Genomic DNA, 57,325 nt, shown 5'->3' on the forward strand with positions numbered 1-57,325 from the left:
TCGTAAACTCCAACAAGCGACATCGGGTACGCCGCACCAGCCCAGATGGGGACGCCTCCGCGCCAGCCCACCAGCGCCCGTCCAGCAGGCCGCATGAATGTTTACGAACAGGCACTTAGCGGACGGCGTACGTGGTCAGGTGCCATCGGGTGCGCCTCCTTGGTCGGGGCCGGGTCTCGTGAGCTTAGTCTTCGGCTCTGCTATTCCGGCCGAAGACATGCGCGCCGGGGCTTACCATGCTGGGCATGATCACGACCCGCGTAATCGGTGTTGGCGAATATCAGATAGCTCCGAGGAAGCCGGCGTCATCAATGCGCGGTATGTCTCTTCTGGTTCGGTTCGGTCGAACGGCGGGATCGGTTCGGGACGGGCCAGAGGCGATACGTCCAATGGCTTCCCCGGCGATTACCGTGTGCAATACTTCGACGCCGCAGGCGAATTGACCGGGGATCTCGACTTGCGGATCCAGCGGGCCGGAGCATCCTATCGGTTGACCTGGTGGCACCGCTCGCAGAATGTCAGCCTGCCGGCGGCGGTCGGCGTAACGGTCTACGAAGGCATCGGTTGTCCGAACGGAGAGCGATCCATGGCCATTGCCTATTGGATGGCGGAAAGAGTGTCAGCGGCAATTGAAGGCCGGCCGCTGCTCTGAAACGAATCCACCCGGGAGGCACGTTGAGACACAGGTTGTTGTTACTCGCCGTCGCTGTGGCGCTGGCCGTAACGGCCTGCGGCGGAACGTCTCACCCGCGCCTGTGGGGAGCGTTCACCGAACGTGGCTTGGCCAACGTCCCGATGAAGCCCGGCGTCAATGTTCGGGTCTTCAACGACGTGAACCTGGATGCGCACGGCTACATCAAGTACGACAAGTCGAACGGATACCTGACACTGCACCCGGGCACGTATCGCATCGATGGCTGGTCGCTGACATCGTTCGGTGTCAAGCTGACGCCGGAGCAGCAGGCGGCCGCTTATTCGGCTCCGGGCTATGCGTTCTTCTGGAATGTCGACCAGAAGAAGATGGAGATCCTGGGTCCGCTTCAAGATCCCCGTTATTCGCAACAGAGCATCATCAATGGCGTGCTCACGATACGCAAGACGACGAATTACTTCGTCGGCCATCAGAACGGCGACAAGGTCGACGGGATAAGCCTGCAGCTCTACGATCCGAACATCAAAATGCCCGATGGACAGGTCTCGACCAACCACGCGTTCGCGCAACTGGTCGTCGAGCGGTTGTAGCGCCGCCGGCCCGTTCGCCAACCCGGCGGCAGCGCCGGCGGAACAGCCAAGACTTTGCGTCCCGGAATAACGACACGGAATCGTTGGCGAAAAACATCGATAACGAATGTCCACCGTTACGTCATCTAGCGCCAAAATCTAAGCCACACCACACATGAGACAGCGTGTCCTGGCAGCCACGACCGACGTAGATCCGCCGGGGATAGGGGGATCGTGCTCGAGCGGTTCCGGGCTGCGTGTGCGATGGTGGCCGCCTTGTCGCTGGGCGCCGCAGCGGTCTCGTCGAACACCAGGGCCGACGAAGAGGGTGATAGTGGCGATGACCGGTATCGGGCTGGTCAACGCCACCCGCACCACCGAGATCGCCCATGATCGCTTCACCTGCTCGTCTGGAATTGCCGTTGGCGCAGTGGTGTTTTCGGGTGTCGCCGGCGCCGCCGGACGCACCGCGATAGGAGACGTGTCCCGGCGCGTTGGACTCTGGACAACGGCGCGACATTTCAGGCCGTCGATCCCGGCATGCTCGCCGCGGCCCAGACTTTGGCCGTCAGCCTGGGCAACGTCAACAATCTCGGCAATCCCGCCTGCCTGTGCAAGCACGTGCCCACCGTGCCACTGATCAACCTGGGACGTCAGCCGCAATTATTCGTCGGCGGCGACGGCTCCAGCATCGACAACAACAACGGCCAGGCGTTTCCCTGTATCCCCAACGCCGGCGACGTCTTTGGTTGCCAGCCCTGCGCGGCGCCGCACCGCTCACTTCTCTACACCGGTAACTTTCTGCACGCGCTATTGCCGTTCCTGGCCCACGGCTTGCTCAGCAACCTGAAGGTACCGGTGCAGAACCCGGCCTTCGACGCGGTGGACCAGGAGACGGCGGCGGCGCAGGCGGTCGCCAATGCGCGCGGCATACCGTTTCTGGGCATCCGCGGCATGTCCGACGGCCCCGGTGACCCGCTGAACCTCCCCGGCTTTCCGTTCCAGTTCTTTCTCTACAAGCAGATCGCGGCCGAAACGCCGCACTGGTTGCCCAGGCGTTTCTGCAGAACTGGGCCGGCGCCTAACGCGCCCGGCTATCCGGCACCGCGAGCGACCGGGCGGGTCGGATCCGAACTCCACTCGGACCACGATCCGGGATACAGCGCCGCCTCACGACCCAACGCGGCGAGCGCGGCGACGATGATGGCAGCGGTGATACCCGATCCGCAGTAGGCGCCCACCGGGCCGTCGGGATCGACGCCGCGGCCGGACAACAGCCGGGTAAGCGCGTCCGCGTCGCGAAATGTTCCGTCGCAAGCCAGTACGGTGGCACTGGGAAGATTTATCGCGCCGGGAATGTGACCGGCAACCGGGTCGACCGGCTCCACATCGCCGCGGAAGCGCTCCGGCGCCCGTGCGTCCAGCAGCGGCACCGCGCCTGACCCGGATTGCTGCGTAGTCAAGGTACGCCGGCGTCCGGCGGCCAGATCATCATGGCGCACAAGCACATTCCCGGCGGGTGGCGTCACTGGTCCAGTCTCCAATGGTTCTTCAGCCGACCGCCACGCGGCCAGGCCGCCGTCGAGGATGCGGACGTTGTCGATCCCGGCCGCGGTGAGCACCCACCACGCTCGCGCCGAACCGGCCCGGTCCCAGTCGTCGTACGCCACGACCAGGCCGTCCTGCTGAATTCCCCAGCGGCGCGCGGCCGCCTGAAGGCTGCGCCCCGACGGTAGTGGGTGACGGCCGCGGCCGACGACGGTGTGGTCGCTGAGTTCGTCTTCCAGGGAGACGTAGACCGCCCCGGGTAGGTGGCCCCGCAGATAGGCGGGATGGCCGTCCGGTTCGTCGAGTCGCCACCGCACATCGAGTAACGTGACCGGCTCAGCGGACCGGATCAGGCTGGCCAGCTCAGTGACGCTGATCAGCACCTGGTCTCTAGCGCTCACCCGATTCACCTCGTTGTCCGCGGAGGGGGTTCCGTCGAAGGCGACAACGAGCCTAGTGCCCGGCCAAACGATTCAGGCCGCGTTACCGGCAATCAACGGCGCAAGCAGTGACCGGTCGAAAAAGACTTCGTCGTGCACGACTTTTCCGTCGCGGAGAAAAACGATGTCGACGCCATGGATTTCGAGATGAGCATCCTCGGCGCGGAGCCGGAACGTGGCGTCCCATGTCACCGCGGCGCCGTCCGCGCCCTCGAACGGGAACACCTCCCGAGCCGACCAGGTCATCTCCCAGCGATCGAAAAGCTTTGAGAGGTAACGGCGTAACGCGTCGCGACTCTCGATGGCCCCCGCACCGATGTTGGGATCACGATAGAGGAAGGCTTCGGTGTACCACGCTACGACCTCTTCGACATTGTGGCGGTTCCATGCGCCCAGAAACGCCTCGGATTGACGGAGCCACTCGGCTGTGTCCATGACCGCCTCCTACAGATCGAGCCATCACAATTTTAGAAGCATCGTTCTAAAAGTCAAGCGCGGCGAAGTCTCGTCGAGCACAATGTGTCGGGTGGGCAGGCCGCGACGACACGACACCGAAGCGATGCTGGACGCCGCGCGCTCGATCGCGCTGGAGCGCGGGGCACGCGCAGTCACCGTCGACGCGATCGCCGCGCTGAGCGGTGCTTCGGTGGGTTCGCTCTACAACCGCTTCGGCTCCCGCGACAAGATCTTGACCGCCGCATGGCAACGAGCACTCGAGCGCTTCCAAGAACCGTTCCTGGACCAGTTGCGCCGGGACAATCCCAATGACGCCGCGCTTGGCGCCGCGCGGTGGATCATGGAGTTTGCCCGCAACCAGCCCGACGATGCGCGACTGCTCGCCGCGTTTCGCCCCGCAGATGTGCTTGCCGATCCCAATGCCCCGGCGGCACGGCGTCTTGCCAGTGGCAACGCCGCCATTCGCGATGCGCTGCGCAGACTTGCCGAGCGCACCGGCGGGGATAATCGCGCCCGCGAACTTCTGTCACTGGCCATCATCGATATCGCCGGCGGCGCAATTCGCCGACGGCTGCTCAATCGAGCACCGATTTCTGCGGCCTTCGAAGCCGACGTCCTCGCCGCTGTCGGCGCCGTACTTGACCGCATTGCGCTCAGCTGAACCTCAGCTAAACATGGCCGGTTTGCTGGGATTGGTCCGAGACCGGGCGCACCGGGCGATACCTTGGTGGCACCGGCGAAAGTAGGTGAACCAGATCGGTGGCGCGGTCGCTCTTCAGTAACGTGACGATGTGGCTTGCGGCAGCTGTCGCGACGGCGGGCCCGGCTGCAGCGGTGCCCAACACGCAGTGCGCGCTGGCCACACCGGTCCAGGAGGTGTCCAGTGTGTCGCAGCTGCCGCCGGAGCTGCGACACACTCCTGCCACCGATCGCGGACATCGGTGCGCCTTTCAACAAGACGGACGCGGTCACCGGTCCGTCATTGCCGTTTCGGCGACTGATTCGTGTCGGTAATCGCGGCAGCGACTGGTTTGTCTGGTACGAACACGGCGGCCTCACCCACTTCTGGCAGCCGGTGGTCGTCCGCGTTGTATCTGGCTCCGCGACAACGACATTGGCGAACGCCGGAACCATTTCCGACACCTTGTGTAGCTTCACCGACGGCGTGTTCGCCGGCACCGTTCCGCCCTATCCACAAGGCACCTGGGCCGAGGCTGGCTACTGAGACGTTTCAATGTCGATGCGAGGTGACGCGGGCGTTCACTTCGTGACGTGAGGGCCGTCTCCCAAACCACCTGGGAACGGCGGGAATGGCCACCGTCGGCACCAGTGGCCCGCTAATATCCGGCGTGGCCGCGCGATGCGGCAAATTCCGACAGAGAGGGACACCTCATGGGACTCGTCATCGGCGTCCTGGTGGCAATCGTGGCAGTCGTCATTGTGCTGCTGGTCATGGTGATCGCCGGCTACAACGGTCTTGTTCGGGCCCGCAACGCCTACAAGAATGCGTTCGCGCAGATCGACGTCCAGATGCGCCGCCGCTTCGACCTCATCCCCAACCTGGTCGAGACGGCCAGGGCATACATGGCCCACGAGCGCCAAACACTGGAGGCCGTGGTGAATGCCCGCAACATGGCAATGGCGGGCCTATCGGCCGCACAGGCGAACCCGGGGGATCCCGCTGCGATGCAACAACTCTCAGCCGGGCAGCAGCGGCTGGACGGCGCATTGGGCCGGCTTATCGCGGTCGCCGAGAGCTACCCCGACCTCAAGGCCAACCAGACCATGATGCAACTTTCGGAGGAGTTGACCTCGACCGAGAACAAGGTCGCGTTCTCCCGGCAGGCCTACAACGACGCGGTCATGAGCTACAACAACCGCCGCGAAACGTTCCCGGGCAACATCTACGCGGGCATGTTCGGCTTCACCGCGGCTGCGCTGCTCGAGCTTCCGCCGGATCGCCCGGAGATGCGGGAAGCGCCGCGGGTCCAGTTCTGACGCATCGATCGGCGTGAACTTCTTCGACCACCAGCGCGCGGCCCGGAGTAGCACGCTCAAGCTGGTGTTCCTGTTCGTCGTCGCCGTGGTGGCGATGGTCGCCTTCATCGATGCCGCCGCCGCGGTCGCGATGACGTATCACAGGGCCGATCCCTCAGCGGTCCTCGGCGTCGTCGTCGGGGTCACGGCGGTGACGTTGGTGATCATCGCCGGCGGCATGATTACCAAGACGGTCGCGCTGCGCCAGGGTGGGGCGGCCGTCGCCGCCTCGGTCGGGGCCGTCCAAATCGACCCGACGAGCTCCGACCCGCGGTTGCGCCGACTCGTCAACATCGTCGAGGAAATGTCGCTGGCATCCGGGGTGCCGGCTCCGCGCCTGTTCGTCCTGGCGGAGGAGCCCGGCATCAACGCGTTTGCGGCCGGTTTCACCCCGGCCGACGCGGCGATCACCGTCACCAGCGGGGCACTGTCGCAGCTCAATCGCGACGAGCTGCAAGGTGTGATCGCCCACGAGTTCAGCCACATCCTCAACGGCGACATGCGGTTGAACATCAGGCTGATCGGACTGTTGAACGGGATCCTGCTGATCGGCCTGACCGGTTTGCGGATCCTGCAGTTTGGTGGCGGCCGGGGCGGCGGTTCCAAGAATGGCGCGCCGATCTGGATGATTGCGCTGGCGATGATGGTGCTGGGCTTCATCGGGGTGTTCTTCGCCAACATCATCAAGGCGGCGGTGTCACGTCAGCGCGAATGGCTGGCCGACGCGTCCGCGGTGCAATTCACCCGTCAGACCAACGGACTCGTCGGGGCGCTGAAGAAGATCGCGGGCATCGCGTCCGGATCGGCGCTGCGCGACACCCGCAGTGCGACCGAAGTCAGCCACATGTTGTTCGGCGAGGGCCGGCGGTCGTTCCGCGCGTGGTACGCGACGCATCCGCCGCTGGTGGACCGGATCAAGGCGCTCGACCCCAGCTTCGACCCGGGTGAGGTGGCCGCGCTGAAGCAGCGCTACGGACAACGATCACCCGACGGGCTCGCCGAGGACGCGATGGCCGGATTCGCCCCAACCGGCCCTGCCTCGGCTGTCGGCGCGGCCGTTCCACCCGCCGCGACGGGGGCAGGGCCGGTCGGGGCGGGTCGGCGTGGCATCCGTCCCGAGCAGGTGGCCGATCGCGCCGGCACGCTCACCCGGGCCGACCTGCTGCACGGCGCGGCGCTGCACGCCACGATTCCACCGGAGGCTCGCCGGCTGGCCACCCAGCCGAGCACCGCCCCGGCCGCGATCATCGCGTTGCTGCTGGCCCCTGCTGGCGATCCACTGCATGCTCGCCAGCTTGACTCGGTGGCGCAGCGGCTCGGGGACCCGGAGGCGCAGGCAGCCGCCGCGCTCGTGGACACGATGACGGCGTTGCCCGCCGAGCTACGGCTTCCGTTGGTCGATCTGGCTATCCCGCAGCTCGCCGCCCATCCGCCCGCCTTCCGGGAGGCGCTGTTGGGGGTGCTCAACGAGCTCGCCGTCGCGGACGGCTCGGTGTCGATGTTCGAGTACTGCGTGACGCGGCTGGCCTGGAGCTACCTGCAGGACGCGGCCAATCCGCACCGCCGAAGCAAGGTCGGCAATGGCTCGCTCGACCAGGTGCGGCCGACGGTGACGACGTTGCTCGCGACGCTCGCGGTCGCCGGCGCCGGCGATCAGGAGTCGGCTCGGCGGGCCTACGACAGCGCGCTGCATCGGCTGTACCCCGACGCCGCTGCGTCACCGCCGCGGCAAGTGACCTGGCAGCAGGCGCTCGACCAAGGCTGGGCCGGACTGGACGGCCTGGCGCCGAAGGCCAAGCAGGCACTCGTGGAAGCAATGGCCGTGGCGGTGACCGCCGACGGCACCGTGATGACGGCAGAGGCCGAGATGCTGCGTGCGGCATGCGCATTGATGCACGTGCCGTTGCCCGCATTGCTCGCCTGACCGGTCAAGCCGATCCGCCTTGCGGGCCGTCCGGGTGGTTACCGCCAGGCTTCCCAGCTGACCATGGTCCGCATCGGCCCGGCGAACACCGGCCGTACCGCTGCGGAGCGCCAACGCTCTTCGACGGCCGGAGCCAGCGCGATGGTGGTGGCCAGCGGGTCACGAGGCTGCCACTTCGGCGAGCGCGTGCAGGTTCTCCAGGTAGTGCGTTAGGCAGCTGTGGACGAACGTGGTGCAGATGGTGATGGCGCCGTGCGCGGCGGTCTCGGCGAGGACGTCGCGGGTCAACTGGGGCTCGCCGATCGGGTCCAGCGGTGCCGAGGGCGTGAGCACCACTTCGAATCCCGGCCGGATTTCGAAGCGGCTCAGCCACTCTCGGGCTTGCCGCAGGCTCACGTTGAAGGGCGCCCAGCCGTCGGCCAGCGTCGCGGCTCGCCGCAGTGACCGCAGGGTGCGTCCGCCGACCCAGATGGGGACATGCGACTGGACCGCGCATGGGTCGACGACCATGCCGTCGAAGGAATAGAACTCGCCATGGTAGGTGGGCTCGGGCACCGACAGTGCCGAGCGCAACGCTCGCAACGCGTCGTCGGCCCGTGCTCCACGATCGGCGAACGGAACGCCGATGAGCTGGAATTCCTCTTCGAGGCTGCCGACGCCCACACCGAGGATGAGCCTGCCGCCGCTGACGGTGTCCAAAGTGCCGTAACGCTTGGCGATTTCGAGCGGATGGTGATAGCCGAGCACCAGCACGTTGGTGGCCAGCCGAATGCGCTTGGTGCGCGCGGCCAGGTAGCCCAAGGTGGCCAACGGATCCCAATAGCGGGTCCCGCGGCGCCGCTTCTCGGCTTTGGGCAAGGCGATGTGCTCGCTGCAGGTCAGGTGGTGGTAGCCGAGCCGGTCCGCGGCTTCGGCGATCTGTGCCAGGTCCTCGACGGAGGCGTGCCTTTCCCAGTCGGCGCTGACCCCGGGCAGCATGGTCACCACCGGCGTGGCAATCGACAGCTTTGCGGCGACGGCGCTCATCGCGCTAAATTCTAACAGTGCTCGAATTATTTCGAACGCCGCTCGAATAGGCGGGTTCAATGACCTCCACGGAACGGCGGGCGTACGGCGAACTCGACCGCGCTCAGGTGGTGGCATGCCTGCACAACCTGGCCCGGCGGGTGGGCGTGCGGCAGGTGACGATGCGTGAGCTCGCCGCCGAACTCGGCGCCGCGGTCCCGTCGGTGTACTACCACGTCCCCGGCAAGCAAGCCGCCCTGGATCTGCTCGCCGAATCCGTTCTGGCCGACATCCCCGAACCCGAAGCCGGCCCCTGGGACACCCGGCTCACCGACCTTTACTGTGCCGCACGCGAAGTGATACTCGACGTGCCCGGCATCGCCGGCGTCCTGCAAACCAGCGGCGGCGGGGAACGCGCCCGCCGCCTGGACACACTGAGCCGCGCCCTTCTCGCCGAAGCCGGACTCGTAAAAAGCGTTGCTGCCGCGGCACATTCGGTGCTATACACCTATCTGCTCGGTTCGATCAGCCTGGAGGAGTCCCGCGGCAAGCGCCAGCCCGCATCGCGGTTCCGGGCCGGACTCGACGTCGTCATCGCCGGTATCAAGGCACGCGCGGAGCACTGATGAGCACCCCGAAGCTGAGGCCGCTGATTGTCGAAAACCACGACAGCCCGTCCGGCCAGGACGCCGCCGCGGTGCTGAATCCGGATACGTATCTCGCCGGGGCGCCGTTCGAGGCGTTGAGCCGGTTACGGGCCCACGCGCCAGTGCATCCGGTGCAACTGACCGGACTGCCCAGAACGTGGTTGCTGACCCGCCACGCCGATGTGCGACTGGTCAGTCGCGACACCGAGGCGTTCACCAGCAGCAAGGGCAACACCCTGGTGGCTGTCGAGGCCGCGCCTGACTCGGCGATGCTGCCGGGAATCGACCCGCCGCGACACATCCACTACCGCAAGCTGATCAACCAGGGCTTCAGCGCCCGCAATGTGCTGCGCCTGGAACCGCGGATGCGCCAAGTCGCCCGCGACATCGTCGCCAACATCATCGATAGGGGCGAATTCGACGCCGTCACAGATATTTCCGCGGAAATATCGCTGCAGGTGATCGCCGAGGTTCTGGGTGTGCCCGCCGCGGACCGGATGGCCGTCTTCCGCTGGAGCAACGCGATCGGAAGCCTGGGTATCGAAGACTCCGACTACGCTCCCACACCCGAGGCGCTCGGGCAGGCGGTCACCGAAATGTTCGCCTACTGCGGCGAATTGGTCGAACACCGGCGGAAGCACGGCCTCACCGACGACATCCTGTCGGCTCTGCTCGTTGCCGAGGTCGACGGCGACCGGCTCAACCGCGACCAGCTCAACGAATTCTTCCTGCTGCTGGCGATCGCCGGCAACGAGACCACCCGCAACACCCTCAGCCAGGGCATCCTGGCGCTGTCCGAGCACCCCGACCAACAGGCGCTGCTGGCTCGCGATCGTGACGCGGCCAAGCCCGCCGTCGAGGAACTGCTGCGCTGGGCCACCCCGGTGATGCACTTCCGCCGCACCGCCACTCGTGATGTCGAGATCCGTGGCCAGCACATCCGGGCCGGCGACTGGGTGCTCATGCACTACCTGTCGGCCAACCGCGACGAGGACGTGTTCGAGCGGGCCGCCGAGTTCGACATCACCCGCGAGCGGTCCGGTCTGGGGCCCGACCATGTCGCGTTCGGCGGCGGGGGAGTGCACTTCTGCCTGGGCGCTCAGCTGGCCCGTCTGGAACTGCGGGTCATGCTGGAAGAGTTGTACCCACGCGTGCCCGGCCTCGCCGTCACCGGGCCGCCCGACCGGCTGCGGTCCTCGTTCTTCCACGGGATCAAACGGCTGCCGTGTGCGGTGGGTTGAGCAGCGGGCCGCTCGCCTTCGGCCGCAGTCGCCGCCACCGGGGATCGAGGTCAGTCGAGGTCGGCCGGGTCGAGCAGCTGCACTTCCTCGAGATCCATCTCCGCCTGCACCTCACGCAGCACGATGTCATCGATCAAATTCTTGTTGCGCAGCGCGGTGACGGCCTGCCGCTGATAATCCAGAACGCCGAGCCGGACCCGCCGGACCAGATCGCAGTGTGCCGCCAGATCGCTGGTCGCGGAGTCGGCGCCGTTCGCCCCGACGAGTTCGGCGCGTTCTTTATAATCGCGCTGCAGGCGTTTCACAATCTCGGTGCCGGCCCCGAGCGCGTCGGCGACCTCCGGCAAGGCTTCCAGGGCGGCCTCGGCGCTGCGAGTTCGGGCCAACTGCAACTCGTCGGCACGAGTGACGTCGTCCGGCATTCGGGCCCAGCGGACCACCGCGGGCAGTGAGCTGCCCTGGACCAGCACCGTCACCAGAATCACGATCGACACGACAAAGATGATCAGGTTGCGGTCGGGGAACGGTGCGCCGCTTCGCGTGGTCATCGGGACCGCGAGCGCTGCCGCCAGCGAGACCGCGCCGCGGAATCCGGCCCAGCTGGTCACACAGCGCTGGCGAAAGCCGACGTGGGGGTGGGGTTTGCGCAAGGACCGGTCCACCGCGCGTCCCAGTAGGGTGGTCACCTCGACCCACACGATTCGGGTTGCGACGACCACGCCCGTGACGACCAATGCCAGGACGGTGGCGCGACGCAGTCCGCCGCCGACGTCGGAGATGTGCTCGATCGCGCCGGGGATCTGGACCCCGACGAAGACCCACAACGACCCGTTGATGAGGAAAGTCGAGATGTCCCAGAATGCGAACGATTGCAGGCGGGAACGCGCCCGAATCACCCGCGGGCCGGTGTAAGCGAGCACCAGCGCTGACACCATGACCGCGACGACGCCGCTGCAGTGCAGCGATTGGGCGAGCAGGAACGCCGCGAACGGCGTCATCATGCTCAGTGCGCCTTCCTCGAGCGGTGCGTCAATCCTGCGGCGCAGCATCGTCACCAGCCCCCCGACCAACAGCCCCGCGGCGATCCCGCCCAGATAAGAGGCGACAAAACGGCCGACCAGGGCGGCCGGCCCGATCCCCGGCGCACCTTCGGCGACGGCCACGGTCACGGCGAAGAGGACCAGCGCCGTTCCGTCGTTGATGAGGCTCTCGCCTTTCAAGACGGTGAGCGTGCGCCGCGGCAATCGTTTGGCCAGGCCGGCCACCGCGGCGGCGTCGGTGGGCGAGAGCACCGCACCCAGCACCGCCGCAGCGTGTGACTCCATGCCGAATGCTCGTGCGGTCCATGACACGGCTACCGCGGTGGCAATCACCAAACCCACGCTGAACATGATGATGACGCGCAAGTTCCAGCGGATTTCACGGAAGCTGGTGTTCAGGCTTTCCCAGTAAAGGATCGCCGGAAGGAATAGCAGCAGCACGATTTCGCCGTCGATCTCGACGCTTCCGAACCGGGGGATGAGACCCAGCAGCGCGCCCAGCAGGATGAGCAAGACCGGCGGTCCCACCCGGTAGCGGCGACCCAGAAGGGTTCCGGCAACCACGGTGGCGACGAGCGTGACGATAACGACGAGGCCGAACACCAGCCCATCTTCGCCTAAGGACACATCGATCCCGCGACCACATGGCCTGAATTACGAGCAGTCGCAACAGTCTCCACAGTCGCAGCAGTCTCCGCAGTCGCAGCAGTCTCCGTCGCAGCAGCAGTCTCCACAGTCGCAGCAGCAATCACAGCAACATGCGTCGGTGCAGGTGTTCCAGCATCCCTGTTTGGGACTTTGCTCCGGATTGGGCGGTAGCTCACCCGGATCGCCCGGGTAGGGGCCGGCGCCCATCGCCTGGTCGCCGAAGTTGATCCCGTCCTGCTCGCCATGCGGTGTTCCGCCGCGCGCGGTGTAACCGGCTCGGTTGAAGGTGCGCGATATCGCGCGGCGCACCTCGCGGGTCAGCAACCGCCGCGCCAGTCGTCCATCGGTGAAGTCGACGTCGGCCAATGCCAGTTCGATGCCCCGCGCCGCGTCGTCGCACAGGGTGCGGGCCGCCGCGGCGGGTGTTCCCGTGGCCGCCAACGGGTTCCACTTTCCGTGAGCCGCGTCGTCGCGGCAATCCTCGACCGCGTCGAGCACATGTGCGGTCCGCCCGAACAGCCGCCCAACCTCACGCAGCGGCTCCTGGTTGGCCGGTCGGCCGGCCAACACCGCGGTATATGCGAAGGCCGCGGCGACCGCGGTCTCGGTGGGTTCGGTCACCAGCAGTAGCGAGCAGCCCGGGCCCGCCCGACCGACCATCGCCTCGAGCTCGGTCTGCCGGTCGATCGCGGCGACCAGCACGCCGGTGTCGAATCCCAGGGAGTTTCCGGCATCGGTGCCCTGGCGCACCCAGCGATCGGCGATGCGGCGCGCCGCCACCCGCACCGGGGCCGCACCGACCACGCCGTCACGGTCGTCGACGTGATCGCGCACCCGCGCAGCGGCCAGTGCCAGCGACACCACGGCGGCCAGTCGCACGCACTCACCGGTCGCCACGTCCGCACGCCGCATGCCGCGCAATGGACACCGACGGGCGGTCCGTCGCGTTGGTCGCGTGTCGGACTGCGCCTCGACCAGCAGCGAGACCACCAAGCCGTCGTAGTTGGTGGCGATCCGCGCGGCCTGGCCGTAGTCGTCGCGCAGCGCCAGGCACAGTCCGCATAACTGCGCTCGCCATATTGCCGTGAGTTCGCCACCGAGCCGGTGACGGCACGGCCGGATGATGCCAAACACGCGTTGAAGCTACCGGACTGGGGCTGGACTAGGGCCGGACTCGCGCCCGGAAACGCCGCGCAGTTGAGCGGCGCGAGAGTTCGCCCGGGTTGCCGGCACTCGCCGGCCAAGCAAACGTCCTTGCCGGCCAACGCGATCCCGATCAGGCGACTATGCTGCAAACCCTGATTGAAGGGCGGTGTTGATGAAGATCAGACTCATGGTGACCGTCGTCATGGTTGTCTTGTCGGTGGTGCTGGGCTGCATCGGCTGTGCCAGCAAGGCTCGGCCACCGGCGACCAAAACCATTGACGTGTCGATGGATGACGTGTTGAGGCAAAGCGCGATCGAACGCGATGTCACCATGTCGGTTGGTGACACGCTGCAGGTGACGCTGGGGTCGAATTACACCACCCCGTTCCGATGGGCAGAAGATATGAAAATCGGCGACGCCACGGTTCTGAAGCAGGTCGATCACCGGTATGTGCGGCCAGACACCGACATGATGGGCGCGCCCGGCACCGAGGTGTGGACGTTCACGGCGCTCAAGCCCGGCACCACCACCATCACCACCGGCTACGCCAGCTTCGTGGGCGGCGACAACGCGCCGACGTGCACCTTCACCGGGAAAGTGACTGTGCAATAGCGTGTGCCGCACGAGCTGCGACGTCGAGACCGGCACCAGCGCGGGAGAATTCGAGTGGACGCCGCGCTGATGACGGTCTCGGCTAAAGCCGCTCACGCGGGGTGTTCGGTCGTGGTCGGCGGTGTTGTCACCGGCGGGGTCGAGGGTTTGGTTGTTACCGGTGGTGTTGTCACCGGCGGGGTCGAGGGTTTGGTTGTTACCGGTGGTGTTGTCACCGGCGGGGTCGAGGGTTTGGTTGTTACCGGAGTGGTTGCGTTCGGGATGCATCGTTCTGGATTGTGGCCGCAGTGATACCCGGGAGGACATTCGACGCAGACATACGTCGGCGACGGCGGTGTCCCGCCGCCGGGCAGATCGTCACAGATACCGTCGCCGTTCAAGTCCACGCACGGGAGTTTCTTTTGTCCCGACGGTACGAGCCAGTCTTTACCGACATACTGCACCCAGATCGGCTCGGTAACGCTTGAGCCGAAGATGGCGCTGGTCCTGGTGCTTTTCGTGGTGTGGGGCGTGCCGTTATACACCGAATACCTGATCCATGGCCCGGTACTGCCTGCCGCCGCACCGGATTCCTTATCGAGGTAATCCGGTGCCGCAATTGCGATGTGCCCGTATTCGGTGCGGCCCGGGATGCTATGTGCTGAGGCGACGACAAACTGACCCTGATTTGCCAGATCCGTGACCTCGGACCCGGGATTGATTCCTACGCCGACGAGCTTCCAGCCGCTTCTGTCTGGATTCTTGACGGCTTGCGCGAGGAACTCGTTCATCTTGTCGGCATTACGCAGCTTTTCGTCGTAGACGCCGTCGTAGGCGCGATCTCTGAAATATGGAATATCCAGGATCGCTCCGAGAGCGCCAAGATACCAATTGCAGGCTCGTAGCGAATAGGGAGCCCACGGCTTGTCGGAGGCGGCCGAAAGTGAGGTTCCCCCCAAACCGTAGAGGCATCGACAATGAGGAGCACGATGCCAGAGAAGCGGATGAAGTACGACCGGGAGTTCCGTGAGGGGGCTGTCCGGATCGTCGAGGAGACGGGGAAACCGATCGCTCAGGTCGCGCGCGACCTGGGTGTCAACGAGGGGACGCTGGGTAACTGGGTCGCCCAGGCCCGCGCCAAGCGCGACGGCGACGGTGAGTTGAGCGGCGATGATGTCGCCGAGCTCAAGCGGCTGCGTGCCGAGGTCGCTGAATTGAGGATGGAGCGTGATGTCCTCAAGCGATGCGTGGTCCTGTGGGTGAAGGAGGCGACGGCACGATCGGGATGGTCAGCCCCATCAACTACGAGAACGCTGCGGCCACCAACCGGGAAGCCGCATAGAGGAAACCTCCACGATTTGGGGGGAACCACAAAAGAGCGTCCACGAACCCTTGCCGCATCAGCTTCTTCGCGAGGTCGATGGCGTCCTGATAGGGAATTTTGCGGTTTTGCTCCCATGACACCACCACATAACAGGCCGCGGGTGGGTGGGGGCTTTGCATATCGTCCTCGCACTGCTGGGCAGCATCCAGCAATCGACCCGCGTGCTTTCTATCGGCGGCCGGGCCCCGTTCCGCGTCCGGTGCGCCTTTTGTGGGCTCGCACGCGGCACCATTTCCGCAATTACTCGGCTGGCGGCTACAGGCAACCGGTATCACCGCGCCGAACGTCATCAATGTCACACCCACGAGCACCACGAACCAGCGTAGCTTCCCGCCATGGCTCCGCGGAAAAGCGGCAAAACCGTTTCGGGCGACGCCGGTGAACGGCAAGTGCAAACTCTTCATGTAAATCCCCCTCCCGCAGGCCAGCGCCTCGGCATAGTGCCACACTGCATCCACCAATCCGGCAGCTGCTAGGGCCCTTCGGCCTCATCGGCCGATTGCCTAAGAAATCGGGGACCGGTGACTCAGGTAATTGCCGCAGCACGGCTTTCGGTCTGGCGTGCTCGCGCTAGGCTACGCAGCAACGTCAGCTCGCGACGCGCCGTCGAAAGGTCCAGGGTGATGAGCACTGTCGTAGATTTTCACTTCGACCCCATGTGCCCGTTCGCCTATCAGACCTCGATCTGGATCCGTGACGTCCGTGCGCAGTTGGGTATCGCCGTCAATTGGCGGTTCTTCAGCCTCGAGGAGATCAACCGGGTAGCCGGCAAGAAGCACCCCTGGGAACGTGACTGGTCCTACGGCTGGTCTCTGATGCGCATCGGCGCGTTGCTGCGCCGCAGCGACATGTCGTTGCTCGACCGGTGGTACGCGGCGATCGGTAACGAACTGCACGGTCTCGGCGGCAAACCGCACGATCCCGCGGTGGCCCGCCGGCTGCTGGGCGAGATCGGTGTTGACGCGGCGATTCTCGATGCGGCCCTTGCGGATCCGAGCACCCACGACGAGGTCCGCGCGGAGCATCAGCGGGTTGTCGATGCCGGCGGATACGGCGTGCCGACGCTGTTCATCGAGGGGCAATGCCTGTTCGGGCCGGTACTGGTGGACCCACCCACCGGGCCGGACGCGCTCAAGCTGTGGAACGTGGTCACCGGTATGGCCGAATTACCGCATGTCTACGAGCTGCAGCGGCCGAAGTCACCGGCCGATGCCGACCTCATCGCCCAAACTCTGCGGCCATACCTCGACGGCCGTGACTGGGTCAGCATCAACCGCGGCGAGGTGGTCGACATCGACAGGCTGGCCGGGCGTTAAAGGTCAGACCATGGCGGTCGGCGCCACCTTCAGGCCAATTGCCAAGGCGCCGGCCAGTTCTCGGCTGACGTCGTAGTCGAAGACCACATGTCCGCTGACCACGTCGACGTCGCGTTTGGCCCGTTGTAGCGGGTTGCTGAGAAAGTGCGCACTGGCGCCGGACACCTCGAGCAGGCCGGCGATCACCGCGCGTGATTCCCGCACGATGTGCGCGGCGGCCAGGCGGGCATCGGCGCGGGGGGGGCGCGGCACGCGGTCTCCGGCCGCCAGGGTCTCATCGATTCGCCCCGCGGTGTCGGCCAGCAGACCGTGCAGGGCGCGTAGCCGGACCCGGGCTTCGGCGAGTCGGGCTTGAGCGGCCGGCTTGTCCTTCTGCGTGCCACTCTCGTAGGCAAGGACGCGTTCGAAGAGGCGCTCGGCGAAGATTTCGGTGACGCGCTCGGCGGCGCCCAGCGCCGGCATCGCGGCGACCAGTGCCAGCGCGGGTATCAGCGGCCAGCGGTAGACGTCCGCGTCGTGCAGCAGCGCGCCCGGCGCGGTGCCGGCGTAGATATCGCTGACCTTGACCAGTCGGTGTGCGGGGACGAAAACGTCGTCGATGACGACGTCGTTGGAGCCGGTGGCGCGCATCCCGTCGGTTTGCCAGACGTCGACCATCCGGATGTCGTCGGCGGGCACCAGCACAAGTGCGGGGTAAATCGCGTTATCGGGACCGCAGAGCGCGCCGACGATCGTCCAGTTGCCGTCCATCACGCCGGTGGCCCACGACCAGCGACCGGACAGCCGAACGCCCCCGTCCACCGCGACACCGCGCCCGGTAGGCGCCAACGGTGACGAAGCGAGAAACGGTCGGGAAGCGAATCCCTCGCTTTGGGCGCGCTCGTCGAAAAGGGCCAGCATCCAGTTGTGCAGCGTGTAGAACGCCGCAGTCCAGGCGGTTGACGCGCAGCCGTGTGCCATCCGGCGTACCGGGTCGAAGATCGCCGCGAATTCGGCCTGCTGACCGCCATACCGCGTGGGCCTCAACAGGTCGAAGAATCCCGACTCGATCAGGTCAGCGGCCGTGGCGGCCGGTAACCGGCGAAGCTCCTCGGCATCCTGTGCACGCTGACCCAGTCGATCCACGAATGCGTTCGTGATACCGGCGGTCATGTGCCGACCATACTGTCTGGTACGGGGCGCGTTGTTCGGCACGACCCAGCGCCGCTACCCGGCCGGCCGGCTGCCGATTTCCAGACCCGTCAGCTCGGAGGTGCCGTCGAAGACCACCCGGCCGAACTTGCGCACGACGCAATGAAGCCGGCCGGCAAGATGCTCGAAGTCGGTGTCGACGTTGCGCCGCTGCCCGGGCAGTGGCACCGGTAAGACGTGCGGATCGCGGCCGCCGGCGTCACCGTCCAGCCAAATCTGGTAGAGCGGCGTGAACGCCCGGATACGCCAGTGGCCGTCGCCGACCTGCGATCGCACCAGCGCCGGCGGCGTCATCCGGATCACCTCGTCACCGAGGCGCACCACCACTCCGGTGACATCCTGGCGGATGGGGCCGACATGAAGAAGTCCGCCCGAAAACGCGACGGAGACGTCTGCGCCGTCGAAATCGTGTGCCTGGCCCCACCACCAGCGCTCGGGAAACCCCGCGCCCCAGTTCCGTTCGGCATAGAGCCGGGCGTCATCGAACGTCCAGGTACCGTCACTGAATTCGACTGTGCCGCTTGCCTTCCCACCCAGGCGGTAGGGATGCCAGTATTGGTTCAGAAACGGGATCGAGGAGAAGACCCCGCCGCCCCCAAAAGCCTTGGGCCATTGGAACAGATCAGTGAATCGCAGGTTCAGATGGATGTCGTCGAGGTCGATCCGTAGCCGGTCGGTGGCAGCTGCGAAACTGCCGGCCGGGTCGGTCCCGGCGTGGACCGTGAACGGAGAAGATTCCGCTTCGGCTCCGTCCAGCGCCGCCGACCGCACGACGCCGCCGGGATGTAGCGCGACCGCCACGGTGGCCCAGTCCCCGTCCGGGTGCCGATTGACGCTGCACAGCCCGACCACGACGCGATCCGAGGCGCCATTGGTGAGGCGCCAGAACCAGCCCTCCATTTCACAGCCATGGGAGGGCAGCGGATCGCCGAAGGGCAGGTCAGCGCCGGTGCTGCGATAGGCATCGACCAGTCGCTTGGCGATACCCTCGACGGCCCAGCGCAGGTATGCGGCGGTCATCGGTGCCGCGTCGCGTAGATCTCGGCCAGGAACTGCTCGACGGCGATCGCCGCATGTTGCGCCCGGACCGACCCGAAGATGTCGAAAGCGTGCTGGGTAAGCGGCAGTTCGGCATACACCACGGGTTGGGTGCTGACGTCGCGAAGCGCGGTGACAAACGCGCGTGCCTGCTCGACGGGCACCAGCGAGTCGTTGCGGCCGTGCAGCACGAAGAAGGGTGGAGCATCAGCGGAAACATGGTTGACCGGTGACGCGGTGACAAACGGCTCCAGGTTGGTCGCGGGGCGTTGTTTGAGAACGGATTTTACGAGCAGCCCCGGCATCATCGGATGCATCGCGTCGTCGAAGCGGGTGAAGTCGTAGACACCGTAGAACGGCACCGCCGCGTGGACGCGGGTATCAGCGTCTTCGAATCCCGGCTGGAATTGCCGATCGTTGGGTGTCAGCGCCGCCAGCGACGACAGGTGACCGCCGGCCGAGCCGCCGGTGATGGCGATGAAGTCGGGGTCGCCGCCGTACTCGCCGATGTGCTCCCTGACCCAGGCCAGCGCTCGCTTGACGTCGACGATGTGATCGGGCCACGTGTTGCGCGGGCTGTGACGGTAGTTGATCGCCACGCAGACCCAGCCCAACTCGGCGAGGTGGCTCATCAAAGGGTGGGCCTGTCCGCGTTTGTTTCCGGTCGTCCAGGCACCGCCGGGGATCTGAAACAGCACCGGCGCCTTGCCGGAGCGATCGAGATCCGGACGTCGCCAGATATCGAGATGATTGGCCCGGCCGTATTCGCCGTAGCTGATGTCGCCGTCGTGGGCATAGTCGCGGTAGATCCGCAGCATGCGCAGCGGTCCGGGAGTCTTGGCGGTGCCACCGCCGGACGCGCGGCGCCACAGGCCGTCCGAGTCGGTGCGGCGACGGGTCCCCAAGCCGCTGTCCAACGCGGCGGCAAGCGGGACATCGGCTCGATGGCCCGAGCGACTGAAGTTGAGCAGACCGAACGCCGAGATGGCGGCGACCAGCCAGGAGAGCGCCCGCACCGGCCGGGTCAGGCGCCGGGCGGTCAACGCCAGTCCGCCTACCTGGCTGGCCAGTGTCGGCAGCGGAAACTCGGTGACGACCAGACCGAAAATCCATGACCACAGTGACGCGAACCCGTTGCGCGCCAGGGGTTTATATGCGTTGAGCGTGGCGGTGGCGGTCACCGCCGTCACTGCCAGAGCGCCGATTTGCCGAAGGATGTGGATGAACTGAGCTCTGCCCATGTGGGCCACCTTACTTAGCGCGCCTTCCCGACTGACCGATCAGGGTGCCGGAGCCTCGTGGCGTGGTCGAGAATCGGTGCGGCGCTTGGTGTCACGAGTCAATAGAGCTGCGGCGTACCATCGGCTCCAGCTGAGCACCTGTGAGGCCAAGACATGGGCGATACCCACAGCGATCCGACCGACATCGAAAAATGGGACCGCGGCCTGACCGAGCACGTCATCACACTGACCCGGCCGATCGTCAAGCGCTATTTCCGTTCCGAGGTGCGCGGCCTGGACAATATCCCGCCCGGCGCATGCCTGGTGGTCTCGAACCATTCCGGCGGCCTGGTTTCGGTGGACCTTTCGGTGTTCGCCGTGGGGTACTACGACAAATACGGCTACGACCGCCCGCTGTACGCGCTGGGCTTCGACACTTTGTTCGCCGGGCCGGCCGGTGAGTTCTTCAAGCGCACCGGCGTGATCCGCGCAACGCGTGACAACGCCGCCAAGGCGTTGGCCGCCGGTGCGGTCGTGCTGGTATTCCCCGGCGGTGACTTCGACGTCTATCGGCCCACCCTGCGGGAGAACGTCATCGACTTCGGTGGCCGAACCGGCTATGTGACCACCGCCGTCGAAGCGAAGGTGCCGATCGTGCCCGCGGTCTCGATCGGCGGCCAGGAAGGCCAGTTCTTCCTGACCCGCGGCAGACGGCTGGCGCATGCGCTTGGGCTGACCAAGTTGGAACGCAAGCTGTTCCGGACCAACATCCTGCCGGTGACTATTGGCTTCCCGTTCGGGCTCAGCATCGTCGCGCCGGTCAACATGCCGCTGCCCACCAAGATCGTCGTCGAGGTACTGCCGCCGCTCGACGTCGGCGAGGAATTCGGCGACGCTCCTGACGTCAAAGACGTCGACGCGCACGTGCGCCAGGTGATGCAGCAGGGGCTCGACAAGCTGGCCGCCCAGCGGCGCTTTCCGATCCTCGGCTGACACCTGCGATCGCCGCGCGGGCCGTGACGCCACCGCAGCGCCCGACGGTCTTAGTTAGCCAGCCCGCACTGGGCGCCGCAGCTGCTGCCATCGCCTGAGACGCCGGCCCCTGCCACGCCTGATCGACCAACCCTGAGGTCACCGACAAAAATGCGTCCGCGGCCGCGTCCAGCTCAGCGGCCAATCCCTCCCAGGCGGCAGCGGCCGACAACATCGGACCCGAACCGGCATCGGAAACCATCAGAAGTAATCTCCGGAGGTAACACCAAGAAACTCATCGGTCTGCCTTTCTACGCCCGTTCGAGGCGTCGTGGGACGCAGTCGCGTCCGATTCAGAGACGTGTCGGGACAGATCGAGCGCCATGGCGCCTGCCCCCAAATCGTTGAGTTAGGTTGGGCAGACGTTGCCGGGCGGCGCATGTATCAACCTTGGCGATTTGATGAACGGGCGGGTCAGCAGGGGATTGGCCGGACTGCCAAACCATAAGTTCGGCAGGCTTCACCGGCCCGATTGGGTGGCATTGCGACCACCGCGGTCGTGTGGCCGCCGTCTGCTGCTTCCCCTTTCTAGGATTTGGCACGCGTCCAACCAAACAACCGTAGGTGTTCAAGCAACTGTTGGTACGCAACCGGATCGGCTCAGCCCGGCCCCTGCCACGTCTAACCGTCCGATGCGGTGAATCGCACACTGACTTTGCCTTAGCGCTCGGTCCGTGTCCGTCGACAGCCAAATGGTCGTCGCTGCCGATTCGGTCACCATCCTGGTCAGAGTCAGTAAGATCCTGCATGGCTATCACCGGGATCGGTTCGCCCGCTGATTAATTCAGCGATCGCAATGGTGCTGTCGATCCCATTCATGATCTCGAACACCCCTGTCCCGCGCTTGGCCTTGGCTGCGGTGCGATTGATTACTTCAGGGTCTGCGCTCGATCCATCAGGAGGGCGCGCATCTCCAACCCCTCCGGTTGGCTCAATGTGCAACCCCCGTGGAGTTACTGTAATTAAATTGAGCGTCCAAGCCGGCGCAGATCGTGAGCTGAAAGATCTTCTCTGCTAACACGTTTGGCGGCTTTTGAACACATCTCTGCTGAAGGTAAGATCATTCAAACGCACTATGCCCATACAAAGATCGGGTCACTTTAGTACAAAATATCGGGTCACTTTAACCTTGGCCGGCTCGGTGTTGGCCATGGCCAGCAACGTTGGATCATGGTCGGCTGGCGGACGGCGACGGTACGACGTCGAAATTACGGCCGTGAATACGCTCGTTTTCCCTCACGTGGCCGGGGTCACAACCTAGGCTCATCTTTCCTTGATGGACATCATGTAACTGCGTAGCCCGCAGTGAGGCGAAGGGGAGACGGTCATGTCGTTCTTACTCGCGGAGCCGGACTTGGTGACGGCGGCGGCCGGCAATTTGGCCAGTATTCGCACGGCGCTGAGCGAAGCCGCTGCCGCAGCATCGACCCCCACGACCGGGCTGGCGGCGGCGGCCGGCGACGAGGTGTCGGCGGCTATCTCGCGACTGTTTGGGGCGTACGGCCAGGAATTTCAAGCACTCAACGCCCAGGCGACGGCGTTTCATGCCGAGTTCGTGAGCTTGCTCAACGGCGGCGCAGCGGCCTATGCCGCCGCCGAGGTCACCAACGCGTCGCCGATGCAGGCCCTGGCCGCCGCGGTGAATGCGCCCGCCGAGTCGCTGCTGGGGCGGCCGCTGATCGGCAACGGCGCCGATGGAGCGGCCGGGACCGGATCGAATCCCGGCGGAAACGGCCAGCCCGGCGGAATTTTGTATGGCAATGGCGGCAATGGCGGTGCCGGCGGCCCCGGCGGCGGAGCCGGCGGTAGCGGTGGGGCCGCCGGGTTGATCGGCAACGGCGGGGCTGGCGGTGCCGGGGGTAGCGGCGCGGCGGGCGGCGCCGGCGGTATGGGCGGACTGTTGTACGGCAACGGCGGGGCCGGTGGTAACGGAAACGGTGCCGGGGCCGGAGGGGCCGGCGGCAACGCTGTGTTCTTCGGCGACGGAGGGAACGGTGGGAGCGGGCCTACGGGCGGTACCGCCGGCCACGCCGGGCTGGTGTCCGGCAACGGCGGCAATGCCGGAGCCGGGTCTGGGCTCGCCGGCGCGGACGCCGGGTTCTTCGGTAACGGGGGCGCCGGTGGTTCCAGCGCCACGAAGGCTGGCGGCGCCGGCGGAAATGCCTTGTTCGGCAATGGCGGTGCCGGTGGTAACGGCGGCGTGGCCGGAATTACGGATGTCCTCACCAGCACGAGTGGCGGAGCCGGCGGAAATACCCTGGTCGGCAACGGTGGTGCCGGCGGTGCCGGTGGCGTCACCTTTTCCGGTGCCGGCTCGGCGGGCGGTGCCGGTGGCGACGTGGGGCTGTGGGGCTTCGGCGGTGCCGGCGGCGCCGGCCATGCCGGCACGACGGTGTTGACCGTTGGCATGAACGCCGGCGAAGGCGGCCGCGGCGGCAACGCCGGGCTGCTGTTCGGCGGCGGCGGTGCGGGTGGGTCCGGTGGCACAGGTGGGGATACGTCGTTTGTTGGAGTCAGCGCCGGCGCCGGCGGTGCCGGGGGTGCCGGCGGCAACGCCAGCTTGGTCGGTAACGGCGGGGCCGGCGGGGCCGGCGGTGCTGGTGGTGCTGCCGGTACCTTGGCCAATGCCGGCGGTGCCGGCGGTGCCGGCGGTCAGGGCGGTGCCTCCGGGCTGCTGTACGGCGACGGTGGGTCCGGCGGGGCCGGTGGCAACGGTGGGTCTGCTGCGGGGGCAGGTAACTCCGGTGCTGGCGGTGCCGGCGGAAATGGCAGCAACGCGTTCTTCATCGGCAACGGTGGGGCCGGCGGGGCTGGCGGTGCTGGTGGGGACAGCACCCTTTCCGCGCTCGCCGGTAACGCCGGTGTCGGCGGTGCCGGCGGACACGGTGGTGTCGGCGGGGCGCTGTACGGCAACGGCGGGGACGGTGGGACCGGTGGTATCGGCGGTAAGAGCGCTGACCACCCCGCCGGTACCGGGGGAGCCGGCGGAAACGGCGGCAACGGCCAATTCATTGGTAACGGTGGCCACGGTGGAGCCGGAGGCACCGGCGGGGCGTCAACTGTCTTGCTCAGCGGCGATGGCGGGGCGGGTGGTGCTGCCGGAAACGGCGGCAACGCCGGACTGGTGTACGGCACCGGCGGGAACGGCGGGGCGGGCGGGGGAGGCGGCGCCACCAGCGCCTCGTTCAGCGGTAAAGGCGGAGCCGGTGCCAACGGCGGTACCGGCGGCAACGCCACGTTAATCGGTGACGGTGGTAACGGTGGAGCCGGCGGCGCCGGCGGCGTCGGCCCCACGGTCGGGGCCAACGGCAACGGCGGTAGTGGTGGTACCGGCGGGTTGTTGTTTGGCAAAGGCGGCGCAGTCGGTCCACCTGGCGCGGCCGCGGTGGCCTTCCCCAGCCTCAGCGCCAGCCTTCCCATCGTCGGGCCGTATGAAGACCTGATCACCAACACGATCACCAACCTGCAGAGCATCGGCAATGGTGTGCTTGCCAACCCGGCGCCATTCCTGTCGCAGTTCCTCGCCAACCAGTTCGGCTACGGTCAACTGACCCTGACGGCGTTCACGGATGCCACCAGGGATTTCGCTATCGGGCTGGCTGGTATTCCGCCGAGCCTGCAATCGGCCTTCCAGGCCCTTGCGGCGGGCAACGTCAGCGCCGCTGTGAGCGACGTGTTGGGGGCGGTGGTAAAGCTCTTCGTCAGTGGACTTGACGCCAGTGACTTGTCGAACATTTTGCTGCTCGGTCCCGTGGGAGACCTGTTCCCCATCCTGAGCATCCCCGGATCCATGTCGCAGAACTTCACCAATGTGGTCAATACCCTCACGAGCACAAACCTCGCCTTCACGATCACGCTTGATCCTCCGGGCGGGGCGATGACCGTTGGATTGCCTCTGGCGATGACCCTTAATGCAGTGGGTTCGCCGGTCACCACGGCGATGGCGGTTGGGCAAAGCGCGACAGCGTTTGTCACCGCTGTGCAGGCCGGAGACCTGCCGGCGGCAGCGAGCGCCCTGGTCGGTGCGCCCGCCAACATCGCCAACGGCTTCCTCAATGGTGAGGGCATAATCCCGCTGGCGCTGCCGCCGTCGACGACCGGGGGAATTCCGGTGACCGTCAACATTCCCGTCGGAGGCATTCTTTCGCCGCTGCGGCCCTTAACGGCGACGATAGTGGCACCACCACCTATCGGCACGGTTAATCTGACGCTGGGCGGCACGCCTGCCGGTGGCATCGTTCCCGCACTGCTGAGCTACGCGCCCGAACAGCTCGCGAGGGCAATCGGCGGTTAGGAGTGCTGCACGGGGAGTTGGACTCCACCCTTGCCGCAACACCGTCGACGATTTAGATCAGTAATTCGCTAACTGCTCGCCGAGTGTGCACCGGCTGCGCCGAGTGTGTACTGGCGGCGGGGACACGCCGGGCGGCGCCGCCGTGGTTGCACTCTCGGCGTGCCGGCATTGTGATGAATGTGGCTGGAGGGCACCGATGGGCAGTTGTGAAGACAGACCTCGATGCCCTCCTGAGCGAACTGTATGTGACGATCGACGACCACGTGGTGCAAGCCGACCGGCGGCGCGCGGGGCGACCGAAGCAATTGACCGACGCCGAGCTGGCGTGCCTGGCGGTGGCTCAGGCGTTGCTCGGCGCCCGCAGCGAACACCCTTGGCTTGCGAATGTGTTACGGCCGACTCGGGCACCCATTTCCATACCTGCCGAAACAGCCCGGCTACCACAAGCGGGTCAAGGCTGCGACAGCGCTGATCTGCAAGGCCATGCTGTACCTGGCCACTCAGTGCCCGTCGTGGGCTGACGATCTACGCCTGGTCGACGGCACCCCAGTGCCGTGCGGTGCGTCGCGGGAGACCGCGAAACGCTTCGAACTGGCCGGTTTCGCCAACTATGGGTATTGCGCCGCGCACTCACGCTGGTTTTTAGGGGGGTGAAGCTGTATTTGTTCACCACCGCCGAAGGGATGCCCGTCGCGTGGTGTCTTGCCGACCCCAAAATCGGCGAACGAGAGGTGGCCGCAGAGCTTTCGCGCACGCCCGAGACCTCGGCGGGCTGCGCGAGAAGATGATTGTGCTGGCCGACAAGGGCCTGTCGGGCACCGAGTTGGAACGCTCTGCGCCGACCAGCTGGGCGTACTGCTGGTGCGCCCCGACCGGAAAGACGAGAAACAGCGACATTGTCGCCTTGGAAAGGCCTGGGTAACCAATTTTCATGGCGAAGCTGCGCATGCGCTCACCCGCGCTCGTCAAAGCCATCGACGCACTCACCGGCGCCGATTACACGACCGTCACCCTTGACCGGCCGGGCCGCTACAACGAGCCGAAAGTGCACCAAGACAACGGAATCCGGCTCACTGGCTACCCCGCCACCGTGCGCCAGCTCGTCGTCACCGAGCTAGGCCAGGGCTAGGCCCGCCAAGCCGACCTCCCGCACGACACCCCAGTCCCCTGGTGGGGAAACCGAACCTTACGCTTCGAATTCAGCTGACATGTTGTGCCCAACCTCCTGCGTGAAAATCCGCGTTACCGTCTTGGCCGTAACCTCGCCGGGTCCACCATCCCGGACTGCGCCAGCGCGTCGTCGATGAACCGCTGTACCGGCCGGGAGCGGAAGAAACCGGTGTGACCGCCTTGGTACCAATGGATCTCCGGCTTGCCCCAGTGCTCCCAGAGGCGGCTGACCTGGTCCCGGGGGTGCACCAAACGGTCGGCAACGCCGGCATAGATGAAGCGGCCCTCGATGGGCACGCGGGGAGTCAGGGCCAGCGGCGAGATCATCCGGCCGATAGGCCGGGCCGACCTCATCGTCTGACGGAGGCTGCGGTGGCCGCTGAGGCCGGCGTGGCGGCCGACCAGCTCCACCAGATCCACGGCCGGGACACCCAGGATCGCGCACCCGAGCCCGTCGTCGAGGCTGGCGACCAACGAACTGATGAGACCGCCCAGAGATATGCCGTTGAGCCCGATCATCGCGTCGGGCTGCTGTGCGCGGATCCAGGACAGCAGGCGCCGGATGTCCCACACCGCCTGAGCGGCACCGTGGGCCGCGTCGAGCACATTCTCGCTGGGAAACGCGGCGCCGTAAGGCCGCCCGCGTGCCCGCGGCCCGTGCAGCGGCAGGACCGGAAGCACGACGTTGAGGTCGAGGTTGCGGTACAGATACCAGGCGTGAAACAGCATCAGGTCGAGCCCGGCCCGCCCCATCTCCGCACCGTGCACACACACCAGCCACGGCCGCGGCCGGCGGTGCCGCAACATCAGCGCGTACTCGCGGTGGTTTCCGGTGTAGCTCAGCCATCGCTCGCGGCCCGGTTCGCCCGGGTGGGGCTCGTAGCCGCTGTCGAAGGAGAGACGCTGGTAGCTGCGCCCCATGCTGTCCACCCGCTTGACCGCCACCTCGGTCAGCGGCGGGGGCGCCGCGAAGAATCCCTCGGGATTGGCCAGCCAGCCGTTGTTCTGGTAAACGTCAAGTGCGGCAAGCACTTCGCGTTCTATCCGCTCCAGTGAGGAGGCGCTGGGCGCCGACCTCAGCATGCCGAAGCCGGTCAGCAGGATTTCGTCGCGAAACGCTTGCGCGGCAAGCGCGATGGTGGGCCGAGCCACCGGCAACTCGTCGGGCTGACGGTCCAGATAGGTGCCCCACGACCGGGCATAGAAGCCGCCGGTGCGGGTGAATGGGCCCAGCACCTGCAGCAGCGGATTGGCGCTGCCGTGGCGCCGGTCTGTCTGGTCGATGTCCGGCATCTCGTCTGTCACCCTGTTCGATGTGGTCTGGCTTCTCGATCAGCCTTCGATCAGCTTAAGCCCACGGGTATTTCGGATGCACTCGCGCCAGGTCGGCTCTAGGTCACCTCGGCTTTGCGAGGCAGCTCCACGACCGCGGCGGGGTCGTTCTCGGTCATCCCGACTTTCGACGCGCCCCCGGGCGAACCTAGTTCGGCAAAGAAGTCGGCGTTGATCTGCTGGTACTCGCTCCACTCGCCGGGAAGATCATCTTCGTAGTAGATCGACTCCACCGGACACACCGGTTCGCAAGCGCCGCAGTCGACACATTCGTCGGGGTGGATGTAGAGCATCCGGGCGCCCTCGTAGATGCAATCGACGGGGCATTCCTCGATGCAGGCCTTGTCCTTGAGGTCGACGCAGGGTTCGGCAATCACGTATGCCACTATCGTTCTCCTTCCTGACAGCCCCCGATGCGAAGCAGTTCCGATGTGCTCGTCACTTTGACCCGCGGCCGGTTCTGCGCGGCACCGGCTTCCCGCTCGAAGCGGTTGATCGCCTGCCAGTGCGCGGCGCTGACCAGCTGGGGCTGCCTGGACGCCAGCCACCGGGCGAGTTGGTCAGCGCGGTCCGCGGCGAGGGCGCCGCTGCGGGACTGGGCGGCCAGGTCCGCGAGCAGGGTGTCGACGGTGTCCTGGGCGTCCTTCTTGTTGGTACCGATCACGCCGCTCGGTCCGCGCTTGATCCAGCCGACGACGTATTCGTTTCGGCTGCCCTCTATCCGGCCGTCGGTGTGGGGGATGGTGGCGCTCCTGGTGTCGAACGGCAGCCCGGGTGTGGGGACACCGCGGTAGCCCACCGATCGCACCACCAGCTGCGCGGGCAGCTCCTCCCGGGCGCCGGTGTCCTTGGCCACCATTCGCCCGCCGGCGTCGCTGACCAGTTCGTTGCTGCCGAGCACGACACTTTCCACCTTATCGTTGCCGTTGATTTCGATGGGAGACGTCAAGAACCGCAACACGATCCGGCGGTGTCCGGACCGGGGTGCGCGGGCGGCGTAGCGGCACAGCACTTTGATGTTCTGTTTGGCGACTTTGCCGGCCGAGGCGAGGTCGTCGTCGCTGATGCCCTCCAGCTGGGTGGGATCGACGACGACGTCGACGCCCTCGAGTTCTCCGAGTTCGCGCAATTCCAGGGTGGTGAAGGCGCTCTGCAGCGGGCCGCGCCGGCCGATGACCACCACTTCCTCGATTTGGCAGGCGCGCAACGCCGTCAATGCATGGTCGGCGATGTCGGTGACCGCGAGTACGTCGGGATCGGTCACCAGGATGCGGGCGACGTCGACCGCGACGTTGCCGTTGCCCACGACGACGGCGCGGTTGCCCGATAGATCGGGGGACATCTGCTCGAAGTGCGGATGCGCGTTGTACCAGCCGACGAAATCGACCGCGGCGACGCTGCCCGGCAGCTGTTCGCCGGGAATGCCCAGGGGCCGGTCGGATTGGGCGCCGACGGCGTAGATCACCGCGTCGTAGCGCTCGGCGAGTTCCGCGGCCTGGACATGCCGGCCGACCGTGACGTTGCCGAAAAACCGGAATCGGGGGTCTTCGGCGGTCTTCTCGAACTGCTGGCTGACCGATTTGATCTTAGGGTGATCGGGTGCGACGCCGGAGCGCACCAAACCCCATGGCGTGGGCAGCATTTCCAGCATGTCGACCGCAACCTCGAGCTGCTCGCCGGCGTCGGCGGCTTTCAGCAGCGAGGCCGCGGCGAAGAATCCCGACGGACCGGAACCCACAATCGCTACGTGGTATGGACGGGTCATGAATCTCATGGTTGTCGTCCCCTCCGAGCCGGGGTAGAGGTGTCGATGTTGTGTTGTCACAAACAATGGTTGTGTCGCCGTTTTCGTGGTTTCATCAACCATGCCGCTCAGTTCCCGCATGCCCGAACTCGCCTCGTTCGAGATCTTTCTGGCGATCGCGCAGGCCGGCAGCCTCGGCGGTGCCGCCCGCGACCTGGGGTTGACTCAGCAAGCCGTGTCAAAACGGCTCGCGGCGATGGAAGCTCAGGTTGGCGTGACGCTGGCCGCCCGGACCACCCGTGGCTCACAACTCACGCCCGCCGGCGTGGTCGTCGCCGAGTGGGCTGCGCGCTTACTTGACGTCGCGAAGGAGGTCGATGCGGGTCTAGGTGCCCTGCGCAAGGAGGGGCGGGAGCGGATCAAAGTGGTGGCCAGCCAGACGATCGCCGAACAACTGATGCCGCACTGGCTGCTGTCGTTACAGGACGCGGCGGTCAGGCGGCGCGGCGGCAGCGCCCCCCAGGTGATCTTGACGGCTACCAACAGCGAGCACGCGATCGCCGCGGTTCGCAGTGGCGCGGCCGATCTCGGATTTGTCGAAAACCCTGGGCCGCCAAAGGGATTGGGCAGTTGTGTGGTGGGCCATGACGAGCTGGTGATCGTGGTGCCGCCCGGGCACAAGTGGACTCGGCGAGCACGCCCGGTGAGCTCAGGTGAACTCGCGCAAACACCGTTGGTTACTCGCGAACCCCGTTCGGGCATCCGCGATTCGCTGACGGTGGCGCTGCGTCAGGTGCTGGGCGACGATGTGCGGCAGGCGCCGCCGGTGCTCGAATTGTCGTCCGCCGCGGCCATGCGGGCCGCGGTGCTGGCCGGCGCCGGGCCGGCGGCCATGAGCCGGCTGGCCGTTGCCGACGACCTCGCGGTCGGCCGACTGAGCGCCGTCCCGGTGCCCGAATTGGACCTGCGGCGCCAGTTTCGAGCCATCTGGGTTGGCGGGCGCACCCCGCCCGCTGGGGCCATCCGGGAGCTGCTCAGCCATATCCGCTCTACGTAGGAGTGGGCGCTAGGCCGCGGCGTGGTGGGCCAGCGCCTGGTCGTAGCGGTCGAGCAGCGTCTCGGCCACCAGCCGGTGCGCGCCCAGCGGTTGCGCCATCGGAATGCCGTTGTCGCGCGCGTAGTTCCACACCTTGTCGGTGATGAGACCCGGCGCCAGGAACCACGGTGCGATGACGAGGCGGCGGGCGCCGCGGCGCCGTAACCGGGCGACCGCGTCGGGAACCGACGGTTGCGGCCGGGTGGCAAAGGCGATGGTGGCCCCGGCCCAGCGGGTGCCGGCGGTCAGCGCGGCGGCTACCCGCGCGGTGCGGGCATTCGCCGCGGCGTTCGATGAGCCGATCGCGACCACTACCACACCCAGGTCCCGGTCGAGCGGTGAGATGTCGAGTTCTGCCAGGCGTTCGCGCAGTACCGATACCAAGCGATCGTCTTCACCGAGCACGTCGGCCTGGCGGACGCCGTGCGCGCCGGCACGCGCTATCTGGTTGGGGATGTCGCGGCGTGCGTGGTAGGCGCTGGCCAGCAGCAGGGGCGTGACGACGGCCGGACGGCCGTTGGGCAAGCCGGCGACCACGTCGATGAATGCCGGCTCGGCCAGTTCCAAGAAGGCCGGCCGCACATCGAGTCCGGGCCGGATGCCGGCGAGCTCGGCGGCGACGGCTCGGGCGTTGGCCGCCGACCGCGGATCTTTGCTGCCGTGCGCGGTGAGGATCAAGGTGCTCATGAGGCGTGCAACCCGCATTCGGTCTTGGCCAGCCCCTGCCAGCGCCCACTGCGCGGGTCGGCGCCGGCGGCCGGTTTGGTTGTACACGGGGCGCAGCCGATCGAGGGGTACCCCTCGTCGACGAGCGGGTTGACCAGCACGTTGTTCTGCTGGATATAGGTCTCCACGTCCTCGTCGGTCCAGGTGGCCAGCGGGTTGACCTTCACCAGTCCGAACGCTTCGTCGAAGCTGATCAGGGGGGCGTTGGCGCGGGTGGGTGCCTCCACCCGGCGGATGCCGGTGACCCAGGCCGAATACCCGCGCAGCGCCTTGGTCAGTGGGACGACCTTGCGCAGCCGGCAGCACTCGGTGGGGTTGCGGGCGAACAGGTCCTTGCCGAGCAGCTCGTCTTGCTCGGCCACCGTGTGTTCGGGGGTGACGTTGAGAACCCGGATGTCATAGACGGATTCGACTGCATCCCGGGTGCCGAGGGTCTCGGCGAAGTGGTAGCCGGTGTCGAGGAAGATCACCGGCACGCCCGGGCGCACTTTGGAGGCCAGGTCGACCAACACGGCTTCTTGCATGTTGGAGGCGACCACGTAGTTGCAGGTGGCCCAGCCCCGGGGGCCGTTGACGCCGCCGAAGTGGGCGTCGGTCCAGCGCAACAGGTCGGTAGCGCTGGCACCCTCCAGCTCGTCGGCACCACGGGCAGCCAATTCACGTAGCTGCGCCTCGGTATAACTCATCTCGTCGTCCTCCGCTCGTTTCGGGTGGACTTATCGAAGGTCGGCCTCCTCGGCCCGCAGCGCCCAGGTTGCGAACCGTTCGCCGTCGTGGCGTTGCGTGACGAAGTTGCGGACCACCCGGTCGATGTAGTCGCCCAGTTCATCGCTAGTGACCTTGTGCTGGCGCAGTTTCCGGCCGAATCCGCTGTCTTCGCCAAGGCCGCCGCCGAGGTGGACCTGGAACCCCTCGACCGGTTTGCCTTCCCCGTCGTCGACCATTTGGCCCTTGAATCCGATGTCGGCGACCTGAATTCGGGCGCACGAGTTGGGGCACCCGTTGACGTTGATGGTGATCGGCACGTCCAGATCGGTGTTGATGTCGGCCAGACGGCTTTCCAGCTCGGGCACCAAAGACTGTGCCCTGACCCGCGTTTCGGCGAACGACAGCTTGCAGAACTCGATACCGGTGCAGGCCATCATGTTCTTGCGCCACGCCGACGGACGCGACGGCAGACCGATGGCATCCAGCCCGGCGACCAGTTCGTCGACCTTGTCGTCGGCGACGTCGAGGATGACCAGTTTCTGATAAGGGGTGAACCGGGCGCGTTCCGAACCGACCTTTTCCATCAGGTCGGCCACCTTGCACAGGATGGTTCCCGATACCCGGCCGGCGATGGGGGCCACCCCGACGGCGTTGAACCCGTTCTTGAGCCGCTGCACCCCGACGTGGTCGATCGGGTGCTTGACCGGCTCCGGGGCCGGGCCGTCGATCAACCGTCGTTGCAGATACTCGGTTTCCAGGACCTCGCGGAATTTATCAATGCCCCAGTCCTTGACCAGGAACTTCAACCGGGCCTTGGCGCGCAGCCGCCGGTAGCCGTAGTCACGGAACAGCTTGGTGACCGCTTCCCAGACGTCGGGCACCTCGTTGAGCGGAACCCACACGCCGACTCGTTGGGCCAGCATGGGGTTGGTCGACAGGCCGCCGCCGACCCACAGGTCCATCCCCGGGCCGTGCTCGGGATGGTTGACGCCGATGAAGGCGACGTCGTGGGTTTCGTGGGAGACGTCCTGCAGGCCCGAGATCGCGCTCTTGTACTTACGCGGCAGATTGGCGTATTCGGGGTTGTTCATGAAGCGCCGCAGGATTTCGTCGATCGCCGGTGAGGGGTCGAGGATTTCGTCGACCGAGTCGCCGGCCAATGGAGAACCGTGGATGGCGCGCGGGCAGTCGCCGCAGGCTTCGGTGGTGGTCAGACCGACCGACGCCAGCCGGTCCCAGATCTCGGGGACGTCTTCGATTCGGATCCAATGGAATTGGACGTTCTCCCGGTCGCCGATGTCGGCGGTGTCACGGGCGAAGTCGGTCGAGATCTGGCCCAGGGCGCGCACGGTGGCGGCCGACATCGGCTTGCCGTCGGAGCGCACCCGCATCATGAAATATTTGGCCTCGATGGTGTCGGTGTTTTCCTCGCCGGTCCAGGTGCCGTCGTAACCCTGTTCACGTTGCGTGTAGAGGCCCATCCAACGGAAGCGGCCACGCAAGTCGGACTTCTCGATGCTGTCGAAACCCTGTTTGGCATAGACGTTCAGGATGCGGTCGCGCACATTCAGCGGCGCGTCCTCCTGCTTGAACTGTTCCGCGTCGTTGAGCGGCTCACGCTGTCCGAGTGCCCACTGACCTTCGTTACGGGTCTTGGCGGGACGGGCTGCTGTGGTCATGTGGCATACTCCTTCGCGAACATTGGCGACCCGGATAGCCGTTGCGCGTGGCGCTTTGGCGGTTGTCCCTTCCGGCGGGCGTCGACGGTGGGCGGCCATCGGGCCGGCCTACGACATCAACGATGATGTTGGTCAGCGGGAGGTATCCGAAGGTACATCACCGGACCCACGGGTCATGGCATCGATGTTGCGCTGTTGGCGGTGGTGCCGGTAGGGACCTTCATGTTGTGAGGTCACATCGTTTGGTTGTGAGCCATGTGGGCCTTGGCCGGGGTGCGTGGCTCGATCATGTTGTTTGCTAGTGTGATTCGCGCTCTGTCATCGGAAACGTAAGCAACGCAAGGTGTTGCGATCGGGAATCGGTGGCGCCAGTCGTAAGGTATCCCCCAGCAGATTGGCAGTGACTTGCCAGCGATATCCGCTATCACTGAACCGCACCCGGGACATTCGGTTCAGAAATGGGTGCCTTAAGGGACGGGACGTCGATGGCGTCGAGTGAACTGCCGCTCTGGGTCCCGGTGAGTCCACCGGTTTCCCGGAGACCTTTCTATCTGGGGTTGGCACCCTCGGGTTGGAGGGTAGCCGGTTGGGGTTGATGCTGCCTGGTGTGCCAGGCTGTCTCGTACTCGTTGGGAGAGAACCCGTCGAGGCCGACTTGGATGGGGCGGGGGTTATACCAGCCGTCAATGTAGCGGAACAACGCTGTCTGCGCTTCTGCTCGGGTTGCGAAAGTGGTTGTGGACCAGTAGATCAGCTCGACTTTGATGGTCGACCATAGATTCTCCGCGAGGGCGTTGTCGAAGCTGTCCCCGACACCGCCGGTGGATGGCGCGATGCCGGCGTCGAGCAGCCGCTGAGTGAACCGGATCGAGGTGTATTGGCAGCCCATAATCGCTGTGGTGGATCAGCTGCCCGTCACGCACGTCGCGGGACAAGATCGCGTAGTCCAGTGCGCAGCTCACCAGCCCGGTGGTCGCGCGGTGGCCACTGTCCCAGCCAACCACCTTGTTGGAAAACGCATCTCGCACGCTGGCCAGCCACAACACCCCCTCGCCGGTGAGGATGCGGGTCAGATCTTATGCCGACCCACTTGGTGTTGGGCGCGGTGGCGCTGAAGTCACGCCCCAGCAGGTCCGGCGCCGCCGTGTGCTTGGGGTTTTGCCAGGTGGACCAGTGCTTCCAGCCCTTGGGCAGGTAGGCGCCACGGCGGCCGTTGACGCGCATGATCCGCTCGACCCGCTTGCGGCCCACCCGCACGCCGCGGCGACGCAGCTGCAGCCACACCCGGGGCGAGCCGTAGGTGGCCGCGAAGGGGTGCTCACCGCGGATAGTGTCGATCAACCTCAGCAGCTCGGCGTCGGCGCGGGCACGAGGACCCGGGTTAGCGCGCCGAGCCCGCCACCCGTAGTAGGTCGGGGAGGCGATGCCCAGGACCCGCAGCACGAGATCGACCGAGAAGTCATGTGCCTCAATGAAGTTCATGACCTTCTCCGGGTCGGGCCGATCTCCGACGCGAAATACGCGCTCGCCGCCTTGAGCACCTCGTTGACTTCACGCAGCCGCTTATTCTCCACGCGCAGCCGCCGGTTTTCCTCGAGCATCTCCGTCGTGGGCCGGTCGTGCCGTTCGCCGCGGTCGGCCTCTTCCTGACGAACCCAGTTCCGCAAGGCCTCCGGGTGCACGCCCAGCTGCCGCGCCAGCTGCGCGATCACCGGCTTGGGGTTCGATTCCCGATACAGTCGCACCGCGCGCTTACGCAGCTCAACCGGATACTTCCTCGTCGCTGCCACTCAAAACTTCCTTCCTCCAGGCTTTGCAAGATCAAACCTGGTTCGGAAGTCTCCGCGAAAGCGGGGGAAGCACACGTCACCGCGGCGACGATGCACGGTCTGGCCTATGCCGACCTGTTGGCCGCGATCCGGTTTATCGCCCCGTATTCGGGTTATCCGGCGGCCGCCGACGCACTTGCCCGGCTTCAGCAGGTCGCCGCCGAGACCGGCATGGACACAAGTGATCTCGACGAATTGCCGGTGCCCGGTGTCGTGGACGCCGTGCTGGGGCGGCTTGACAGCACCGACGAATGGACTACCGAATTCGTTGATCGGCAGCTGTCGTGGGCGTGGTCGGAGGACCGACTCAGCATGCGTGAGCGTGCCATCATGGCGCTGACTTCCGACGTCGCCCTGCGGGCTCTCGACGAGTCTTTCCGCCGGCACGTCGAAATCGCGCTCGACGCCGGTCTCGGCAAGGACGGCGTTCGTGACGTGGTCCGCTTCTGCGCCGAGCACGGCATCGCACGGGTTGCGGCGGCGCTGCGGACGCTCGACAACGTGCTGTCGGCATAGCTGGTTCAATGGCCCCTTTACTGGGGAAATTGTTGGCGTTTCTGCGGACCCGGCATCCTCAGCAAGCGAAGCTATCGCTTACCGATAGTGGACTTTTGCCTCTGGGTGACCATGGAGCAATTGAGCGGTTTGGACGCCGCGTTCGTGTACTTCGAAACCGCCGGCGGGGCGCACGTCAGCTCGTTCGCGATCTACGACCCGTCGACGGCTCCGGGCGGCACCGTCAGCTTCGACGATGTCGCCGCGCATATCGGCTCGCGGCTCGGCGCGGACCGCGCTTTTCGCTCGGTGCTGGCTCGGGTCCCGTTCGATCTGGATCACCCGTACTGGGTGCGCGACAAGAACTTCGAGCTGAGCCGGCACCTGCACCATCTGGCATTGCCCCGCCCGGGCGGCTGGCGGCAGCTCTGTGAGCCGGTGTCGCAGCTACATGCTCAGCGCATGGATCTGAGCCGGCCTCCCTGGGAGTGCTACTTCATCGACGGGCTCGGCAAGATCGAGGGATTTCCGGACGACGCCTTCGTGGTGTGCTTCAAGATGCATCATTCGGCAGTTGACGGGATCACAGGCATGGGTATCGTCGCCGCGCTGCATGACGGCACCCCAGAAACCCGGCCCGCGCCGGCGGACGAGTGGAGCCCGGAGCGGCGCCCGTCGCCGCTGAACCTGCTGGCTCGCACCGCGGTCAGCTACGCCCGCCGGCCGCCGCGACTGCTCTCCGCGGTCAGACACAGCGTTCCACTCCTAGCCCGGCTGCCCGCAGCGATGACCCGGTTGAGGTCGACAGGTCAGTGGAGCAAGGGTTTTTCGGCGGTGTGCCGCACACCCGCTTCAACGACCCCACGGACGGCCGTCGCAATTTTGACGGACGCGCCTACGACCTGTCCGCAGTGTTGGCGGCACGCACGCTCGTACCCGGGGCCACGGTCAACGACGTTGTCCTCACCGGCATCGGAGGCGCGCTGCGCCGCTATCTGCTGGACAAGGGGGAGTTGCCCAAATCGTCGCTCGTCACGGCCATCCCGATGCAGGAGCACGTCAAAGGCCAGCGGGGGGCGAATCAGCTTGCGGTGGCCCGCGCGTCGCTCGGCACCAACATCGCCGACCCGATCGCCCGGCTGCGGGCCGTGCACCAGTCCAGCGCCCAGTCGAAGGCCTTTATCGAGGCCGTCGGTCCTCGCTCGTTCATCGAGTACGCCGAGTTCTTGCCGGGCGCGCTGATCGTCCCGGTGATCCGCCTCGCGAGGGCCGCACACCTCGGGCAGTGCTGGGACACCTCGTATGTGGCCAACACGTACGTGACCACCATGCGCGGCACGCAGTTCCCGATCTACCTCGTCGGCGCCCGGATGATCGCGAGCTACGGTTTCACCCCGTTTACGCAACGGAATGGGTTGATGCACAGCGCCGTCAGCTACTGCGGACGCATGCTTGTCAGCATCAACGGCTGCCCGGCCGTGCTACCGGATATCGAGCATTACGGCGACTGCATGGACGCTTCTTTCGCTGAACTGTTGCCACGCGAGGACCGCGGCACAGCATCGAGGCCGAAACCAGCCCGCGCGCCCGCCCACGACCGGTAACCTATCCGGCTACTGCGGCGAGAGTCGCTATGTCTCTCGCGTCATGGTTGGCGTGTGTCCGGAGTTGCGATCACGACATCCATGACAAGTCCCATGCGATGCACGCGCGAGTGATGCTCGACGTTCCAGCCGTGTTCCAGCAGAGCGGTTACGCTGACGGGACGACACCCGCCAAAACCTTTGGCGCAACCCGCGATAGCCTCATCCAAGTTCGCGAGATGGCTCGTTCGACGAGCCGCTCTCTGTAGCCCAGGCTGGCTATGCAGAGCCGGCCGTTGGGCGCGAGGATCCGCCGCAGATCGTCGAGCACGGTCCGGGCGTAGGCTTCGTCGAGCAGATCGAACACAAACGTAGACAGCACTCGGTCCGCGCACCCGTCATCGGCGGGTAGCGGCAGCGAGCCGTCGACAAGCGCAATCCGGGCCCGCTCGACCCAGGCGGCGACTCGACGGGTGGCCAAGCTGACCATCACCGGGCTGACGTCGACGCCGAGGTAGTTGACCGTAGGCGGCAGCGACGACAGCAAGCGCGCGGCTAACCGACCAGTGCCGCAACCGAACTCAAAAAATCGTCTGGTCCCCGGCGAGGGCTGCGTTTGCCACGAGCCGGTTTATCGTCGCGTCCTCATAGAAGGCCTGCCAGTCCTGGACGCGACCGATCCGGTCGTAAAGCGAACGGGCCTCGCTCACCGTGAGCGCCACGCGTTGTCCTCCTTGCTCCTCCGCAACCAGTCACTTTGGGGTTGCGCCGGTATAGGAAAGAGTGCGCCATGCCGATCCCGTCGTGATGCATAACGTGGTGTATGCGGCGCACCAACATCTACCTTGACGAGCAGCAGACCGCGAGCCTCGACAGGTTAGCGAAACAGCAAGGTGTGTCGCGGGCCGACTTATCCGTCAGCTGCTCAACCGCGCTCTGGCCAGCGCTGACGACACCCTGGCGTCGGATCTCAAGGCGATCGACGATTCCTTCGGTACGCTTCGAGACGTTGACTTGCCGGGGCGTTTTCCTGGCTACCGCGAGGAGCACCTTGCCCGAGTGTGGCAGGGGACGTCGTGGTCCTGGTCGACTCCGATGTGCTGATCGCGCACTTGCGAGGAGTCGCCGTGGCCCGCGACTGGCTTCTCAATGTTCGGAGTCACGGACCCCTGACAATTAGCGTGGTATCGATCGCGGAGCTGATCGGCGGTATGCGGACCGTGGAGCGGCGCGAAGTGTGGCGGTGGCAATGTCTGCTATCGCACCCTCGATCCAGACGGCGCCTCACCAGCCCCACCCCGGGGTAGCCCGAGCGGGTTGGCCGGGCGCATGATTCTCGGTACGAAGCGCGGGCACCCCGGGCTTGCGGTCGATCGGTCGTGGAGGTGCAAGATGGCAGAGCGACGCCGGCTCGGCATCCAGGACGCTCTGTGGTTGGAGATGGACCGGCCGAACAACCTGATGGTCGTCGACACGGTGGTTTGGACGGCCGACCCGCTCGACTGGAGCCGGGTGCGCGAAGTTATCGAGGAGCGGCTCACCACCCGCTACCCCGTGTTCCGCAGCCTGGCGGTCAAGGACCGCGACGGCTCGTGGTGGTGGGAGGTCGACGACGAGTTCGACTTCGAGCGGCACGTCACGATTGTGGACCTGAACGATCCCGACGACCGCCGCGAACTGCAGGCGCTGGTCGCCAGCCACCGCACCGAAATGCTCGACCGCAACCGGCCACTCTGGCAAGGGATTTGGGTGAACCGCTACCGGCACGGCAGCGCGATCATCATGCGGACCCACCACGCCGTCGCCGACGGGATGCGCATGGTCGAACTGGCGATGAGCCTGTTCGACGCGGCACCCACGGGAGGTCCGGTCCGCGGCCCCGGGGTCCTGCAGCACGCGGCGCGCCCGCACCCGCCGGGGCAGCCGATACGAGACCGGCTGCGAACGGCAGCGGGCCGAGCGGCGGGCACCGCGCGGCGCGGCAGGTCACTTCTCGAAGAGACGCTGAGCGACCCGACCGGACGGGCGACGGACGTGGCGGCAGAGGTCATCGGGGCCGCCGCCGAACTTCCTCGAATCCTCAGTCACGCCAACGAATTTGGTCGCCTGGCTGTGCAGAACCCGGTGGGGGCCGGCCACACGATCACCACGTCGACCTGGGCGACGATGTCCGCCATCGCCGAGTCCGTACGCTCCGCCATGCGCGCCGCCCTGCCCGGCAGTGGCGCGCTGGTCGACGTGTTCTCCGCCGCGCCGGGTGACGTGGACACGCTGCGCAAGCTGCTGATCGGCACCCGCAACGACTCGACAATCTGGACCGGCACCGCCGGCCAGGACAAAGGGGTGGCGTGGTCGGAGCCGGTGTCGCTGGCCACGGTGAAGGCCGTGGCAAAGGCGAACCGGTGCACGGTCAACGACATACTCGTGGCCAGTGTGGCCGGAGCGTTGCACGACTACCTGCAGGCCCACCATGCCCGTTGTTCCGCGGTGACTTTCATGATCCCGGTCAACCTCAAACCCGTCGACGTGACGCTGCCCGACCGTCTCGGCAACGAGTTCGCGTTGGTTCAACTCGAACTGCCGACCGATCAGCCCGACCCCCTGCGAGTCCTGGCCGTGGCCAAGCGGCGGATGAACCGGATCAAGCACGGCCACGAGGCGGCCGTGGCGTTTCGCCTGCAGGAGACCATCGCCGGGTTCAATCGGCAGCTCTACGAGGCATCGGTGGACTTGTTCACCAACCGCACGATCGGCACCCTCACCAATGTTCCCGGCCCGCCGATGCCGGTCTACCTGGCCGGTAGCCAGGTGGCGGGCATCGTCGGGTGGGCACCGGTATCGGGCAACCAGCCCATGAGTTTCACCATTTCCACCTACAACGGCAACGTCGTCGTGGGTATCGCCTGTGACAAGACCCTGGTGCCCGACCACGAAACGATAGTCGACGGGTTCGCCGGGGCCTTCGAGCGGCTGCGGGCCGCCAGCCCCGGGGTTAACTGACGGCGGGACGGCTGTCACTTATCTTTCTTCTTCGGTGCGGTGCGCGAACGTCGCGATGATCGCCTCGCGGGGCGAGTGCCAGGTCACCCCGAGCTCGGCCTGGGTGCGCGAGTCGTCGGTCGGTATCGCCGCGGTGAGCAGTTGCGCGGCTTCGAAACTGAATCCGGCTCCCAGCGGCAGTAGACCGCCGACGACATCCGCGATCCTCCCCATGGTCCGAAATGCCCCGCCGGATAGCGGAATTCGCCTGATGTGGCGCCCGGAACCGGCCTCGAGGGCAGTGATCATCTCGTCGAAGCTGAGCATCACGCCGCCGCACACGTAACGTTTGGAGCCCTGCCCTGGGCGCAGCGCCGCGACATGCACCTCGGCGATGTCGCGCACGTCCACCATCATCATTCCGGCGTTGCGCAGTCGTGGTGCCACGCCGGCCCGAAGTATCGGTGCCCAACCCTGTTCGGTGATTCCGGGCGCCGTCGTGAAGGCCGGACCGACCACGCTCGACGGATAGGTGAGGACAACGGGTGCGCCCTCGTCTTGCAGCCGCCGGGCAACTCGATCGGCGTACCCCTTTGTCTTGGCGTAGGCCGACCTACCCGCCGCAGTCGGAGTGTCCGGCCCGATCACCGGTCCCGGCGGCGGGAACAGGGCGCTGTAGCTGTTGATCGAGACGATCGGGTCCAGCCCGCGGTCATGCGCCTGACGCAATACCGCCTCGGTCGCATACGCATTGACCTGCCACATCAACTTCGCGCGCCGATTGTCGGTCCCGACGACGCCGGCGGCGTGCAGCACGGCGTCACAGCCGTCCAGGAGCCGCGTCACCGTGTCGGAGTCGCGGACATCGCCCGCCAGCACGGTGATCGTGCCGAGCTTGGAAAGCCGTTGCAGCAGTTGGGGATTATTCCAGCCGCGCTCGGCAAGAAGCCGCACGTCATGCCCGGCGGTCAAGAGGCCACGAACGATGTGTGCGCCGAGATATCCGGTGCCGCCAGTCACTGCGATCTGCACGAATTCGTGACTCTACCGGTCGGCGGCAGACGGCAGGCGCGATCGGAGCGCGGTCATCATCGAGGCCGTGGTCCTAGGAGGCTTCTGAACAACGAACGCGGCAGGGGCGGGAAGAACGCCGACAAGGCCGTCTCTTCGGCGGTAGGTCAGACTTGATTGGTCGACAACGTGGTCTCCGATCGCGTAATCCCTTGCACCACAACATCATCACACGCCACACCGCCCATAGCCGTCAGACACGACGATCGCTGGACGGGTTATTCAGTGCGCTCCTAGTCGGTGAGCGCTAGCGCAGAATGCCACATCAGTCACAAGAGTCTCTGTAGGGTCTGGTGCTCTTTTTGCCCACCTCACTCGGAAATTCATGGTGACCACGAATGCTGCTGGTCAACGATGTCGTCTTGCGCAGTCTTGGCTGCCTGGATCTGTTTTCGGCACACCTTGGGCTCTGTTTTTCGGCACGCCGATACCGTACCTTCGCTCAACCCTCTTGTGATGGCAGGCGTTCGGATATGTCTCACGTGCTGACCGAGTCGGCTGTCATGCCGCTGCATCGAGTGTGCAGGGACGGCTCTGAGAGTGTATGCAGGGCGGGAAAATCCACGGTCGGCCCGCCCTGACGGCACACTCGGCGCCGTCAGCGCACACTGCGAGCCCTCGGCTACAACGTCACTCTCGAACCCCTCAACAACGTTGCCTAACATCACCGGGCAGCCGCTCACTAGCTAGCTTCTGGTCGCATTCCATTTTCGAGTGAGGTGGGCACATTGTGTATCGCCTCGGCCAGAGGCTCATGAGTCAGATGTGACTGCCGCTACTCAAGCCACTGTAGTGACGAAATCCCGCCCACCGCATGCGTCGCCCGGGTTGCGCGCGCCACGACCATGGGCGCGCCGATGTCACCCCCGCAACGCAGACGCAAAGATCCCAGGCAGTGCGGTGGGCTTGCCATCCACCAGGAACTTGACCAATCGACGGATCGTCGTCTCCGCGGTCTTGTTGGTGACGAAGAAGACCGGCTTGGGCGATAGCGTCAACTCGCCTCCGAGGATGGCGCGCGGTGACGGCCGGAACGGGATCTCGGCGATGGCCTTCTGCACGTGCTGCAACAAGAAAGCGTTGTGTACCACCCCGGTGCCGCTGCCGATGTCCTGCGGGGTGTGCCCGGGGAACGCGCCCCAGGGCGTGTAGCCCAGCAAGAAGTTCATCGCCGACCACACGTTGACCCCGATGTCGCCGTAGCGCAGCCCGGAAATAGCGTCATCGAAGGCCGCCGCGTTCGACTTGCGCGTCTTGGGGTCGATGATGATCGTCGCGCCTAGCGTGCCTGGCAGCACGTCGTTGGCGAAATCGACTGCGTTGCGCATGAATTCGCGCGCCGTCTGGCCGGGAAGCCGCACGATTCCCAGGGCGCCCGCGAATACCTCGTCGCGCAGGATGCTGGCGCCGCTGTGCGGGTCGACATCGGAGATGAGCACGCGGCTCTTGTCGCCGCTGAGAAACTCCGTGCAGCGCATCCCCTCGCACGCCTGTTCGGTCTTTTCCTGCGAGCGGGGATAGTACGTGCGGCGGGGCTCGACTTCGCGCATGACGGCGCGAATTTCGGCGATGAGCTGGTCGGCCAGCGGCCAGTCTTCCGACACGATCATGACCTGGGTCGCGATGCAGTTGTGGCCGGCGTTGTTGAGCTTGCTCGTTGCGATGTGCTCGGCCTGGAACCTGACGTCGGCGTCGCTCCAGTCGCCCGGTACGACGATCACCGGGCTGAGCCCGCCCAATTCGGCCGAGATCGGCTTGTCCAGCAACGGCGTGCCGTGGGCCTTGCGCGTCGCTGCCTCGGCATCGCTACCCCACACGATTGCGTCGTAGGTCGCCGCCGAACCGGTCATGTGGATGGAGTCGACCTTCGGATGATGGGCCAGGTAGCCGCCGACGTCGGCGCCGCCGTAGACAAACCGCAGCCAGCCACGCGAGACGAAGTCATTGAAGATCTTCTCGTAGAACGGGCCGAGGTAGTCGTTGACCGGGTTCATCTTCACGACACAGACATTCCCCTGTGCGAACAACTGGTCGAGGATGTCGAGCGTCGTAATGGTTCCCACGTTGCCGGCGCCGAGGACTAATGCGACGCCCGGGTGGTCGTAGCCGGCGCCGCGGTACATGCGGGCGGCGTCCTGGCGCGTTTGCTCAGCACTGACGCCCGGCTCGATCCAGACTTGCGCCTGGTAGCCGTTGAGCAGCAACCGGTCGTAGACGGTGACCGGGAAGACGTCGACGACGACCTGGCCGTCCGGCCTGGTGTGCACCGCGTCGGCCTTGATCGGCTCCTGCCCGGCAAGTATTCGCCTGAGCACCAGGGCGTGCGAGTTGACGCCCTGGATAAAGGCCCACACACCGGTCAGCCAGTCTTCGGCGACCCAACTGGAGGTCGAGGCGATGCCTTTCGCCCTGTCAGCCGCGGCCACCATCTCCGGGGCGAAATTGAGGATCTTTTTCGGCAACGCTTCCAGCAGCGCCACCTTGGCTTCGAGGGACAGGGCGACCCAGCTGGGCGCGCTAGTGTGCAGAGCGTCAAGCGCCTTGTCGAGCGCTGTTGTATCGAGTGATGCCTGTGTGGTCATGGGGTGGTCCTATCTTTCTGTGGCGATGATGTACGCCACGCCCGCGGCTTTCCGCGTCGCTGCCTATAGGGTGCGCCGTTCGCCACGCAGTCGGCAACGGTCAAAGGTCCTGACATCGAGTCTCGAACTGGAACGGTTGTCGGGCTAACGTCGGTCGTTTCGGGGCCGGGACAACTGCCCTTCGGCCAAGAAACAGCGAAACATGTTGCGGTTCACATGGATTGCCTTGACGACGCCGGCCGCTGGGCTTTACGCCATCAAATCACCCATCTTCTGCAGCATTTCGACCACGTCGCCGGGCAGCGTGGTCGGCTCTTTGCCGACGGCGTAGCAACCGAGAATGATCTCGGCCGAGCGATCGATGATCTCGACCATGTCGGCGGCGCGGCGCAGACTGCGGCCGGCGACCAGTATCCCGTGGTTCTGCATGAGCACCGCCCAGCCATCCCGGATGGCCTCGGCCACGGCATGTGCCAGTTCGTCGGTTCCCGGCATGATGAACGGCACCCGCGGGATGTCACCGAAGAACGCCGCCTCCGTCGACACCGGCAGAAACGGCAGCCCGGTATTGACGAGCATGGTGGCGTGCGGCGCGTGGGCATGCACCACCGCCTGCGCGTCGGGGCGGGCGCGATACACCAGGCAGTGCATCATTCGTTCGCTCGACGGTGAGGGAGCGCCGGGATCCAACACATGTCCGTCGAGGTCCAGGCGCACCAGGATTTCGGGCCGCAGGTCCCCCTTGAACATTTGACTCGGCGTGATCCACAGCTGGTCGGTTCCGGGGATGCGCACGCTGACGTTGCCGCCGGTGGCGGTGATCAGCTCGGCGGTGTAGAGCTCGTGCACGGTCTGTAGCAGGGTGTCCCGGATGTCTCCAGCGGATCCGATTGGCGCCGGCACTGCGGTGGCTGGCGCGGCGGTCGGCACGGCTGCGGTGGCGTCGGGAATGGCGGCCAGATCGCCTGGATCACCGGCTTCCTCGCGGGCCTCCTGGTAGAGCCGGGCCAGATCGTCCTGCATGTTCTGCAACGTCATCGCCTTGGCCGTGTCGCCGCTGAACGAGAGTCGCCCGCCCATGGCCGCTTGCATGGGATTGACGCGGCCGGTGAACATTCCGTCGAGAATCTCGGCGCGCATGCGCAATTCGACGTCGGCGGACGCTGCGGGATCGCCGAGGTCGGCGGCGATCTCGCCGTCCTGTAGTTGCAGGAAGAACGCCAGCTCCAGGTCGGTGAGGGTGAAATGCAGTGTGACGGATTTGCCTGTGGCAAAAGCGCTTAGCGCCTCATCGCGGGTGATCCGGTCGACAAAGCCCTTCAGGATACGCTGCATGCCGTCGCGGATCCCGGCCGGCACCTCGGCCCTTGGCGGCAATGTCGTTGCCGCAGGGGCTGGTTCGGTCGGCGGCGTGGCGGCCGCGCCGCGGTCGAGCTGCAGGTCCGACACTGCGGGCCCGGGTTGGCGGGCCAACCGTTCGAGAACTCCGGGTTCCGGTGTCGGGCGCGGCGCGTTCCAGTCGAAGCTGCGCAGGGTTTCCGGATTGAGGACGTGCTGCGGTGCCTCGCCGACGAGCAGTCGGCGCAGGTCCGCGGCGATGATGCGTCCTTGATGCGCCGCCACTTCGACGGTGTTGCCGCCGACGTGCGGCGTCGCGATCACCGTGTCGAGGGCCAGCAGCGGGTGATCCGACCCCGGGGGTTCGACGCTGAAGACGTCGAGCGCGGCGCCGCCGAGGTGTCCGTCGCGCAGCGCGTCGGCCAGGGCGGCCTCGTCGACGAGCGCCGCGCGCGCCGTGTTGACCAGGCAGGCGCCCGGCCGCATGCGGGCCAGCGCGGCGGCGTCGATCAGCCCACGTGACTGCTCACTCACCGCGGCGTGCAGGCTGACGAAGTCACTGTTTTCCAGCAGCTCATCAAGCGATGCCGGTTCGGCATCGGCCAGCACGATCTGCTCGGCATCGACATACGGGTCGTACACCAGGACACGCGCGTCGAAGGCGCGCAGGCGCCGGGTCACGGCGCGGCCCACGGCGCCGAAGCCGACGAGACCGATTGTCTTGTACCACAGTTCGCGGCCTTGCAGGCTGGTGAACGCCTGACCCATCCGGCCCATGTCGCCGGCGGCGATCCCCGGCTGATGCAGGAACGCCGACGCCACGGGCAGCCGGCGAGCCAGCATCAGCAGGAACGCGACGGTGAGGTCGGCGACAGCGTCGGCGTTGCGTCCCGGGGCGTAGAGGACCGGAATCCCGAACGCGGTGCATGCCGCGAGGTCGACGTTGACCGCGTTGCCCCGGCACGCGGCCACCACCCTCAGGTCCGGCAGCTGCCGGATCGCATCGGCGTCCACCACGTCAACTTCGGTGATGAACACCTGCACCCCGGCCAGCGCCTCGACCAGGCTCGGCCCGGTGAGCAGCCGCATTGCGGTGCGAAAGCTCGCGTATTCGACGTCGCCTAGCGCGCGCAGCGCCGCCAGTCCGTCGTCGTCCATGTCTGCGGTGACCAGGATCCGCGGACGCAGCGCCGGTCGCGATCGCCCAGCCGTAGCGCTCATTGCTTTGAGCGCCGATGGCAGGATCAGTTGTGACGCAAGCGTTTCCGCGGCCGCACTTGCTGCACGCAACTTTTGCCAGCCGCCGTAGAGCTGGTCGTAGGCGCGCGTCCGCTCGCCGTCCGGAACCACCGTGCGGGACTGGCCGCGGAATCGCTGCGCCCCTTCGGTCAGATCGGCGAAGACGCCGACGGCGACGCCGGCGCACAGCGCCGCACCGAGCGCGGTGGATTCCGGTGTGGCGCCGACTTCGACGGGCATGCCGAGGACGTCGCTGAGCACCTGCGCGAACACCGCACTGCGCGACATGCCGCCGGCAAGGCTGAGCGCGGCGGTGCTGGTTTGTGGTGCCGCGACGTCACGCAACTGCTCGAGGTTGGCGCGCACCGCATACGCCATACCGTCGACCACCGCACGCGCCAGGTGGCGTCGCCGTTGCGGATCGTGGGCCGTGCTCAGGTGCGACAGCGTGATAGTGCCGGTGGGCAGCCGCAACTCCCGCGCGTTCATCACGCCGGTGCCAAGGGTGGACAGAATGCCGGCCGACCCCGGCTCCGACAATCCCGCCTCGGCCAGGAAGTGGGCAACCGGATGCGCGGCATCCGGGTGCATGATGCGCGCGAACCAGTCGAGCGCTTCACCCATCGCTCCGGCGTTGCTCTCCAACACCCAGCGGTCCGCCAGCACGTGGCAACCGGTCCACAGCCGCTCGCCGGGGTCGACAACCGGCCGGCCGAGGACCAGTTGGACGGGCACCGTGGTGCCGCCAATCGCCCCCACCTGTCCCGGCGCTACCGCGCCGACGCCCAGCATGGCGCACTGGGTATCGGCGCCCGCGACCGCGACCGGAGTCCCGGCGCGCAGCCCGAACAACTCCGCCGCCGCGGGCGTGACCGTGCCCAGCCGGGTACCCGCGAGGCGCAACGGCGGCAGCAGGCGACGCGGAATGCTCAATTCGTCGGCAAGGCCGTCCGACCAATCACGTTGCGCCACATCGAATAACAAGGTAGTGCAGGCTTGCGACGGCTCGCTGCCGGATTCGCCGCACAGCCGGTAGGCGATCCAATCGCTGAGTGTGAGCACCATCGTGGCGCGTGCCCACGCGTCCGGATTCGTCTTTGCCAACCAGCGCAGTCGCGCCGCGGTGGCAAGCGGGCTCGGCCATTGCCCGGTGCGGGCATAAAGCGCGCTGCCGTGCTCGCTTGCCAGCTCAAAGGCCTCGCCGGCAGCACGGGCGTCGCGGTTGGGCGTGGCCAACAAGGCGTTGCCGTCGGCGTCGAGCACCACCGTGGTGTGCCGCATGCTTGTCGCCGCCACGCCCAACACCTGATCCGGCGTTGCTCCAGCCTTGTCCAGCGCCCCGCGGGCGGCTTCGGCGAGGGTTGCCCAGATCAGGTCTAAGTCGAGGTCGGTGCCCAGTCCGCCGGTTTCGGGCGCCGCCGGGTGGGTCCATGGTCGGAAGATGCGGGTAAACGCGCCGCCGGCGACGTCAACGAGCAGGCAATGCCCGCCGCTGCCGCCAGCATCGAGCGCTATCAGATAGCTGGGGTTCATCATGGCCTCACGCAATTTCGGGCGTCATCTGCTTGATTCGACCACCGCGCGCTCGATCGCCAGTAGAGTCCGAAGTCCTTGCGTCGAACGGGGCCGGCGACGCGGCTCAGCCCTTCACTATGTACTGCTTGTCATCGTGGTGCGGATGCCCGAGTTCGCTCATCCAGGTGTCACGTTTTCTGCGCAATGCGGCGATCGCGTCGCGGAACCCGATGTCGCGCTTTGCGTACGGCAGGTGGCCCATTGACAAAGCACTGCACTGCGAGGAGCCTCGTACCAGACCTTCGACGTTGATCCGTACAAGACGATTCGGGGGGTGGTCGTCAATACAGATGAGGCGATGACGAGCAGGCGGCGAGACGCTGGCCAGCGGGTGTGCCGATACGGCCACTCCGGGTCTGGATTCAGAATTCACTTGATGCGCCCAAGCAGTGCACCGGCGCAGTGAAGCCGTTGATCACAAACGACACAACCAGGTACACAGGAGTGCACAGAACATGACTAGCGTGCTTATCCCCGGACATGCCGAAATCTACAACGCGCTTCCGAACGTCGAAGATGCCGACAAGGAGCGGCAATCGAGAACAGAGTTTGAGAACTTCCTGGACGATTTCGCCGAAATGTTGGTTGAGACCGAGCTCTATAAAGTCGGGCTCGATGAAATAGCTGGCCCTCTGCTGCTGCACAGCCATTTCCCGGTCACCGGTGACACGGCGATTGTCGAGAGGCCCGGGATGCTAGATGACGGACGTCCCGCGCTTGTGGCACGGCCCGAAGCCGTGACCCCCGAGGCAGTTGCGGTTCGGTGGAAGTGGCAACCCGAAACGGCGCAGTTCCATCCATTGGAGTATTGCACCGACCCCGTAGCCGTTTCATCCGCTCAAAAACTCAGCCAGAACCCCGATTTTCTCACCTCGGTGGGGCAGCTACTTGAGTCCTACGATCTTCATGACGTAATTGGGCTCACCGTATTGCCTCGAAGCCTCGAAGTCAAAGAAGCTGGTTTGGTCTATTTCGAACGCTCAGCCGATGACGTGAGTGTCACAACGGTCGAGGCTTCGTCGTTGCCAGGAATCATAACAGCATGGTCTGCGACCATAACCAATGACGGCGTAAGAATTAGACCGCAAACCAGGTGCGATCTCACCACAAGATTTTGCGGGTCATGCAAGTGCCTCCGGACTACCTGCGTATCCGATCCACTCTAGGGTTACGTTAGGCAATTTCGGGATCAACCCTGGCTTCTTCAAGCAGGCGGTGCGAACTAGGCCGTCGCCACTGGTGACCGCACGGGATTTCGGGCGGTGTCATTGCTTCATTCGACCACCGCGCGCGATTCGCCGGTAGCGTCCGAAGTCCTTGCGCCGACGGATGAATGCGGCGTGGCTCAGCTCTTCACTATGTACTCACTCGTCATCGTGGTGCGGATGCGGTGCAGATCCAGGAATGAAGTCACGCTGCGCAGCATCTTGATGATGTTCCACACCAGTTTGAACGGGTTCTTGCCGGCTCCGTAGAAGAGGAAGTAGTTGGTGACGTGCCTGGCCGAAGGCCATGCTTCCTCAACAATGCCCTCATAGCTCGGCGCATCCGGCGTAACCGCCCGGATCACCAGGTTGCGCACATAGCGGGCTCTGGGCTGCATTGCTTCGGAGACCGGTGACTGTGTTCCGTGCCAGCGCCGAATCCATTCCGCACGGGAAAGTCGGTTGGGCCGTTCCATCAACGTCACCGCGACAATGCCGGGGGAACGTTGGCCGTCCGGCCAAGTTCTCGGACCAGAATGCCGATTACCGCCGTATTCGGTGTAGATCGACTCGTCGACCAGATAACCGGCAAACCTGAAGCCTGCTGTTCGGAAGATCTCATCGAACGCTGCGTGTTCGGTGGCATCGTCGAGCCAGACGGCCACTTCAGCGCACATCCGCTCCCCAACATAAAGCGGTGCCGGTGATCGTATGTCTGCATCCTGGTCAACGATATACATGCTGAGCTTGAGAGCTCCGGTCTGCAGCAGTTTGGGCGCCACGGCGGTCAGCAAGATTTGCTGGCGCTGGCTTCTGCGCTGCAGGTCCGAGTCCCAGAGTATGTACACCAATTTGTCCATGGCCGTTAGTTCAGAGTTACCCGCCTGTCGCCATACATTTTTTCGGTGGAATTTCCCATAATCTTTATCCGTCGTTTCCGCGATGCGAACCGCTCCAACAACGTCTGCGAAGCGCGGTAGACGCCTCCGGGAATGAGCAGCGGACTGCTGCCCAGAGCAGCGATGGCGTCGTGCGCGACCTTGTCCACCGTCAACGGCTTAGGCGCGAAAAATCCCAGGCTTGCCGGGTTGCTGGAGGTGTAGTTAGGTGTCTCGATGGCGCCCGCGCAACAGGCCATAACATCGACCCCGTGTGGCTTCAGTTCGTACCACAATCCCTCTGCCAGAACAATGTTGAAGGCCTTGGTAGCACCGTAACTCGCCAGCCAGGGAGCCCCCTGCATGCCGGAAAGCGACGTCATCAATATGATCCCGCCCCGCCTCCGCGCGCTCATCTGCTGTCCGAAGTGATGTGCCAGCAGCAGCGGACCGCGGCAATTCACGTCGATAGCCCGCAGATGACTTTCGACAGAATGACCGAGGAAAGAACCGATCAGCATGTAGGCGGTGTCGTATACCAGCAATCCGATGTCGAGCTGGTTTGTCTCTCCGATAATCGCTTCCATCATGTCCGGGGCGGCCAGATCCATCGAAATAGTCTTCACCGATACGCCGTATCTGCCTTCGAGTTCGGTGGCCCGCGACTGCAGCGGACCGGGCCGGCGTGCAATCAAGACCAGGTTCAAGCCTCTTTGTGCCAGCTCGGCGGCAAAAGCCGCACCCAGCCCTACCGACGCGCCGGCAATGAGCGCCCAGGACCCATATCGTCTGTTGAAGCCATCCGATTCACTGCCCATCACCGCTCCCTCGCCGGGGTTTTGGTGTTCAATTCTAGATGGGAATTGTCAGGAGGCATCATGAAGACACTCGTTACGGGAAGCACCGGGCTGGTCGGAAGCGCGCTCGTCGAATGTCTGCTGGCCAAGGGTCACGAGGTTCGTGCGCTAGCCCGAAATACATCGGATCTCACTCATCTCAAGGCCACTCAGGCGGAGGTCGTCTTCGGCGACATTACCGACTACGAAACCTTGCCGCCGATCGTTCAAGACATCGAAACGGTTTTTCACACGGCGGCCAAAGTCACTCCGGGCTGGGGAAGATGGGACGAGTTCGAGAAAACGACGGTGCACGGTACGGAAAATATGTTGAGAGCCAGCGCTGCGGCTAGGGTGCGACGTTTTCTTCATGTCAGTTCGTGCGCGGTATACGGCGATGCCTGCCAAGAAGGTGATATTCCGGTCGACGAATCGACCCCGACAATAGTGCGGAAGACGCCACTGACCTACTACGACTACGCTAAGCTGCTCGCGGAGCAAGCCTGTTGGAAATACCATCGGCAGGAAGAAATCCAGGTGTCGATGATCAGGATAGGCACTGCGTATGGCCCGCGTGACAAGCTTTTCTGTGATCGGGTGTACGACCAGACATCTTTTCCCGTCATGATCTGGCCGGGCCGGGCGAATCCGCGATACTCGATTGTTTATGTATACGACGTCGCTGAATTGGCTATCTTGGCGGCGACGAACGACAAGGCGGTCGGGCAGGTGTATAACGTCGCCGGAGCCCGGCCGGTAAGGTTAAAGCAGTTCACCGAAGCCATGATCGAGGCCCGCGGAATGCAGCGGCATTGGATTACCATGCCCTATGCCGTGGCCTGGCTGTGGTGTTATTCAATGGAAACTATCGCTAAGTTGCGGCGTTCTAAGGAAATGCCGTACCTGACACTGGCAACTCTGCGCAACCTGCACACCGAGAACTATCTTGACGGCACCAAAGCCAGGAAAGAACTCGGATGGCAGCCCACCACGTCACTGCAGGAAGGCACCCGACAATATGTTCTGTGGCGGTGCGCCGTAGAAGAGAGATGAAGTAGATCGCCTGCGGCCGTACCGTGACGGCCGCAGGCGTCGGTAGCCCGCCGGCTTATGACGTGGAAGGCCAGTCGGCCACGAATTCACACGCGATGCCGTTGTGGTTGAGGTCGAGATCAGCGCGGTAGTGCGGGTCACTCCGCGGGATATTGACCATACCCTGGCTGGCCACGCACTGTGACGAGTCAGACCCTGCATTAGCCAACGGAGCTGCACCGATCGCGGCTGCCGTGATAGCCGCGCCGACCAGAAGTGTCCGTATCATAGGTCGTCCTAAACTAACGTTGAATGAGTCGAACTTGATTTCTTCCATAACGCGGTGCCGAGCGATTTTGTTCCGCTGACGGCAACGAAGTGGGGCGCGTGTTTGACGGCCGCTCGCGGCGTCTGGTTTTCAGTCAGCGAGAAATTTCGTCGGGTCGCAAAATATATGTCGACTCGGTTCAAAAATATGTTGGTTTTGTACCGTAAACAAGATGTCCTAACCTCGATTTTTCACGCGGCCAATTATCGAGGCTAACGCGCGACTTCAAGTTCGACTGGGAACTGGTCAACTTGCGAGTAGCGCATGGTCGCGTTCTTGTCGACCGGGGTCAACCGATGATCGGAAAACGGCGCTTGGCGGCCAACTCGTCGAGGCCCGTTTGCATTGCCTGCCGCACGTACGCGTCGACCTCCGCGGCGTCGGGATGCGCGCCGAATTGCGCCGCGATGTCGATCGGCGCCAGCACCTGGATGACGATCTTGGTGGGCAGCGGCATGTTGACCGGCACCACAATGCTCAGCCCGAACGGGAAGCCGAACGTGATGGGCAGGACCTTGGAATGCAGCAGCTGGTCCAGCCGAAGGGCGCGCGCCAGCCGGGTGCCGCGCGACAGAAACAGCTGGTTCTCTTGGGCGCCAATGGAAACCATCGGAACGATCGGAACTGCGGCGTCTATGGCACGTGCGGGCGTAACCGATGCGGCCGCCGAAGTTGATGGTGTTGCGGGACCAGGTGGGCCGGTACGCGTCGTAGTCACCACCCGGGAAGTCGATGACCACGGCTCCGGCCCGCAGCGCTTCGGCGGCGTTGGCCCGGGTGGCGCGGACATACCCCATGCGCCGCAACGAATCGGCGGTCGGGCCGACCAACATGATGTCGTGGGTCAGGGTGTAGATGGGCCGGGTGTAGCCGAACTCGCCGTAATAGTCGACCGCGAACACCACCTCGTCCATCGGGAGAAAGCCCCCGGAATGATTCAACACCACCAGCACCCCACCGGGCGGTAACAACTCCAGGCCGTGCACTTCCGATCGGTAATACCGCTTGACGATCGGCCGGGCCACTCGCATTGCCCGCTTCGTCAGGCCAGGATCCCACTCGGCGATTTCACTGTCTTTCACTGCTATTCCCTGTCCGAGGGCGCCGGGAGGGTGCTGATCTCCTTGCCGCGCTGAGCGGAGTCCTGGCCCAGCAATCACATCTTTAACACGGACCCCCAGGCCGAGTCCGTGCACAATTTGTCCGCCTTCAGCGACAAGGCAAGGAGCGCAACGAATTTGTCGCTGACAGGTGCGCATAACGCGCACCCCGCCCCGGGGTGACACGGCGCAGACGGTTGCTATGGTGCTGGGCCGCGACAAAAGCTCGATGGCGGGCTAGTCAGCCAAGTTGACGATGTCCGGCCCGGGCGTCTTCGCATACAGCTTGTCGATCTCGGCGGAATACTTCTCGGCGATCGGCCTGCGCTTGAGCTTCATCGTCGGGGTCAGTTCGTCCCCGCCCGGTTCCCACGGGGTGCCGACGATGACGAACCGCTTGATCTGCTCGACGCGGGAAAGCTTGGCGTTCCCCTCGCGGACGGCGGCGGCAAGCATCTCCCCGGCCTCGGGGCGTTGCGCGAAGGCGGCGGCCGAGTGGTCGGCCATGCCGAGCGCGGCGGCCTGGGCGGCGGCAGCCTCGCTCTCGAGGACAATCAGCGCTGTCACGTAAGGCCGGGCATCACCGATGGCCACCACCTGGTCGATCAACGGAGACGTCTCCTGGATGGCCATCTCGATGTTGGTGGGGGAGAGGTTCTTTCCGGATTCGTTGACGATCAGCTCTTTCTTGCGGTCGACGATCGTGACGAAGCCCTGTTCGTCGATGGTGCCGATGTCGCCGGTATGCAACCAGCCGTCGGCGTCGATCGCTTCGGCGGTCTTCTCGGGCTGCTTTCGGTAACCGCGCATCACAATCGGTCCACGGATGAGCAGTTCGTCGTCGTCGGCCAGCGAGATTTCGACGTTGCGCAACGCCTTTCCGACCGAGCCGACCTTGTTCGCGTCGGTCCGGTTGGAGGTCGCGCCGCCCACACACTCCGACTCGCCCCACACTTCGTAGACGGGAATGCCCAGGCCCCAGAAGAATTCGATCGTTTCGACCGGGATGGCGGCGGCCCCGGTCACTCCCCAGCGCAAGTGGTCCAGGCCGAGCGCGGCGCGCACCTTGGCCAGCACGAGCCGGTCGGCGATCTGGTGGCGCAGGGCAAGCGACGGGGACACGGATTTGCCGGCCAGCATCTGGCGGGCGGCGCGCACGCCGGTGTCGATGGCCCACAGCGCCAACCGCCGTTTGAGCCCGGTCGCCTCCGTGTCGAGCTTCGTCTCGATCCCGACCTTGATCTTGTGCCACACCCGCGGCACCCCGAGCCACACCGTGGGACGAGCATCCGGCAGGGCCTGCGCGATCGCCCTGGGGTCGGCGACGTCGGTCATCGGCACCCCCAGGACCATGTTGGCGTAGTGCCCGGTCACCCGGTCGGCGATGTGTGCATGCGGCAGGTATGAGGTGATCCGATCGTCTGGCCGCAGGTCAAGGAGGTCGACGATGGCCGCGAACTCGGCCATCACATTGGCGTGGGTAAGCTCGACCCCCTTGGGCGGGCCGGTGGTCCCCGATGTGTAGATCAGTGTTGCGATATCGTCCGGGCGTACCGACCGCCACGCCGAATCGAAATCGAAATCGGCTTTGTCTCCTAACGATTCGATATCTGCGAGGGTGTGGCAGCCGTCGATCTGGGCGTCGACGACCACCAGGTGCGCGAGGTCGGCGCCGGCCGCCCTGATAGCGGGAAGAAAGTCTTTTTCGGTGAAGACGACCGCGTTCCCGGCATTGGTGAACAAGTACCGGATCTGGTCCGGCGCCGAGGTGTTGTAGATGGAGAACGGGATCGCACCCAGGTGCATAGCGGCAGTGTCGGCCAAATGAAACTCCGGGCGGTTGCGCAGCATGAGACCGACCGTGTGCCCGTGTTGGACGCCGAGTGCGGCCAGTCCGGCGGCGATTTTCCGTACCCGGTCGGCGTACTGGCGCCAGGTCAGGACCACGGCGTCGCCGGTCGTGCGGATGGCCACCGTGTCCGGCTTGAGGGCTGCGGTCTGCTGAAAGGCCTGTGGCAGCGTGGATACCAATGCCCCGCTGGGGTGCCGAACCACCGTTGGATCGTCGTCGGTCATTTCTTGTCTGCTCCTTCGACCACGAGACCTACGGACTCGCCTCTCGCTTCCGTATACCTACCGGCGAATCTCCGCTTACGTCGGTTATCATGCAGTCTTTCTCGTTTCTTGCGCCGGGAGTAGGGCCGTTCGTCCTCATCGCGGACGCCACGGTGGAGCCGCGCTGGCTAGGCGTCCTCGACGCAGACGACGAACCCGGCTCCGATCAGCGCCTCCAATACCTCCTCGCGGTGTGCTGCACCGCGGGTTTCGAGGGTAAGCCGCACCTCGACTTCATCCAGCGCCAGTTTGCGTGCGGTACGGACGTGCACCACGTCCAGCACGCTGGCGCCGGTCGCGCTGACCACGGCGAGCAGCCTGCTGAGCCCGCCGGGGCGGTCCGGGATGGTGACTTTGATCGCGAGGTAGCGGCCGGCGGCGCGCAGGCCGTGGGTGACCACGTGGGTCAACACCAGCGGGTCGATATTGCCTCCGGACAAGACCGCGCAAACGGGGCCGTGCGCATCGGGTTCGGGTGCCGATGTCATCACCGCCGCCACGGCTGCCGCCCCGGCCGGTTCGACGATGAGTTTCACCCGCTCTATGCACAGCAACAGCGCGCGCGACAGCGCCTCTTCGCTGACCGTCTGAATCGAGTTGACGAATGCCCGGACATGGGCGAAAGGAATTGCCCCGGGTGAGGCGACGGCGATGCCGTCGGCCATCGTCGACATCGACTCCAAGCGCACCGGATGCCCGGCGGCCAGCGAAGCCGGCCAGGCCGCGGCATTCGCGGCCTGCACTCCGATGACCCGGGCCTGCGGCGCCAGAAAGTGTGCCGCCGTGGCAATTCCGGCCACCAGGCCGCCGCCGCCGGTGGGCACCACGATGGTGGCGACATCGGGGATCTGCTGCAGGATCTCCAGCCCGACGGTGGCCTGGCCGGCGATGACGTCGGCGTGGTCGAACGGGTGGATCAACACCGCGTTGTGCTGCTGTGCATATTCACGCGCCGCGACCAGCGCGTCGTCGACCGTATCGCCGATCAGGTGAACGTGCGCACCATAAGCCTTGGTGGCCGCCAGCTTTGGGAGCGCGACGGTGACCGGCATGAACACCGTCGAGGTGATCCCGAGCTCGGTCGCGGCCCAAGCGACGCCCTGCGCATGGTTGCCGGCGCTGGCCGCCACCGCACCACGAGCCCGGTCCTCGACGCTGAGATTGGCGATCCGGTTGTAGGCCCCACGGGCCTTGAACGACCCAGTGCGTTGCAGGTTCTCGCATTTGAGCCACACCTGTTGGCCCATGCAGTCCGAGAGTATTCG

The 57,325-nt window shown here is 65.6% G+C and carries 49 protein-coding genes and 6 pseudogenes (1 of these 55 cut by a window edge); 24 read left to right on the forward strand and 31 right to left on the reverse strand.

Annotated elements, in window-relative coordinates:
• Positions 1-178 precede the first annotated feature (178 nt).
• Together CDN38_RS23665 and CDN38_RS23670 are read left to right on the forward strand one after the other, a co-directional pair.
• Positions 179-652 carry an adaptor complexes medium subunit family protein gene (locus CDN38_RS23665; RefSeq protein WP_233027010.1) on the forward strand — a complete coding sequence of 158 codons (474 nt, stop codon included), beginning with the start codon at positions 179-181 and terminating at the stop codon, positions 650-652.
• A 23-nt stretch (positions 653-675) separates the two neighbouring features.
• Positions 676-1,242, forward strand: a complete 567-nt coding sequence (locus CDN38_RS23670; protein ID WP_233027011.1) for a hypothetical protein — start codon at positions 676-678, stop codon at positions 1,240-1,242.
• 1,073 nt (positions 1,243-2,315) lie between these two features.
• Here the strand turns inward: CDN38_RS23670 and CDN38_RS23680 are convergent.
• Positions 2,316-3,170, reverse strand: coding sequence for a sulfurtransferase (locus tag CDN38_RS23680; protein WP_075513664.1), 855 nt, complete (start codon positions 3,168-3,170; stop codon positions 2,316-2,318).
• 72 nt (positions 3,171-3,242) lie between these two features.
• On the reverse strand, positions 3,243-3,644 hold the full coding sequence (locus CDN38_RS23685) for a nuclear transport factor 2 family protein (protein WP_075513654.1): 402 nt from the start codon (positions 3,642-3,644) through the stop codon (positions 3,243-3,245).
• Between CDN38_RS23685 and CDN38_RS23690 the strand changes: the two genes are divergently transcribed.
• From CDN38_RS23690 to CDN38_RS23705, 3 genes are all read left to right on the forward strand, one after another.
• Positions 3,643-4,326, forward strand: coding sequence for a TetR/AcrR family transcriptional regulator (locus tag CDN38_RS23690; protein ID WP_082277437.1), 684 nt, complete (start codon positions 3,643-3,645; stop codon positions 4,324-4,326). The two genes, CDN38_RS23685 and CDN38_RS23690, sit on opposite strands and share 2 nt — an antisense overlap.
• A gap of 731 nt (positions 4,327-5,057) precedes the next feature.
• Positions 5,058-5,663 carry a LemA family protein gene (locus tag CDN38_RS23700; protein ID WP_036402506.1) on the forward strand — a complete coding sequence of 202 codons (606 nt, stop codon included), beginning with the start codon at positions 5,058-5,060 and terminating at the stop codon, positions 5,661-5,663.
• A 13-nt stretch (positions 5,664-5,676) separates the two neighbouring features.
• Entirely contained in the window at positions 5,677-7,626 is a 1,950-nt protein-coding gene (locus CDN38_RS23705; RefSeq protein WP_075513657.1) for a M48 family metalloprotease, read from the forward strand.
• Positions 7,627-7,785: 159 nt separating this feature from the next.
• On the opposite strand, the gene CDN38_RS23710 is transcribed toward CDN38_RS23705, so the two are convergent.
• Positions 7,786-8,652 carry an LLM class F420-dependent oxidoreductase gene (locus tag CDN38_RS23710; RefSeq protein WP_075513658.1) on the reverse strand — a complete coding sequence of 289 codons (867 nt, stop codon included), beginning with the start codon at positions 8,650-8,652 and terminating at the stop codon, positions 7,786-7,788.
• Positions 8,653-8,711: 59 nt separating this feature from the next.
• Between CDN38_RS23710 and CDN38_RS23715 the strand changes: the two genes are divergently transcribed.
• The gene (locus CDN38_RS23715) at positions 8,712-9,257 is read left to right on the forward strand and encodes a TetR/AcrR family transcriptional regulator C-terminal domain-containing protein (RefSeq protein ID WP_075513659.1); all 546 of its coding nucleotides are present in this window, start codon (positions 8,712-8,714) and stop codon (positions 9,255-9,257) included.
• The gene (locus CDN38_RS23720) at positions 9,257-10,519 is read left to right on the forward strand and encodes a cytochrome P450 (RefSeq protein WP_075513660.1); all 1,263 of its coding nucleotides are present in this window, start codon (positions 9,257-9,259) and stop codon (positions 10,517-10,519) included. Before CDN38_RS23715 ends, CDN38_RS23720 begins: the two co-directional genes overlap by 1 nt.
• Positions 10,520-10,569: 50 nt before the next feature.
• Here CDN38_RS23720 and CDN38_RS23725 read toward each other — a convergent pair whose 3' ends face one another.
• Both CDN38_RS23725 and CDN38_RS23730 read right to left on the reverse strand, forming a co-directional pair.
• On the reverse strand, positions 10,570-12,162 hold the full coding sequence (locus tag CDN38_RS23725) for a Na+/H+ antiporter (protein WP_075513661.1): 1,593 nt from the start codon (positions 12,160-12,162) through the stop codon (positions 10,570-10,572).
• Positions 12,163-12,213: 51 nt separating this feature from the next.
• Entirely contained in the window at positions 12,214-13,341 is a 1,128-nt protein-coding gene (locus CDN38_RS23730) for a DUF5685 family protein (protein ID WP_075513662.1), read from the reverse strand.
• A gap of 184 nt (positions 13,342-13,525) precedes the next feature.
• Here CDN38_RS23730 and CDN38_RS23735 point away from each other — a divergent pair, with 184 nt between their 5' ends.
• From CDN38_RS23735 to CDN38_RS32505, 3 genes and pseudogenes are all read left to right on the forward strand, one after another.
• Positions 13,526-13,966, forward strand: a complete 441-nt coding sequence (locus tag CDN38_RS23735; RefSeq protein ID WP_075513665.1) for a protease inhibitor I42 family protein — start codon at positions 13,526-13,528, stop codon at positions 13,964-13,966.
• Between the two features lie 54 nt (positions 13,967-14,020).
• Positions 14,021-14,257 carry a hypothetical protein gene (locus tag CDN38_RS29675; RefSeq protein ID WP_075513663.1) on the forward strand — a complete coding sequence of 79 codons (237 nt, stop codon included), beginning with the start codon at positions 14,021-14,023 and terminating at the stop codon, positions 14,255-14,257.
• Positions 14,258-14,949: 692 nt separating this feature from the next.
• A pseudogene (locus CDN38_RS32505) lies at positions 14,950-15,156 on the forward strand (transposase); the annotation flags it as partial.
• A gap of 91 nt (positions 15,157-15,247) precedes the next feature.
• Here CDN38_RS32505 and CDN38_RS31210 read toward each other — a convergent pair.
• Complete coding sequence (locus CDN38_RS31210; RefSeq protein ID WP_075513156.1) at positions 15,248-15,790, reverse strand: hypothetical protein; 543 nt, start codon at positions 15,788-15,790, stop codon at positions 15,248-15,250.
• Between the two features lie 162 nt (positions 15,791-15,952).
• Between CDN38_RS31210 and CDN38_RS23750 the strand changes: the two genes are divergently transcribed.
• Positions 15,953-16,645 (forward strand): mycothiol-dependent nitroreductase Rv2466c family protein, encoded by a 693-nt coding sequence (locus CDN38_RS23750; protein ID WP_075513155.1) that lies wholly within the window; start codon positions 15,953-15,955, stop codon positions 16,643-16,645.
• A 3-nt stretch (positions 16,646-16,648) separates the two neighbouring features.
• Here the strand turns inward: CDN38_RS23750 and CDN38_RS23755 are convergent, their stop codons facing one another.
• Genes CDN38_RS23755 through CDN38_RS23765 form a run of 3 tightly spaced genes read right to left on the reverse strand, consistent with a single transcriptional unit; the run spans position 16,649 to position 20,115 of the window.
• A complete protein-coding gene (locus CDN38_RS23755) occupies positions 16,649-17,797 on the reverse strand; it encodes an acyl-CoA dehydrogenase family protein (protein WP_075513154.1) in 1,149 nt (382 codons plus the stop codon).
• A 54-nt stretch (positions 17,798-17,851) separates the two neighbouring features.
• Positions 17,852-18,856: a tocopherol cyclase family protein gene (locus tag CDN38_RS23760; protein WP_075513153.1), complete on the reverse strand. Its 1,005-nt coding sequence runs from the start codon at positions 18,854-18,856 to the stop codon at positions 17,852-17,854.
• Positions 18,853-20,115 carry an alpha/beta hydrolase gene (locus CDN38_RS23765; protein WP_075513152.1) on the reverse strand — a complete coding sequence of 421 codons (1,263 nt, stop codon included), beginning with the start codon at positions 20,113-20,115 and terminating at the stop codon, positions 18,853-18,855. The genes CDN38_RS23760 and CDN38_RS23765 overlap by 4 nt, the downstream gene beginning before the upstream one ends.
• A 153-nt stretch (positions 20,116-20,268) precedes the next feature.
• On the opposite strand from CDN38_RS23765, the gene CDN38_RS23770 reads away from it, so the two are divergent.
• Positions 20,269-21,087, forward strand: coding sequence for a 1-acyl-sn-glycerol-3-phosphate acyltransferase (locus CDN38_RS23770; protein ID WP_075513151.1), 819 nt, complete (start codon positions 20,269-20,271; stop codon positions 21,085-21,087).
• Here the strand turns inward: CDN38_RS23770 and CDN38_RS23775 are convergent.
• Positions 20,999-21,328 carry a PPE domain-containing protein gene (locus tag CDN38_RS23775; RefSeq protein ID WP_306316103.1) on the reverse strand — a complete coding sequence of 110 codons (330 nt, stop codon included), beginning with the start codon at positions 21,326-21,328 and terminating at the stop codon, positions 20,999-21,001. The two genes, CDN38_RS23770 and CDN38_RS23775, sit on opposite strands and share 89 nt — an antisense overlap.
• Positions 21,329-22,453: 1,125 nt before the next feature.
• On the opposite strand from CDN38_RS23775, the gene CDN38_RS23780 reads away from it, so the two are divergent.
• The 3 genes and pseudogenes from CDN38_RS23780 (at position 22,454) to CDN38_RS23790 (ending at position 26,549) form a co-directional block, all read left to right on the forward strand.
• Positions 22,454-25,420, forward strand: a complete 2,967-nt coding sequence (locus CDN38_RS23780; RefSeq protein ID WP_099319216.1) for a PE domain-containing protein — start codon at positions 22,454-22,456, stop codon at positions 25,418-25,420.
• Between the two features lie 206 nt (positions 25,421-25,626).
• Positions 25,627-26,314: pseudogene (locus CDN38_RS33185) on the forward strand (transposase family protein); the annotation flags it as partial.
• A 37-nt stretch (positions 26,315-26,351) separates the two neighbouring features.
• Positions 26,352-26,549: a hypothetical protein gene (locus CDN38_RS23790; RefSeq protein WP_075513148.1), complete on the forward strand. Its 198-nt coding sequence runs from the start codon at positions 26,352-26,354 to the stop codon at positions 26,547-26,549.
• Positions 26,550-26,662: 113 nt separating this feature from the next.
• Here CDN38_RS23790 and CDN38_RS23795 read toward each other — a convergent pair whose 3' ends face one another.
• The 3 genes from CDN38_RS23795 to CDN38_RS23805 all read right to left on the reverse strand — a co-directional run bounded on the left by CDN38_RS23795 (position 26,663) and on the right by CDN38_RS23805 (position 29,687).
• Positions 26,663-27,883, reverse strand: coding sequence for an alpha/beta hydrolase family protein (locus CDN38_RS23795; protein WP_075513147.1), 1,221 nt, complete (start codon positions 27,881-27,883; stop codon positions 26,663-26,665).
• A 98-nt stretch (positions 27,884-27,981) separates the two neighbouring features.
• Complete coding sequence (gene fdxA, locus CDN38_RS23800; protein ID WP_075513146.1) at positions 27,982-28,308, reverse strand: ferredoxin; 327 nt, start codon at positions 28,306-28,308, stop codon at positions 27,982-27,984.
• A complete protein-coding gene (locus CDN38_RS23805; protein ID WP_233027013.1) occupies positions 28,308-29,687 on the reverse strand; it encodes an FAD-dependent oxidoreductase in 1,380 nt (459 codons plus the stop codon). Before CDN38_RS23805 ends, fdxA begins: the two co-directional genes overlap by 1 nt.
• A gap of 100 nt (positions 29,688-29,787) precedes the next feature.
• On the opposite strand from CDN38_RS23805, the gene CDN38_RS23810 reads away from it, so the two are divergent.
• Positions 29,788-30,723, forward strand: a complete 936-nt coding sequence (locus tag CDN38_RS23810) for a LysR family transcriptional regulator (RefSeq protein WP_099319217.1) — start codon at positions 29,788-29,790, stop codon at positions 30,721-30,723.
• A 9-nt stretch (positions 30,724-30,732) separates the two neighbouring features.
• Here the strand turns inward: CDN38_RS23810 and CDN38_RS23815 are convergent, their stop codons facing one another.
• The 6 genes from CDN38_RS23815 to CDN38_RS23840 all read right to left on the reverse strand — a co-directional run bounded on the left by CDN38_RS23815 (position 30,733) and on the right by CDN38_RS23840 (position 35,665).
• A complete protein-coding gene (locus tag CDN38_RS23815; protein WP_075513143.1) occupies positions 30,733-31,449 on the reverse strand; it encodes a sirohydrochlorin chelatase in 717 nt (238 codons plus the stop codon).
• Positions 31,446-32,174: a phosphoadenylyl-sulfate reductase gene (locus CDN38_RS23820; RefSeq protein ID WP_099319218.1), complete on the reverse strand. Its 729-nt coding sequence runs from the start codon at positions 32,172-32,174 to the stop codon at positions 31,446-31,448. The genes CDN38_RS23815 and CDN38_RS23820 overlap by 4 nt, the downstream gene beginning before the upstream one ends.
• 30 nt (positions 32,175-32,204) lie before the next feature.
• Positions 32,205-33,875, reverse strand: a complete 1,671-nt coding sequence (locus CDN38_RS23825) for a nitrite/sulfite reductase (protein ID WP_075513141.1) — start codon at positions 33,873-33,875, stop codon at positions 32,205-32,207.
• 547 nt (positions 33,876-34,422) lie between these two features.
• Entirely contained in the window at positions 34,423-34,764 is a 342-nt protein-coding gene (locus CDN38_RS23830; protein ID WP_099319220.1) for an IS3 family transposase, read from the reverse strand.
• A gap of 26 nt (positions 34,765-34,790) precedes the next feature.
• A complete protein-coding gene (locus tag CDN38_RS23835) occupies positions 34,791-35,357 on the reverse strand; it encodes an IS3 family transposase (protein ID WP_099319221.1) in 567 nt (188 codons plus the stop codon).
• The gene (locus CDN38_RS23840; RefSeq protein ID WP_075513158.1) at positions 35,354-35,665 is read right to left on the reverse strand and encodes a transposase; all 312 of its coding nucleotides are present in this window, start codon (positions 35,663-35,665) and stop codon (positions 35,354-35,356) included. Before CDN38_RS23840 ends, CDN38_RS23835 begins: the two co-directional genes overlap by 4 nt.
• A gap of 90 nt (positions 35,666-35,755) precedes the next feature.
• Here CDN38_RS23840 and CDN38_RS23845 point away from each other — a divergent pair, with 90 nt between their 5' ends.
• The 3 genes and pseudogenes from CDN38_RS23845 to CDN38_RS31215 all read left to right on the forward strand — a co-directional run bounded on the left by CDN38_RS23845 (position 35,756) and on the right by CDN38_RS31215 (position 37,803).
• Complete coding sequence (locus CDN38_RS23845; protein ID WP_142361321.1) at positions 35,756-36,220, forward strand: carboxymuconolactone decarboxylase family protein; 465 nt, start codon at positions 35,756-35,758, stop codon at positions 36,218-36,220.
• Positions 36,221-36,331: 111 nt separating this feature from the next.
• Positions 36,332-36,973: pseudogene (locus tag CDN38_RS32510) on the forward strand (wax ester/triacylglycerol synthase domain-containing protein); the annotation flags it as partial.
• A 38-nt stretch (positions 36,974-37,011) separates the two neighbouring features.
• A complete protein-coding gene (locus CDN38_RS31215) occupies positions 37,012-37,803 on the forward strand; it encodes a WS/DGAT domain-containing protein (RefSeq protein WP_075513139.1) in 792 nt (263 codons plus the stop codon).
• A gap of 148 nt (positions 37,804-37,951) precedes the next feature.
• Here CDN38_RS31215 and CDN38_RS31220 read toward each other — a convergent pair whose 3' ends face one another.
• Together CDN38_RS31220 and CDN38_RS31225 are read right to left on the reverse strand one after the other, a co-directional pair.
• Positions 37,952-38,329, reverse strand: a complete 378-nt coding sequence (locus CDN38_RS31220) for a class I SAM-dependent methyltransferase (RefSeq protein WP_233027014.1) — start codon at positions 38,327-38,329, stop codon at positions 37,952-37,954.
• Between the two features lie 34 nt (positions 38,330-38,363).
• Positions 38,364-38,504 carry a hypothetical protein gene (locus tag CDN38_RS31225; protein WP_233027015.1) on the reverse strand — a complete coding sequence of 47 codons (141 nt, stop codon included), beginning with the start codon at positions 38,502-38,504 and terminating at the stop codon, positions 38,364-38,366.
• Between the two features lie 101 nt (positions 38,505-38,605).
• On the opposite strand from CDN38_RS31225, the pseudogene CDN38_RS23860 reads away from it, so the two are divergent.
• The 3 genes and pseudogenes from CDN38_RS23860 (at position 38,606) to CDN38_RS23870 (ending at position 40,782) form a co-directional block, all read left to right on the forward strand.
• Positions 38,606-38,886 (forward strand): annotated as a pseudogene (locus CDN38_RS23860) (ribbon-helix-helix domain-containing protein).
• A pseudogene (locus tag CDN38_RS23865) lies at positions 38,859-39,026 on the forward strand (PIN domain-containing protein); the annotation flags it as partial. The pseudogenes CDN38_RS23860 and CDN38_RS23865, both read left to right, overlap by 28 nt.
• A 148-nt stretch (positions 39,027-39,174) precedes the next feature.
• Positions 39,175-40,782, forward strand: a complete 1,608-nt coding sequence (locus CDN38_RS23870; protein ID WP_075513138.1) for a WS/DGAT domain-containing protein — start codon at positions 39,175-39,177, stop codon at positions 40,780-40,782.
• 18 nt (positions 40,783-40,800) lie between these two features.
• Here CDN38_RS23870 and CDN38_RS23875 read toward each other — a convergent pair whose 3' ends face one another.
• From CDN38_RS23875 to CDN38_RS29685, 4 genes are all read right to left on the reverse strand, one after another.
• Positions 40,801-41,793, reverse strand: a complete 993-nt coding sequence (locus CDN38_RS23875; RefSeq protein ID WP_075513137.1) for an NAD-dependent epimerase/dehydratase family protein — start codon at positions 41,791-41,793, stop codon at positions 40,801-40,803.
• 899 nt (positions 41,794-42,692) lie between these two features.
• Positions 42,693-44,414: an aldehyde dehydrogenase family protein gene (locus tag CDN38_RS23880; protein ID WP_075512264.1), complete on the reverse strand. Its 1,722-nt coding sequence runs from the start codon at positions 44,412-44,414 to the stop codon at positions 42,693-42,695.
• A 249-nt stretch (positions 44,415-44,663) separates the two neighbouring features.
• Complete coding sequence (locus CDN38_RS23885) at positions 44,664-48,527, reverse strand: NAD(P)-dependent oxidoreductase (RefSeq protein WP_099319222.1); 3,864 nt, start codon at positions 48,525-48,527, stop codon at positions 44,664-44,666.
• Between the two features lie 103 nt (positions 48,528-48,630).
• Positions 48,631-48,768, reverse strand: a complete 138-nt coding sequence (locus tag CDN38_RS29685) for a hypothetical protein (RefSeq protein ID WP_161951673.1) — start codon at positions 48,766-48,768, stop codon at positions 48,631-48,633.
• Positions 48,769-49,021: 253 nt separating this feature from the next.
• Here CDN38_RS29685 and CDN38_RS29055 point away from each other — a divergent pair, with 253 nt between their 5' ends.
• Entirely contained in the window at positions 49,022-49,732 is a 711-nt protein-coding gene (locus CDN38_RS29055) for a hypothetical protein (RefSeq protein ID WP_142361322.1), read from the forward strand.
• A gap of 179 nt (positions 49,733-49,911) precedes the next feature.
• On the opposite strand, the gene CDN38_RS23895 is transcribed toward CDN38_RS29055, so the two are convergent.
• Positions 49,912-50,631: a hypothetical protein gene (locus CDN38_RS23895; protein WP_075512261.1), complete on the reverse strand. Its 720-nt coding sequence runs from the start codon at positions 50,629-50,631 to the stop codon at positions 49,912-49,914.
• A gap of 5 nt (positions 50,632-50,636) precedes the next feature.
• The gene (locus CDN38_RS23900; protein ID WP_075512260.1) at positions 50,637-51,467 is read right to left on the reverse strand and encodes an SDR family NAD(P)-dependent oxidoreductase; all 831 of its coding nucleotides are present in this window, start codon (positions 51,465-51,467) and stop codon (positions 50,637-50,639) included.
• Between the two features lie 60 nt (positions 51,468-51,527).
• Between CDN38_RS23900 and CDN38_RS23905 the strand changes: the two genes are divergently transcribed.
• On the forward strand, positions 51,528-52,538 hold the full coding sequence (locus tag CDN38_RS23905; RefSeq protein ID WP_075512259.1) for an NAD-dependent epimerase/dehydratase family protein: 1,011 nt from the start codon (positions 51,528-51,530) through the stop codon (positions 52,536-52,538).
• Positions 52,539-52,593: 55 nt separating this feature from the next.
• Here the strand turns inward: CDN38_RS23905 and CDN38_RS32515 are convergent, their stop codons facing one another.
• From CDN38_RS32515 to ilvA, 4 genes and pseudogenes are all read right to left on the reverse strand, one after another.
• Positions 52,594-52,854 carry an excalibur calcium-binding domain-containing protein gene (locus tag CDN38_RS32515; protein ID WP_142361323.1) on the reverse strand — a complete coding sequence of 87 codons (261 nt, stop codon included), beginning with the start codon at positions 52,852-52,854 and terminating at the stop codon, positions 52,594-52,596.
• Positions 52,855-53,134: 280 nt separating this feature from the next.
• A pseudogene (locus CDN38_RS23915) lies at positions 53,135-53,876 on the reverse strand (lysophospholipid acyltransferase family protein).
• A gap of 306 nt (positions 53,877-54,182) precedes the next feature.
• Entirely contained in the window at positions 54,183-56,021 is a 1,839-nt protein-coding gene (locus CDN38_RS23920) for an AMP-dependent synthetase/ligase (RefSeq protein WP_075512258.1), read from the reverse strand.
• A 167-nt stretch (positions 56,022-56,188) separates the two neighbouring features.
• Positions 56,189-57,325, reverse strand: partial view of a threonine ammonia-lyase gene (gene ilvA / locus CDN38_RS23925; RefSeq protein WP_075512257.1) — the 3' portion only. The gene runs 84 nt beyond the window's last position; only the last 1,137 of its 1,221 coding nucleotides appear in the window; its start codon lies beyond the right edge, outside the window — the gene reads right to left on this strand; the stop codon is at positions 56,189-56,191.

This window comes from Mycobacterium ostraviense (assembly GCF_002705925.1).
Taxonomy (GTDB): Bacteria; Actinomycetota; Actinomycetes; order Mycobacteriales; family Mycobacteriaceae; genus Mycobacterium; species Mycobacterium ostraviense.

Bases quoted from the DNA above. Each gene is read 5' to 3' on its own strand.
- CDN38_RS23690 (WP_082277437.1), top strand. From the start codon at position 3,643: ATGACCGCCTCCTACAGATCGAGCCATCACAATTTTAGAAGCATCGTT.
- CDN38_RS23685 (WP_075513654.1), bottom strand. From the start codon at position 3,644: ATGGACACAGCCGAGTGGCTCCGTCAATCCGAGGCGTTTCTGGGCGCA.
- CDN38_RS23700 (WP_036402506.1), top strand. From the start codon at position 5,058: ATGGGACTCGTCATCGGCGTCCTGGTGGCAATCGTGGCAGTCGTCATT.
- CDN38_RS23710 (WP_075513658.1), bottom strand. From the start codon at position 8,652: ATGAGCGCCGTCGCCGCAAAGCTGTCGATTGCCACGCCGGTGGTGACC.
- CDN38_RS23715 (WP_075513659.1), top strand. From the start codon at position 8,712: ATGACCTCCACGGAACGGCGGGCGTACGGCGAACTCGACCGCGCTCAG.
- CDN38_RS23720 (WP_075513660.1), top strand. From the start codon at position 9,257: ATGAGCACCCCGAAGCTGAGGCCGCTGATTGTCGAAAACCACGACAGC.
- CDN38_RS23735 (WP_075513665.1), top strand. From the start codon at position 13,526: ATGAAGATCAGACTCATGGTGACCGTCGTCATGGTTGTCTTGTCGGTG.
- CDN38_RS23750 (WP_075513155.1), top strand. From the start codon at position 15,953: ATGAGCACTGTCGTAGATTTTCACTTCGACCCCATGTGCCCGTTCGCC.
- CDN38_RS23755 (WP_075513154.1), bottom strand. From the start codon at position 17,797: ATGACCGCCGGTATCACGAACGCATTCGTGGATCGACTGGGTCAGCGT.
- CDN38_RS23760 (WP_075513153.1), bottom strand. From the start codon at position 18,856: ATGACCGCCGCATACCTGCGCTGGGCCGTCGAGGGTATCGCCAAGCGA.
- CDN38_RS23765 (WP_075513152.1), bottom strand. From the start codon at position 20,115: ATGGGCAGAGCTCAGTTCATCCACATCCTTCGGCAAATCGGCGCTCTG.
- CDN38_RS23770 (WP_075513151.1), top strand. From the start codon at position 20,269: ATGGGCGATACCCACAGCGATCCGACCGACATCGAAAAATGGGACCGC.
- CDN38_RS23775 (WP_306316103.1), bottom strand. From the start codon at position 21,328: ATGGTTTCCGATGCCGGTTCGGGTCCGATGTTGTCGGCCGCTGCCGCC.
- CDN38_RS23780 (WP_099319216.1), top strand. From the start codon at position 22,454: ATGTCGTTCTTACTCGCGGAGCCGGACTTGGTGACGGCGGCGGCCGGC.
- CDN38_RS23790 (WP_075513148.1), top strand. From the start codon at position 26,352: ATGGCGAAGCTGCGCATGCGCTCACCCGCGCTCGTCAAAGCCATCGAC.
- CDN38_RS23795 (WP_075513147.1), bottom strand. From the start codon at position 27,883: ATGCCGGACATCGACCAGACAGACCGGCGCCACGGCAGCGCCAATCCG.
- CDN38_RS23805 (WP_233027013.1), bottom strand. From the start codon at position 29,687: ATGACCCGTCCATACCACGTAGCGATTGTGGGTTCCGGTCCGTCGGGA.
- CDN38_RS23810 (WP_099319217.1), top strand. From the start codon at position 29,788: ATGCCGCTCAGTTCCCGCATGCCCGAACTCGCCTCGTTCGAGATCTTT.
- CDN38_RS23815 (WP_075513143.1), bottom strand. From the start codon at position 31,449: ATGAGCACCTTGATCCTCACCGCGCACGGCAGCAAAGATCCGCGGTCG.
- CDN38_RS23820 (WP_099319218.1), bottom strand. From the start codon at position 32,174: ATGAGTTATACCGAGGCGCAGCTACGTGAATTGGCTGCCCGTGGTGCC.
- CDN38_RS23825 (WP_075513141.1), bottom strand. From the start codon at position 33,875: ATGACCACAGCAGCCCGTCCCGCCAAGACCCGTAACGAAGGTCAGTGG.
- CDN38_RS23830 (WP_099319220.1), bottom strand. From the start codon at position 34,764: ATGGGCTGCCAATACACCTCGATCCGGTTCACTCAGCGGCTGCTCGAC.
- CDN38_RS23835 (WP_099319221.1), bottom strand. From the start codon at position 35,357: ATGAACTTCATTGAGGCACATGACTTCTCGGTCGATCTCGTGCTGCGG.
- CDN38_RS23845 (WP_142361321.1), top strand. From the start codon at position 35,756: ATGCACGGTCTGGCCTATGCCGACCTGTTGGCCGCGATCCGGTTTATC.
- CDN38_RS23870 (WP_075513138.1), top strand. From the start codon at position 39,175: ATGGCAGAGCGACGCCGGCTCGGCATCCAGGACGCTCTGTGGTTGGAG.
- CDN38_RS23880 (WP_075512264.1), bottom strand. From the start codon at position 44,414: ATGACCACACAGGCATCACTCGATACAACAGCGCTCGACAAGGCGCTT.
- CDN38_RS23885 (WP_099319222.1), bottom strand. From the start codon at position 48,527: ATGATGAACCCCAGCTATCTGATAGCGCTCGATGCTGGCGGCAGCGGC.
- CDN38_RS29685 (WP_161951673.1), bottom strand. From the start codon at position 48,768: ATGGGCCACCTGCCGTACGCAAAGCGCGACATCGGGTTCCGCGACGCG.
- CDN38_RS29055 (WP_142361322.1), top strand. From the start codon at position 49,022: ATGACTAGCGTGCTTATCCCCGGACATGCCGAAATCTACAACGCGCTT.
- CDN38_RS23895 (WP_075512261.1), bottom strand. From the start codon at position 50,631: ATGGACAAATTGGTGTACATACTCTGGGACTCGGACCTGCAGCGCAGA.
- CDN38_RS23900 (WP_075512260.1), bottom strand. From the start codon at position 51,467: ATGGGCAGTGAATCGGATGGCTTCAACAGACGATATGGGTCCTGGGCG.
- CDN38_RS23905 (WP_075512259.1), top strand. From the start codon at position 51,528: ATGAAGACACTCGTTACGGGAAGCACCGGGCTGGTCGGAAGCGCGCTC.
- CDN38_RS32515 (WP_142361323.1), bottom strand. From the start codon at position 52,854: ATGGAAGAAATCAAGTTCGACTCATTCAACGTTAGTTTAGGACGACCT.
- CDN38_RS23920 (WP_075512258.1), bottom strand. From the start codon at position 56,021: ATGACCGACGACGATCCAACGGTGGTTCGGCACCCCAGCGGGGCATTG.